General features: G+C 64.5%; 46 protein-coding genes, 2 tRNA genes and 2 pseudogenes (2 of these 50 cut by a window edge). 30 read left to right on the top strand and 20 right to left on the bottom strand.

What is annotated here, in order from left to right:
• The 6 genes from IPK66_18355 to IPK66_18330 form a co-directional block, all read right to left on the bottom strand.
• Window positions 1-244 carry the 5' portion of a caspase family protein gene (locus tag IPK66_18355; protein ID MBK8177140.1) on the bottom strand. The gene continues 2,771 nt to the left of window position 1, outside the view, so 244 of the gene's 3,015 nt are visible here — the first part of the coding sequence; its start codon is at window positions 242-244; the stop codon falls past the left edge of the window.
• Between the two features lies 1 nt (window position 245).
• Entirely contained in the window at window positions 246-1,079 is an 834-nt protein-coding gene (locus IPK66_18350) for a hypothetical protein (protein MBK8177139.1), read from the bottom strand.
• 272 nt (window positions 1,080-1,351) lie between these two features.
• Window positions 1,352-2,326, bottom strand: a complete 975-nt coding sequence (locus tag IPK66_18345) for a toll/interleukin-1 receptor domain-containing protein (protein ID MBK8177138.1) — start codon at window positions 2,324-2,326, stop codon at window positions 1,352-1,354.
• 57 nt (window positions 2,327-2,383) lie between these two features.
• Window positions 2,384-6,316: a hypothetical protein gene (locus IPK66_18340; GenBank protein ID MBK8177137.1), complete on the bottom strand. Its 3,933-nt coding sequence runs from the start codon at window positions 6,314-6,316 to the stop codon at window positions 2,384-2,386.
• A 613-nt stretch (window positions 6,317-6,929) separates the two neighbouring features.
• Window positions 6,930-7,367, bottom strand: coding sequence for an EamA family transporter (locus tag IPK66_18335; protein ID MBK8177136.1), 438 nt, complete (start codon window positions 7,365-7,367; stop codon window positions 6,930-6,932).
• The gene (locus IPK66_18330; protein MBK8177135.1) at window positions 7,367-7,915 is read right to left on the bottom strand and encodes a helix-turn-helix domain-containing protein; all 549 of its coding nucleotides are present in this window, start codon (window positions 7,913-7,915) and stop codon (window positions 7,367-7,369) included. Before IPK66_18330 ends, IPK66_18335 begins: the two co-directional genes overlap by 1 nt.
• A gap of 66 nt (window positions 7,916-7,981) precedes the next feature.
• Here IPK66_18330 and IPK66_18325 point away from each other — a divergent pair, with 66 nt between their 5' ends.
• From IPK66_18325 to IPK66_18315, 3 genes are all read left to right on the top strand, one after another.
• Window positions 7,982-8,629: a cation transporter gene (locus IPK66_18325; protein MBK8177134.1), complete on the top strand. Its 648-nt coding sequence runs from the start codon at window positions 7,982-7,984 to the stop codon at window positions 8,627-8,629.
• A 518-nt stretch (window positions 8,630-9,147) separates the two neighbouring features.
• Window positions 9,148-9,876, top strand: a complete 729-nt coding sequence (locus tag IPK66_18320) for a hypothetical protein (protein MBK8177133.1) — start codon at window positions 9,148-9,150, stop codon at window positions 9,874-9,876.
• A gap of 189 nt (window positions 9,877-10,065) precedes the next feature.
• Window positions 10,066-10,428 (top strand): hypothetical protein, encoded by a 363-nt coding sequence (locus IPK66_18315; GenBank protein MBK8177132.1) that lies wholly within the window; start codon window positions 10,066-10,068, stop codon window positions 10,426-10,428.
• A gap of 87 nt (window positions 10,429-10,515) precedes the next feature.
• Here IPK66_18315 and trpE read toward each other — a convergent pair whose 3' ends face one another.
• The 4 genes and pseudogenes from trpE to IPK66_18295 form a co-directional block, all read right to left on the bottom strand.
• Entirely contained in the window at window positions 10,516-12,027 is a 1,512-nt protein-coding gene (gene trpE, locus IPK66_18310; protein MBK8177131.1) for an anthranilate synthase component I, read from the bottom strand.
• An 18-nt stretch (window positions 12,028-12,045) separates the two neighbouring features.
• Window positions 12,046-13,929 (bottom strand): peptidyl-prolyl cis-trans isomerase, encoded by a 1,884-nt coding sequence (locus tag IPK66_18305; GenBank protein MBK8177130.1) that lies wholly within the window; start codon window positions 13,927-13,929, stop codon window positions 12,046-12,048.
• Window positions 13,930-14,037: 108 nt separating this feature from the next.
• Window positions 14,038-14,997 (bottom strand): 3-deoxy-8-phosphooctulonate synthase, encoded by a 960-nt coding sequence (kdsA, locus tag IPK66_18300; GenBank protein MBK8177129.1) that lies wholly within the window; start codon window positions 14,995-14,997, stop codon window positions 14,038-14,040.
• Window positions 14,998-15,124: 127 nt separating this feature from the next.
• A pseudogene (locus IPK66_18295) lies at window positions 15,125-16,560 on the bottom strand (IS1182 family transposase).
• 461 nt (window positions 16,561-17,021) lie between these two features.
• Here IPK66_18295 and IPK66_18290 point away from each other — a divergent pair.
• From IPK66_18290 to IPK66_18275, 4 genes are all read left to right on the top strand, one after another.
• A complete protein-coding gene (locus IPK66_18290) occupies window positions 17,022-17,699 on the top strand; it encodes a response regulator transcription factor (protein ID MBK8177128.1) in 678 nt (225 codons plus the stop codon).
• On the top strand, window positions 17,686-19,077 hold the full coding sequence (locus IPK66_18285; GenBank protein ID MBK8177127.1) for a HAMP domain-containing protein: 1,392 nt from the start codon (window positions 17,686-17,688) through the stop codon (window positions 19,075-19,077). Before IPK66_18290 ends, IPK66_18285 begins: the two co-directional genes overlap by 14 nt.
• 124 nt (window positions 19,078-19,201) lie before the next feature.
• Window positions 19,202-19,882 (top strand): isoprenylcysteine carboxylmethyltransferase family protein, encoded by a 681-nt coding sequence (locus tag IPK66_18280; GenBank protein ID MBK8177126.1) that lies wholly within the window; start codon window positions 19,202-19,204, stop codon window positions 19,880-19,882.
• 3 nt (window positions 19,883-19,885) lie between these two features.
• Entirely contained in the window at window positions 19,886-20,719 is an 834-nt protein-coding gene (locus tag IPK66_18275) for an aspartyl/asparaginyl beta-hydroxylase domain-containing protein (GenBank protein ID MBK8177125.1), read from the top strand.
• Window positions 20,720-21,027: 308 nt separating this feature from the next.
• On the opposite strand, the gene IPK66_18270 is transcribed toward IPK66_18275, so the two are convergent.
• The 3 genes from IPK66_18270 to IPK66_18260 all read right to left on the bottom strand — a co-directional run bounded on the left by IPK66_18270 (window position 21,028) and on the right by IPK66_18260 (window position 23,907).
• Window positions 21,028-21,561 (bottom strand): hemerythrin domain-containing protein, encoded by a 534-nt coding sequence (locus tag IPK66_18270; GenBank protein MBK8177124.1) that lies wholly within the window; start codon window positions 21,559-21,561, stop codon window positions 21,028-21,030.
• A 160-nt stretch (window positions 21,562-21,721) separates the two neighbouring features.
• Window positions 21,722-22,675 (bottom strand): hypothetical protein, encoded by a 954-nt coding sequence (locus IPK66_18265; GenBank protein MBK8177123.1) that lies wholly within the window; start codon window positions 22,673-22,675, stop codon window positions 21,722-21,724.
• Window positions 22,672-23,907: a toll/interleukin-1 receptor domain-containing protein gene (locus tag IPK66_18260; GenBank protein MBK8177122.1), complete on the bottom strand. Its 1,236-nt coding sequence runs from the start codon at window positions 23,905-23,907 to the stop codon at window positions 22,672-22,674. The genes IPK66_18265 and IPK66_18260 overlap by 4 nt, the downstream gene beginning before the upstream one ends.
• Window positions 23,908-24,085: 178 nt before the next feature.
• Here IPK66_18260 and IPK66_18255 point away from each other — a divergent pair.
• Window positions 24,086-24,629 (top strand): annotated as a pseudogene (locus IPK66_18255) (transposase).
• 27 nt (window positions 24,630-24,656) lie between these two features.
• Here IPK66_18255 and IPK66_18250 read toward each other — a convergent pair.
• Together IPK66_18250 and IPK66_18245 are read right to left on the bottom strand one after the other, a co-directional pair.
• A complete protein-coding gene (locus IPK66_18250; GenBank protein ID MBK8177121.1) occupies window positions 24,657-26,273 on the bottom strand; it encodes an L-lactate permease in 1,617 nt (538 codons plus the stop codon).
• Between the two features lie 328 nt (window positions 26,274-26,601).
• Window positions 26,602-26,760: a hypothetical protein gene (locus IPK66_18245; protein MBK8177120.1), complete on the bottom strand. Its 159-nt coding sequence runs from the start codon at window positions 26,758-26,760 to the stop codon at window positions 26,602-26,604.
• A 176-nt stretch (window positions 26,761-26,936) separates the two neighbouring features.
• Here IPK66_18245 and cobD point away from each other — a divergent pair, with 176 nt between their 5' ends.
• From cobD to IPK66_18220, 5 genes are all read left to right on the top strand, one after another.
• Entirely contained in the window at window positions 26,937-27,947 is a 1,011-nt protein-coding gene (cobD, locus tag IPK66_18240) for a cobalamin biosynthesis protein CobD (protein MBK8177119.1), read from the top strand.
• A 24-nt stretch (window positions 27,948-27,971) separates the two neighbouring features.
• Entirely contained in the window at window positions 27,972-28,625 is a 654-nt protein-coding gene (locus IPK66_18235) for a glutathione S-transferase family protein (GenBank protein ID MBK8177118.1), read from the top strand.
• 291 nt (window positions 28,626-28,916) lie between these two features.
• Complete coding sequence (locus IPK66_18230; GenBank protein MBK8177117.1) at window positions 28,917-29,804, top strand: 2Fe-2S iron-sulfur cluster binding domain-containing protein; 888 nt, start codon at window positions 28,917-28,919, stop codon at window positions 29,802-29,804.
• A gap of 141 nt (window positions 29,805-29,945) precedes the next feature.
• A complete protein-coding gene (locus IPK66_18225; protein ID MBK8177116.1) occupies window positions 29,946-31,190 on the top strand; it encodes a DNA repair exonuclease in 1,245 nt (414 codons plus the stop codon).
• 3 nt (window positions 31,191-31,193) lie between these two features.
• Window positions 31,194-34,688: an AAA family ATPase gene (locus IPK66_18220; GenBank protein ID MBK8177115.1), complete on the top strand. Its 3,495-nt coding sequence runs from the start codon at window positions 31,194-31,196 to the stop codon at window positions 34,686-34,688.
• Window positions 34,689-34,753: 65 nt separating this feature from the next.
• Here IPK66_18220 and IPK66_18215 read toward each other — a convergent pair whose 3' ends face one another.
• Window positions 34,754-36,193, bottom strand: a complete 1,440-nt coding sequence (locus IPK66_18215; protein MBK8177114.1) for a CBS domain-containing protein — start codon at window positions 36,191-36,193, stop codon at window positions 34,754-34,756.
• Window positions 36,194-36,783: 590 nt separating this feature from the next.
• Between IPK66_18215 and IPK66_18210 the strand changes: the two genes are divergently transcribed.
• From IPK66_18210 to IPK66_18175, 8 genes are all read left to right on the top strand, one after another.
• Entirely contained in the window at window positions 36,784-38,778 is a 1,995-nt protein-coding gene (locus IPK66_18210) for a sodium:solute symporter family protein (protein ID MBK8177113.1), read from the top strand.
• A gap of 284 nt (window positions 38,779-39,062) precedes the next feature.
• On the top strand, window positions 39,063-39,344 hold the full coding sequence (locus tag IPK66_18205; protein MBK8177112.1) for a DUF485 domain-containing protein: 282 nt from the start codon (window positions 39,063-39,065) through the stop codon (window positions 39,342-39,344).
• Window positions 39,345-39,347: 3 nt separating this feature from the next.
• Window positions 39,348-41,006, top strand: a complete 1,659-nt coding sequence (gene actP, locus IPK66_18200) for a cation/acetate symporter ActP (protein ID MBK8177111.1) — start codon at window positions 39,348-39,350, stop codon at window positions 41,004-41,006.
• Window positions 41,007-41,168: 162 nt separating this feature from the next.
• On the top strand, window positions 41,169-42,998 hold the full coding sequence (locus tag IPK66_18195; GenBank protein ID MBK8177110.1) for a cyclic nucleotide-binding/CBS domain-containing protein: 1,830 nt from the start codon (window positions 41,169-41,171) through the stop codon (window positions 42,996-42,998).
• Window positions 42,999-43,138: 140 nt separating this feature from the next.
• Window positions 43,139-45,265 (top strand): DNA polymerase III subunit epsilon, encoded by a 2,127-nt coding sequence (locus IPK66_18190; GenBank protein ID MBK8177109.1) that lies wholly within the window; start codon window positions 43,139-43,141, stop codon window positions 45,263-45,265.
• A gap of 7 nt (window positions 45,266-45,272) precedes the next feature.
• Window positions 45,273-46,001 (top strand): tetratricopeptide repeat protein, encoded by a 729-nt coding sequence (locus tag IPK66_18185; GenBank protein MBK8177108.1) that lies wholly within the window; start codon window positions 45,273-45,275, stop codon window positions 45,999-46,001.
• 119 nt (window positions 46,002-46,120) lie between these two features.
• Window positions 46,121-46,546, top strand: coding sequence for a GFA family protein (locus IPK66_18180; GenBank protein MBK8177107.1), 426 nt, complete (start codon window positions 46,121-46,123; stop codon window positions 46,544-46,546).
• A 227-nt stretch (window positions 46,547-46,773) separates the two neighbouring features.
• Window positions 46,774-46,850, top strand: a tRNA-Arg gene (locus IPK66_18175).
• Between the two features lie 28 nt (window positions 46,851-46,878).
• Here the strand turns inward: IPK66_18175 and IPK66_18170 are convergent.
• Together IPK66_18170 and IPK66_18165 are read right to left on the bottom strand one after the other, a co-directional pair.
• Window positions 46,879-47,595 carry an IS630 family transposase gene (locus IPK66_18170; protein MBK8177106.1) on the bottom strand — a complete coding sequence of 239 codons (717 nt, stop codon included), beginning with the start codon at window positions 47,593-47,595 and terminating at the stop codon, window positions 46,879-46,881.
• A gap of 78 nt (window positions 47,596-47,673) precedes the next feature.
• Window positions 47,674-48,609: an IS5 family transposase gene (locus tag IPK66_18165; GenBank protein ID MBK8177105.1), complete on the bottom strand. Its 936-nt coding sequence runs from the start codon at window positions 48,607-48,609 to the stop codon at window positions 47,674-47,676.
• Between the two features lie 173 nt (window positions 48,610-48,782).
• Here IPK66_18165 and IPK66_18160 point away from each other — a divergent pair, with 173 nt between their 5' ends.
• Entirely contained in the window at window positions 48,783-49,295 is a 513-nt protein-coding gene (locus IPK66_18160) for a winged helix-turn-helix domain-containing protein (protein MBK8177104.1), read from the top strand.
• The gene (locus IPK66_18155; protein ID MBK8177103.1) at window positions 49,292-49,849 is read left to right on the top strand and encodes a transposase; all 558 of its coding nucleotides are present in this window, start codon (window positions 49,292-49,294) and stop codon (window positions 49,847-49,849) included. The genes IPK66_18160 and IPK66_18155 overlap by 4 nt, the downstream gene beginning before the upstream one ends.
• Window positions 49,850-50,107: 258 nt before the next feature.
• On the opposite strand, the gene IPK66_18150 is transcribed toward IPK66_18155, so the two are convergent.
• Together IPK66_18150 and IPK66_18145 are read right to left on the bottom strand one after the other, a co-directional pair.
• Window positions 50,108-50,184, bottom strand: a tRNA-Pro gene (locus tag IPK66_18150).
• 110 nt (window positions 50,185-50,294) lie between these two features.
• Window positions 50,295-51,284 carry an oxidoreductase gene (locus IPK66_18145; GenBank protein ID MBK8177102.1) on the bottom strand — a complete coding sequence of 330 codons (990 nt, stop codon included), beginning with the start codon at window positions 51,282-51,284 and terminating at the stop codon, window positions 50,295-50,297.
• A 232-nt stretch (window positions 51,285-51,516) separates the two neighbouring features.
• Here IPK66_18145 and IPK66_18140 point away from each other — a divergent pair, with 232 nt between their 5' ends.
• The 7 genes from IPK66_18140 to IPK66_18110 all read left to right on the top strand — a co-directional run.
• Window positions 51,517-51,741: a sulfurtransferase TusA family protein gene (locus IPK66_18140; protein ID MBK8177101.1), complete on the top strand. Its 225-nt coding sequence runs from the start codon at window positions 51,517-51,519 to the stop codon at window positions 51,739-51,741.
• 150 nt (window positions 51,742-51,891) lie between these two features.
• Window positions 51,892-52,821 carry a histone deacetylase family protein gene (locus tag IPK66_18135; GenBank protein ID MBK8177100.1) on the top strand — a complete coding sequence of 310 codons (930 nt, stop codon included), beginning with the start codon at window positions 51,892-51,894 and terminating at the stop codon, window positions 52,819-52,821.
• A 279-nt stretch (window positions 52,822-53,100) separates the two neighbouring features.
• Window positions 53,101-53,349, top strand: coding sequence for an exodeoxyribonuclease VII small subunit (locus tag IPK66_18130; protein MBK8177099.1), 249 nt, complete (start codon window positions 53,101-53,103; stop codon window positions 53,347-53,349).
• Between the two features lie 59 nt (window positions 53,350-53,408).
• Window positions 53,409-54,245 carry a polyprenyl synthetase family protein gene (locus tag IPK66_18125; protein MBK8177098.1) on the top strand — a complete coding sequence of 279 codons (837 nt, stop codon included), beginning with the start codon at window positions 53,409-53,411 and terminating at the stop codon, window positions 54,243-54,245.
• Window positions 54,246-54,306: 61 nt separating this feature from the next.
• On the top strand, window positions 54,307-56,232 hold the full coding sequence (locus tag IPK66_18120; GenBank protein MBK8177097.1) for a 1-deoxy-D-xylulose-5-phosphate synthase: 1,926 nt from the start codon (window positions 54,307-54,309) through the stop codon (window positions 56,230-56,232).
• Window positions 56,233-56,328: 96 nt separating this feature from the next.
• Window positions 56,329-57,072 carry a TlyA family RNA methyltransferase gene (locus IPK66_18115; GenBank protein ID MBK8177096.1) on the top strand — a complete coding sequence of 248 codons (744 nt, stop codon included), beginning with the start codon at window positions 56,329-56,331 and terminating at the stop codon, window positions 57,070-57,072.
• Window positions 57,073-57,205: 133 nt separating this feature from the next.
• Window positions 57,206-57,671, top strand: the 5' portion of a protein-coding gene (locus IPK66_18110) for a CBS domain-containing protein (protein ID MBK8177095.1). Its footprint extends 152 nt past the window's final position; 466 of the gene's 618 nt are visible here — the first part of the coding sequence; it begins with the start codon at window positions 57,206-57,208; its stop codon lies off the right edge, out of view.

The following is a 57,671-nucleotide window of genomic DNA, read 5'->3' as shown; positions in this document are numbered from 1 at the left end:
TATAGAGCAGGGTGCCGTCGGCGAGCGACCAGACTCGGGCCGTCTTGTCGTCAGCGACCGTGATGACATGACTTTGCGCCGGATCAAGGACGAGCCGGTTAATGCGGGCGCCGTGGACGCCGGTCTCGACGCGCAGGATCGGAACCGACGAAAGATCACCCTCGGCACGGACCGGCGTGTCCACGCCGGCCACCAATAACAGCAGTAACGCTGTCAGGAAACGGCGCACGATCGCAGCCGCCACGCTAAGCCTGCACGACCGGTTTTTGCCGCCTGCCCACGATCGGGCTTATGAGGAGCATGGCGTGATAGTGTCCGCGTCCATCCAATGCCGCGAGATCAAAGCTGCTGCCGCTTTCCGCCTTGGCCGCCTCGATATTTCCATTGTAGGCCTGGACGCTGTCCTGGCTGCTTTCCGCGACGGTCATGACACGGGAGGTCGCTGTCGGCGGTGGCGGCGCTTTTGTTTTCTTCTTCGTTGCCACCTTCTTGGATCGCGACGACGAGGCAGGCGCAGGCTTTTCGCGGCTGGCAACGACAACGTCGTCCCTCTTATCGAGCTCGGTCGCTGCGTTCATGAATTCGGCATTGCGCTTTTGCATCTGCGCGCCGATCCGCTCGGCGTAGGCAATGTCCTGGTCGAAGAGCTGACGCTCACGGGACAGTTGCGCCCTGGCATCGGCCTCGCGCAAGGTTCCCTCGCGGTAGCTCCGCTTGATTGCGTTGGCCGCCGCCAATCGGCAGTCCCGGAGATTGGTAAATGCCGCGGTTGCGCGATTGACCTGAACGTTCTCTTTGGTCACGTCGTCGTAAACCGTTTTGACCAGGGCGTCACGATCGCTGATCGCCTGGGAACGGGCGGCGAAATAACCGCCGACGCCCCCGGTAATCATGCCGGCGGTGGCGCCGATCACCATATCACCCGCGTCATGCCGGACGAGATATCCCGCCAGCGCGCCGGTCAATCCGCCTGCGGCGGCACCGATCGCTGTCCCTTCAATCAGGGACTGGTTGAAATAATCGTCAACCGCCTTCAGTTCTCCACGCTGCGCCGCGCAGCTATCATTCTCGACCTCCATATAATGGGATGGTGCTGTCGAGCAACTTGCCAGCATACTCGCGCTGCCGGTCGCTAGCATAATCACACAATATCGCAAAATTTGCATGGACGAGCCCCCCGGCATGTCACACTGCTTTCTCGCTGCCTCACGAGACAACTCATAAATTGTACCATATGGGGCCAATAAGTTTGAAGTTGATTTCGCTTTTCATTGTGTTTTTGCCACAATCGTCGCGATCAGAGTCCGCGCCTCTGTCCGGTGGCGGTCGTGCACTCATTCGGCGCTCTTGTTCATGGCAAACCGAATAGATGACGCGCCGAAAGAACGAGCGGCATCGCTTTGCCGATGCAGGCGGCGACGGCCTCGGCGGCTCCGAGCGATCGGTCGCAGACGCCCTTCACCTTATCGAGGACGGAACAGGCGCCTTGCAGGGCGGATTCAATGTTCTTGCGCTCCTCCGGCGGCGGTTGTTCGGCGATCGCAAGGGCGGCGGCGACCGATTTGATCAGTTTCAGCGCCCCGATCTGCCGGAGGAGATCGCCGGTCATCTCATCCGTGATGTCCTCATCCAACCCCGGCGTTTCGTGCATCTTTGCCTGCAACCGGCGCAACGTCGCGCACAGTTCGTCGATCTCGTGCAAAAACCGCTGCTTGTCGTCCTCCTTCTTGAAGCCGGTGCTGATCGTCGTGGTCGTTGTCGTCGTTTGAATGACCTTGTCGCCGGCGACGATGTCACCACCGGCGCGAACGCTGACGTTCCCGCCCACACAGCCGAAATTGAAGCCGCCCTTGGCACTCACGGCCGGCGCAGCGGGTGATGGCGGAGCGTCGTGGCGCGTGCGTTGTTCAGGCTGACTGTGTTCGCGTTCCCACCTGGGTGCAGGCTCACTCGCCAATACGTCGAGCAGTCGCGAGTAATCAGGGGCGTCGTTGTCGGTAAGGTCGATATATTGGAGGCGGCGCAAACGAAAGGGTATCTCGCAATGTTCGTATACTATCGGAAGTATTCGCTTTTGCGCTTGAAGTGCGAATGACACTTCATCCATGACGTTCTGCGAACGGACAGACGCTGGGGAAAGAATGACGAGAAGTGTTCCGCAGTCTTCCAATGCCTGTTGGATCGACTGATCCCAACGCTCGCCCGGTGCTATGTCGAGTTGGTCAAGCCAGAGATTTATCCCAGCCGCGCGCAAATCTTTCGCCAGCCTTAGAACGTACTCCGAATTCGCACGGGCATAACTGAAAAAAGCCCTCGATTTTTTCATGGGTTATCACCGATGGCGAGAGGCTCCAAGATCGTTTCAGCGATTGCACTTGCGTTCTTAGTGCGCCGGATCGCCGGTCCCCGCGTCCGCCAACAGCGCGTTCAGCCCCAGCTTGGCGCGAAGCTCTGCGGAAATCTCCAGCGTGCACCACTCGTCTTCAACGCCAAAACGCTTTTGTTGCTCGTGCGAGAGCGGCCACGGCATCCGTGCGCAGGCGAGGTCGATCAGCTCGTGTCCACGCGGCGGTACCGCCCATGTGCGTGCCACGCTGCCTCCGGCTGTCAACACGGTACGACCGTCGAAGCTGAAGGCGGCGAAGGAGACATCGTTGTCATGAGGCAATACGGCGATTTCCTCGCCGGTCGCGGTATCCCACAGTCTGGCGGTCTTGTCCCGAGAGGCGGTGACGATGGTGCGACCGTCGGGACTGAAGGCAGCGGAAAGCACCCATCCGCCATGGCCGGTGAGGACGACGATCGCCTCGCCCGTCGCCGCATCCCACAAGCGCGCCGTCTTGTCGAGGGATGTTGTGACAATCGTGCGGCCATCGGGGCTGAACGCGGCGGAGGACACGTCGTTGTCATGACCGCGCAGCACGGCGATTGCCTTGCCGGTTTCCGCGTCCCACAGCCGCCCGGTCCGGTCCCGGGAGACGGTGACGACGGTGCGGCCGTCGGGGCTGAACGCGGCGGCGTAGACATCGCTCTCATGGCCCCGCAGCACGGTGATTTCCTTGCCGGTCGCCGCGTCCCAGAGGCGCCCGGTCCGGTCGCGGGAGGCGGTGACGATCTTACGCCCGTCGGGGCTGAACGCGGCGGCGTTCACGTCGTTTTCATGGCCGCGCAATACGGCGATGTTTTTGCCGGTCGCCGTGTCCCACAACCGTGCAGTCCTGTCGCGGGAGGCGGTAAGGACAGTGCGGCCGCCGGGGCTGAAGGCGATAGAGGACACATCGCCCTCGTGGCCGCGCAGGATCGCGATTTCCTGATCGGTTTTTGTATCCCACAGCCGCGCCGTCTTGTCGCGGGAGGCGGTGGCAACGGTATGGCCATCGGGGCTGAAGGCGACGGCAGTGACATCATTGTCATGGCCGCGCAGCACCGCGATGCCTTTGCCGGTTGCCACGTCCCACAGCCGCGCGGTCTTATCCGCGGACGCGGTGACGATGGTGCGGCCGTCGGGGCTGAAAGCGGCAGCGAAGACGCGATCCTCATGGCGTAGAACGCCGGTCGCCACGTCCCACAGCCGGGCAGTCTCATCGCCGGACGCGGTGACGATGGTGCGGCCGTCGGGGCTGAAAGCGGCAGCGGTCACGTCGGCATCATGGCCGCGCAGCACCACCAGCGCGGTGCCGGTCGCAGCGGCCCACAGCCGCGCGGTTTTGTCCCGTGAGGCGGTAACGATCGTGTGGCCGTCGGGGCTGAACGCCGCTGTGTAAATGGCGTCGTCATGGCGCAATTCGGCAATCTGCCTGCCGGTCGCGGCATCCCACAGCCGGGCGGTCTTGCCGAGCGACGTTGTAACAATGGTATTGCCGTCAGGGCTGAAGATGGCGGCGGACACGTCATTCTCGTGGCCGCGCAGCACGGTGATTTCCTTGCCCGTCGCCACATCCCACAGCCGGGCGGTCTTGTCCCGCGAGGCGGTGACAACGGTCCGGCCGTCAGGACTAAACGAAGCGGCGTACACTTCGTTGTCATGGCGAAGCTGGGCGCGTTCGCTGGCGCTCGTCGTATCCCACAGCCGGGCGATCTTGTCCGCCGAAGTCGTGATCACCGTGCGACCGTCGGGACTGAAGCCGGCAGAGAATAACCATCCTTCGTGACCACGCAGCACCGCGATTTCCTTGCCCGTCGCCACCTCCCACAGCCGTGCGGTCCTGTCGTGGGAGGCGGTCACGATGGTACGGCCGTCGGGACTGAACGCGGCGGACGACACTTCGTCCGCGTGGCCAAGCAGCGCCACGATTTCCTTGCCCGTCTGCGCATTCCACAGCCGCGCCGTCTTGTCCGCGGATGCGGTGACGACGGTGCGGCCGTCGGGGCTGAAAGCGGCCGAGACAACGGGGCCGGTGTGGTGCAGCACCGCGATCTGCTTTTCCGATGCCACGTCCCATAGCCGGGCGGTATCGTCCTTGGCGGCGGTGACGACGGTGCGGCCGTCGGGGCTGAAGGCGGCCGAAGACAGACCTGCCGCGTGGTCGACGAAGCGGCGCATCTCCCGGCTCTCGAGCACGCTCTGAAAAAGAGCGACCTCCGCTTCCGGCGCGTAAGATCTTTCGGTGTCCGCCGGCGTTTGTGGTAAAGCGGCCAGCGCAACGCGGACCGCGATGCCCGGCGATCCCGCGGTCAATTCATTCTTGGCCACGGCGGCGAGCGCTTTGGACTCGTTGCGCACCGCCTGATCCCGCGCGGCAACCGCGGCATTTCTTTGTTCATCGGCCTCGAGTTTTTGGATCCAGGAGAATCCACCCAGCGCCATGACAACCAGGGTGAAGACCGCCGCGCCGTAAAGGCTGACTTTCTTCAAGCGCTTGCGGGCGACTTCCTTGCGCTCTTCACCTTCGAAGTGCTCCTCACTGGCACGAAGGAGCGCTTGCTCTTCGTCGTTGAGCTCGGGAATCCAGGTGCGGATGCCTTCCACCTGCCGGCGGTTGAGCAGCGCCGCCGAATTCTGCCATTCCATGATCCCCCGGCCCAGCGTCTCCGCGGCACGCTTGCGCTCCAGCTCACGTGGGTCGAACCATTCCTTAACCTTCCCCACCATGTGCTCGTGCGATAAGGAGTAGGCGGACTGGCGCTCCTCGACCACCCGGCGATCGAGCAGTTTTTCGACCAGTCTGAAGATCTCGGCCTCATTCACGTCCGGCAGCGCCCGGCGAAAGTCGCTGACGGCGATAAAGGCGCGGGTCCCGCTGCCGGCATCGATCATCGTCTTCAAAATCGAATGCAAGATGGCAATTCGGTCCGGGTCCTGGGCGATGTCTTCGACCACCTTGTCCAGGTAGGTGTTGAGAATGGTCTCGGCGCCGCCGAGTTCATCGTAAAGCACGCGGTTGATCAGCACCGCGCCACGCGTCTGCAGTCGTTGGCGCGCCGCCTCGAAGAGCTGGTTACAGACGATCTGCAGGTGCGGCGGATCGACGCTGGCGCCGTGGCCGGTCTGCTCGGCGAGGCCGGCAAGCAGCACGTTATCGACGAACGCCTCATCGTACTGGATCTTCAAGCTGGTGTTATCGATGGGCCTAAGGATGGCTTCGCGCGCCTCGTCCTTGTTCAACGGCAGCAGGTTGATCCGATAGGCCTGATTGAGAAAGTCGGGGATCTGCTCTTCGAACTCGCTCGTCAACTGGCCAAGAAACTCGCGGCGGAGGGCCAGAACGAAACAGATGTCCTGGGCGCGGCTGCTCTGCAGGCAATGGTTGAACGCGGTGATGAACGCACAACGCTTGTTATCCGCCACCCGGACGAAGAATCTCTCGAATTGATCAAGGAAGATGACGATAGGCAGTGTGCCGAAGGATTCAATGAAGCGCAGGAATAAGGCGGGATCATCGGCTAGCGCCGCCGGAGATTGCTGTTGAGTGCCTTCTGGTGCCGGCTTGAGGCGCGCATGAAGCTGTTCGAGCGGGTCACTGTATTCACGGAACGAGACGAACGTGTAGCCGTTGTCGGCAACGCGTGGAATGAGGCCGGCATTGACCAGCGAACTCTTGCCCGCTCCCGAAGCGCCGTTGATGAGGATGATCTTCTGGCGGCCGACTTGCGCTGCCAGCTCGGCGATAACGGTATCGCGACCGTAAAAAATGTCGCGGTCGGGGATGTCGTACGAGGCAAGGAATTTATAGGGGGTTGTCGTCAGCTCCTTGGCGATGCGCTGAACGATGGTGTTGATGATCGTCTTGTTGCCGGCAACGATGTCGCCGCCGGCTTGCAGCGAGAGATCACCCCCAACGCTGCCGATGACGATGCCACCGGTTGTCTCGTCCATGACTTAACCTCCCAACTTCAACCCCGCAACCGGCCCGGTTCTGGTTCTCGGTCAGCGGGGAAGGGCATCGATACGCCTTACCGCATATCAAATCCGGTCCGTGCCTTGATGACGGTCGGCCAGCCAAGCCCACCTGCAGAAGGGCGCCCCGGCATGTTTTCGCCAACAGCAACGCGATCGATATCCACGCCGCGTGCAGTGCATCGGTTTCGCCGCGCGCACGCGGACAACGACGCCGCGCCGCTTGCATCGCACGGAATTTGCCCGACTTTGAAAGATTACTCTGCTCATGTCCTCTCTTCGCGAGAGGAAGAACCAGATCAATCCGCGCGACAGCGAATCCAGTGCTCGTGCCAACCAGGATTTCGTGTTTCCCCCGCCCGCGACATCCGCCCCTACACCCACCTCGGATCAACGGCTGCGCTAAGACAAGATTTAAGCCTAGTTAAATTTAGCCAATTTGTCAACAAACGGGGTAAATCCACCCTTTTTATGGGGGTTTAACTCGCGATCGCCTTGACGGTTCAGCGCCGCATGTCATGACCGGGGTGGATGCTGGTAATGGCGCCGTGATCGATTTGCCGGTGACGTAGGTTTATTCCCCAGACTCAAATCACGGTCTGTGAGCGACCAGCAGGGCACCCGCGGCAACCAGGAGGATTCCGAGCCAGTTTATTGCTGACAGGCGCTCGCCTAGAAACGCGACCCCGAAGGCGGCAACGAGGACAACGCTGAGCTTGTCGATCGGCGCTACCTGCGAGGCCTGGCCGAGCTTCAGAGCGCGGAAATAACAGATCCAAGAGGCCCCGGTGGCGAGACCGGAAAGCGCCAGAAAGACGGACGAGCGAAAAGAAATGGAGTCCGGACTTTGAAACCCTCCCGTCGCTGCGAGGATCAGGGTCAGCAACAGGGCGATGACGATCGTGCGGATCAGCGTTGCCAGATCCGGATTGATCGTCTCCACGCCGACCTTGCCGAAAATCGCCGTGAGGGCGGCGAACCCCGCCGAGAGCAAGGCCCAGAACTGCCACTGCACGGTCAACGGTCTCATCAGCCTCTCCTTCGTTCTTCACGATGCGGGCCCGCTGCCTGCCGCGAGCGGTGGGTGATCGAATGCGTGCCGCATCCGGCCGGCGATGTGCCGTGCGTGTCGGTCCGTGCGCAGGCATCGTCAGCTTGAATGGCGCATGCCTGCGTTGAACGGGCTGGCGCGAGCGTTTCAAGAATGCGGCATTCGGCGATTGTGCCCCGATGACAGCGGCCAATGAGGTCGGTCAGTTCGTCGCGAAGCGCGTTGAGGTCGGCGATCTTGCGCTCGACTTCGGCCAAGTGTTGCCGCGCGATCATATCCACCGCCTCGCAGGAACTGTCCCGCTGGTCGGCCAGTCCCAGCAGCTCGCGGACCTGATTGAGCGAGAAGCCGAGGTTGCGAGCGCGCCGGATGAAGCTCAGCCGTCCAAGGTGCCCTTTGTCATAGGCGCGGTAATTGCCCTCGGTGCGTCCCGGCTCCGGCAGCAGGCCGATCCGCTCATAGTAGCGGATCGTCTCCACCGTGGTGCCTGTCCGTTTCGCAAGATCACCGATTGCCAACCGCGCCATGGTCTTGACCCTGTAGTGACAACAGGGTGCATATGGTGCGTTCATCGGATTTGACGAGGTGAACAAATGGCCGGCTGCTGCCACAATAACCATTGCTCCTCCTACCAGGAGCTTAACAGCCCACACTGGCGCCGGGCGCTGTGGATCGCCCTCGCAGTCAACGCCTCCATGTTCCTGACTGAGATCGTCGGCGGCGTCGCGGCGGGCTCCGCCTCGCTTCAGGCCGATGCCATCGATTTCCTGGGCGACGCTGCCAACTACGCGCTCAGCCTCAGCGTCGCCGGCATGGCGCTAACCTGGCGGGCGCGGGCCGCCCAGCTCAAGGGCTGGTCGCTCGGTCTTTTGGGCGCGGGCGTGCTGCTTTCGACGGCATGGCACGCCTATGCCGGCATTTTGCCCAAGGCTGAGACCATGGGAGTGATTGGCGTCTTGGCTCTTCTCGCCAACGGCTGCGTGGCGCTGATGCTCTATCGCTTCCGTACGGGCGATGCGAACATGCGTTCCGTGTGGATTTGCTCGCGCAACGACGCGATCGGCAACCTCGCCGTGCTCGCGGCGGCAGGAGGCGTGTTCGGCACCGGAAGCGTGTGGCCAGACCTGATCGTGGCCGCGATTATGGCTGCGCTCGGTATTAGCGGCGGATGGCGGATCGTGCAGCACGCCCATGCCGACCTACGCAGCCCACAGGTCATACCGGTTGGTACGGCACGCTGACCCCCGCTGGGAGGGTTCGCCTTAAGCGGCAACAGCTTTGATCGATACTGGCGCCGACAGGATGTCCGGCGCGGTCAAAATCCTGCGGGCGGCAAAGCTGGCCAGGGCCGGTCGATCGTCTCACCTCGATCCTGCAGGGTGGGGTTTCCGGCCGGCGATACTGTTATCGCGGCGCGTCTATGCACCCCATGCCGCGCTATCTCGTAATTGAGAGCGCTAATATATCCCAAACGGGCTATATTTATGGATTAATCGCCATAAATGCTCTATGTCTGAATTCAGGAACGCACACTTGATATAACCTATATGAGTTATACGTGATTAAGCGCGACATCGGCTGTGAACGTCCGGGCGGTCGGTCAGACTCCTGAACATCGCGGACGGGATCGACCCACAATCCGTCGGTGGTTCGGATTGGCAGTGCTAAAAGCGGTGATCCTGGTGATGGCATCTGGATAAAAGCATAACCGCAACGATCCTATCGGAAATCACTATTAATCTATGGTTGTCGTGTAATAATGAATCAAAACCAATATCGTCAATTTTTGACCAACCCATCGACATTTCTCAATGGCGGTCCGGTTACCCGGCTACGGATAAACATGAATCCTGGCGGGATTTCGTTTCGTAACAGTGTGCACGAGACTGTCCAGTTGGGAGGATCGGTCCCCACGTTCTTTCAATATTCGGACTCGCGAATTACATCGGTAACCTTGCGATATGATGATACCGGAATTCCGGCAACGAGCGCGCTGTGGGCCGAAACGGCCTATCGTGGCGGCAGCCAATTCGTTAATGATCGCGCCTATTATTTGCAATGGAGCGCGGATCAAGCGTACGCCATTACCCTGGGGTATGAGGCGCAGCTTTTCTTTACTGCGCAGTTGGACGGATGCGGCATCCTCGTATTTGAAACACCGCGCAACCTGATCATCATTCACCACAATGTGCAGGTTGCGGCAGTCGGCCAGTCTTTCCTGCAGTCCATCTTTGAATCGCAGCGGAGCCATACCGTACGGGATACGGCCAATCGCTTTGACGTGCGGGCCCAAGCCCTGCAAGATTTGTCCGCCCAGATCATCGCGCTCAATCCGAGCATCGTTCGCGGCACCGCGCTCGACGCTCGCCAGTATATGGCAACCGGTCACGCGGCGAGCGTCTTCGGGGTGAAACGCGGCGGGCAGTGGCGCATCTACGTCAACAGCAAGACCGGCGCCGATTACCACACGGACCTGCTGTTCAGCTGATCGGACACGCGTGGGCTTGCTCAGGCGGCAAGGGCGACGGACAGCCGAGCCTCCCTCATTCGTAGCAAAGCCGCATCGCAATTAAACCATGATGCGAACAGCAGCGCGCCATGATGGTGTGCGACAGTCTGCTTGTCGGGCCCGGTCGCAAGCCGGGCGGCGACGGGCAACAACCAGAGAGTAACGACAATGCGTACACGCAAGGTCTCCCCGATGGCGATCGTCATTGCCACCGTCGGGATGATCTTTTCGACGAGCCTTTCCGCATGCGTGGTGCACGAACGCAGCGAACGGATCGTCCCCTATCCGGTCTACACGAGCGCTCCCGCGTGGCGGCTGGACAATTCTCGTCCGCGTTACGCGGTGTTTCCCGAGCGGCGGTTGAACCACCCGGTCCCGCGCTATCCGTATGCGTGGGAGGAGCGGCGGCGAGGCGATCCACATCCGCATTTGTGGGCCGAGCGGTCGCGGGGCGACGGCGATCGTCACCAGCGCTATGATCGGCGCGACGACCGGCATGGCAATCGACACGACGATCGCGACGACGGCTGATCAACTCGATCGCTCGAGCAAGCACACGAGTCCCGGGGACGGTCGCGTCCTCGGGGCAGGAGGGGACGAAAAGCCCGGTCCCCGGCCTTAATCCGTGTAGCCGGCCGCCTGCGCGGCGGCGCGGAGGAGGGCCCCCGCCTTGTTGCAGGTCTCCTGGTATTCGGCTTCGGCGTCGCTGTCGGCGACGATGCCACCGCCCGCCTGAACGTAGAGCATCTTATCCTTGACGATGGCGGTGCGCAGGGCAATGCAGGTATCGAGCTCGCCCGACGCGCCGATATAACCGATGCAGCCGCCATAGATACCGCGCCGCTCCGGCTCCAGCTCATCGATAATCTCCATCGCCCGCACCTTTGGTGCTCCGGAGACGGTACCGGCGGGAAAGCCGGCGATCAGCGCGTCGATGACATCATATTTGGCATCGAGCGTGCCCTCGACGTTGGAGACGATGTGCATCACATGCGAATAGCGCTCGATCACCATTTGTTCGGTGACGCGCACCGAGCCGGTCTCGGCAACGCGGCCGACGTCGTTGCGCCCGAGATCGAGCAACATCAGGTGCTCGGCCCGCTCCTTCGGATCGGCGAGAAGTTCGGCCTCCAGCGCCACGTCCTCCTCGCGGCTGGCGCCACGCCGGCGGGTTCCGGCGATCGGCCGGATGGTGACCTTGCCGTCGCGCACGCGCACGAGGATCTCCGGGCTGGACCCGACGACGGCGAACCCGTCGAAGTCGAGGTAGAAGAGGAACGGCGACGGATTCAATCGTCGCAGCGCCCGGTAGAGCGCGAAGGGCGGATGATCGAACGGCACGCGGAAGCGCTGCGACGGAACCACCTGGAAGATATCGCCGGCGAAGATGTACCCCTTCGCCTTTTCGACCATCGCGTGGTAGGCGGGTTGGGTGATGTTCGAGTCCGGCTGTGGCATCGGCTGCGGCGGTTCCGCCGGCCCGCGCCCGCGCGGGACCGTCCGCGAGAAATCGGCGATCGCCGTTGCCAGGCGCTCGCGCGCCTCTTCGTAGGCCAGGCCAACGGTAGAGCCCGTGCGCGGCCGGACCGGGGTGACGATCGTCAGGCGGTCGGCGATGGTATCGAAGACGCAGATCACCAGCGGTCTAACGAACAGACCATCCGGTAATCCCAAGGTGTCGGGATTGCCGTCCGGCAGCCGCTCCATCAGCCGCACCATATCATAGCCGATGTAGCCGAACAGGCCGGCCGACATCGGCGGCAGGCCGGCCGGCAGATCAATGCGCGAGGCGGCGACAATGGCCCGCAGCGAGGCGAGGGCCCCCTCCGCGTTGCCGACCGGGCAGGGATTGAAGGCATCGCCGCCGGACTCGTGCGGCCGGCGCACTTCGGCGGCGTTTCCGTGGCAGCGCCAGATCAGATCGGGATCGCGCCCGATGAACGAATAGCGGCCGCGAACGGCGCCGCCTTCGACGGACTCGAGCAGGAATGTGTTCGGCAATCCCTTGGCGAGTTTCAGCATCGCTGAGACCGGCGTATCGAGGTCGGCGACGAGCGATGTCCATAGCACCTGCGCGCGCCCTTGCGCATAGGTGCGGGCGAAGGTCGAATAGGGCGGCTGAATATCCATTGCGGGCCTTGCCGGTTCTCAGAGCGAGCGCTCGAGGGCTTGCGGGTTGATCTTGACCGAGTAGCGCTGGCGCAAGGCGGCCGCGAGCTGCGTGATAATGTCGCCTTGCAGCGACTGGGTCAGCTCATTGCGGACACCCGGCTCGGCAACGCGCATCGCATCCTCTCCCGGCGCGCTCACCGTCGCAAGCCGCGCCACGGCGAAGCCGTCATCGATCGGCACGCTCAGGGTCTCGCCGGCCTTGGCGGCGAAAAGAGCGGTGATCAGCGGACGGGGCAGGTCGGTTGCGCCTTCGCCCTCGCGACCGAAGGCGGGCGTCGTTTCCAGTTTCCAGCCCTTCTCGCTGGCGATGGCCGCAAGGCTGGCGCCGCCGCGCACGCGCTCCGCCGTCTCATCGGCGAGCGCTCTCGCCTTGGTGGTGCGCTCGTGAGCGAGCCAGGCCTCGGCGACGCGGGCCTTGATCGTCTCCAGGGGCGGTACCGCGGATGGTTTGATCGCGTCGACGTGGACGACGAAATAGGTTTCGTTGTCTGCCTCGACTAGGCCGCTGTCGCTGTTTGCCGGGGTGGAAAACACCGATTCGACGAACTTTGCCGGCAGGTCTGGCACTGGTTTGCCGTCGGCGTCCTGTCCGGAGGAATCGAGCGCCGAAATCGTGCGCACCGAAATCCCGAGTTCGCTCGCGGCTTCGCTGAGACTGGCGCCCCGGCCGAGCGCGTCGTCGAGCTTGTTGCTAAGATCGACAAGTGAATCGATCGCCCGGTCGTGTTTCACCGCCGCGGCGAGTTCGTCCTTCACTTCGGCGAAGGGCTTGACCGCGCCGGGTTCAACAGCGGTCACCGTGATCAGGTGCCAGCCGAGGGAGGTGTGGATCGGCTCGCTTGTCCCCCCTGCCGGCGTGCGGAAAATCACCTCGGCGAGTTCCGGCGGAAGCTGATCGCGCGTCACCGGGCCGATAACCTCGGCATCGGTGTTGCCGCCGCTCTTCGCCGCGGTGTCGCGGGCGAGCGTGGTGAAGTCGGTGCCGCTGTCAAGCCGCGAGCGCGCTGCCCGCGCTGCGGCTTCGTCGGCAAAGACAATCTGGCGAAAGCTACGGCGCTCGGCCCGGGTGTAATCCGCGAGCCTTTCCTGATACTGGCGTCGCAGTTCCTCGTCGTCGAGGGTCAGATTCGCGGCGACGGCGTTGGCGGACAGGATGACGGCACTGACGGAACGGAGCTCCGGAGTGGCGAACAGGCCGGAGAAATCGCTGTAGAACGTCTTGAGCGCGTCCTCATCGGGCGCGGGGATGCCGCTGATGTTGGCATCCATGATGCGCACGATCTCGGCGGTTCGCCGTTCACCGTGGTAAAGCGTAAGGGCTTCGACGGCCGCCTGCGGTGGAACGACGCCGCCGGTAAGGCTGCTCAGCAATTGCTGGCGTAGCATTTCCTGACGTAGGAGGGCGACGTAGCGGTCTTCGGTCAGATCGTTGCTGCGCAGGAGCCGGTTGAACACGTCGGCATCAAAGGCGCCCGAGGCGTTGAAAAACCGCTCGTCGCCCTTGATCAGGTCGCGGATGCTCGCGTCGGTGACGGTCAACTTCAGGTCATAAGCCGCCTTTTCGAAGAGCGCGCGTTCGACCATCTGGTTGAGGACCGACGAGGAGATGCCGAGGGCCCGGGCCTGTTCGGCATCGATCGGCTTGCCCATCGCGGCGCCCAGACGGCGCACGGTCGCCCGCACCTCCGTTTGGAAAGCCGTGGCCGAGATCGTCTCGTCACCGACCTTCGCGGCCCAGTCACCGTGTCCGCGTGGGCTGATGACGTCGGCGATCCCCCACACGCCGAAGCTCAGCACCAGGATCAAGAACAGGATTTTTACGACCAGCGACCCGGCGCGTTTGCGGATGGCGTCCAGCATGAGCGAGCGTTCCCGAAGCTGCGTTGTGGCGCGCTCGCCCGGAAAAGCCGGTCGCGCGCGGCGGGATCATAGGGTTGGGCCACACGCGCCCGCAAGCCGCGCTCGCGCCTAGATGCTCACCGGATGCGCTTTGGCCAGCCGGTCGAATTCGAGCAGCGCGCCGATCACGGCGGGCAGCTGTTTCATCGGGATCATGTTCGGCCCGTCGCTCGGCGCCGAATCGGGATCGGGATGCGTTTCCATGAACACGGCGGCGACGCCGACGGCGACGGCGGCACGCGCGAGAATCGGCGCGAATTCGCGCTGGCCGCCGGACGCGCTGCCTTTGCCGCCGGGCTGTTGCACGGAGTGAGTCGCATCGAAAACGACGGGGCAGCCAGTGTTGGCGAGGATCGGCAACGCCCGCATGTCGGAGATCAGGGTATTGTAGCCGAAGCTCGCGCCGCGTTCGCAGACCATCACCCGGTCATTGCCGGCGGCACGGATCTTCTCGACGACGTTGACCATGTCCCAGGGGGCGAGGAACTGGCCCTTCTTGACGTTGATGGCGCAGCCGGTCTCGGCGGCGGCGACGAGAAGATCGGTCTGGCGGCAGAGGAAAGCCGGGATTTGCAGAACATCGACCACCTTGGCGACGGCGGCGCAGTGCGCCGGCTCGTGCACGTCGGTGATCACCGGCAGGCCCACGGATTCGCGAATCTCGGCGAACACCGGCAGCGCCGCGTCGAGACCGGCGCCACGGGCACCGGAAAGGCTGGTGCGGTTGGCCTTGTCGAACGAGGTCTTGTAGATCAGGCCGACGTCGAGATCCCGGGCCATTTCCGCCAGCGCGTAGGCGGTCTCCAGCGCATGGGCGCGGCTTTCCATGACGCAGGGGCCGGCGATAATCACGAGCGGCAGATCGTTGCCGATTGCCAGCCCGCTGACCGTGACGTGGCGGGGGGGTGTCAACGCGCGTCTCCTAGGCTTCGTCCATCCGGCGGCCTCGGCCGATGGACCGAGGCCACCGGAGTGTGCACCCGCGCCCGCGCCTTCGGCAATGCCGCAAAGCGATCGGCTACGCCTCATGTTTCACTTCTGCTGTCCCGTCGCGATCCAACGCGTAATCCCGAGCCCGTGTGAAAACTGGTGCTCAATCGCCGATTGGCAGGCACCTTGGCTGGTGCGGGCGCAGTCGGCGGGACGAGATCGCGCCTCAGCTGCGGATCGCGGCGATGAGCGGCCGGGTGCCGAGGAGATTGATCACCCGTTTCATGTTGTAGGCGAGCACGTGCAGGCTCATTTCCGTTCGCACCCGCTCCAGCCCCCTGGTGAGGGAGTGCGTCGCACCCATCCAGGCCTTGAGCGTGGCGAAAGGATGCTCGACCGTGCGGCGGCGCACCGTCATTGCCTCGGGCGCGTGCTCGATCCGCGCCAGCATGGCGTCGATGACCGCCTCGTGCTCCCAGCGCCGGACACGCCGTTCCTGGCCGGCGTGCACCGGCTCTTCAGCGCGCACTCGCCGCAGCGGGTCGAAAAGTAGGTGATCATCGTCCGGCCCTGCAGGACCGAGCCGAAACGGCGCGGGAGCACCTCGCCGGCGGGACAGCGATAGGCGTCCTCGGCCGGCAGATAGACGAAGTCCTCTTTGGCATAGCGGCCCTCGGCTCTTGCCCCCGAGGTCAGCGGCTTGGGCACGTAGGGGGTCACCCCGATCGCTTCGCATGCCCGGATCTGCTCGCTGCTGAAATAGCCGCGGTCGGCCAGCACGTCGATCGCGTCCTGGCCCATCGCCGCCTTCGCCCTGGCCGCCATCGGTGCCAGCAACGCCCGGTCGACGACGACGTTCGTAACCTCGTGCGCGACGATCAGATGATGCTCGGTCTCGACCGCCGTCTGCACGTTGTAGCCGACGACGCTGGCGCCGCGCATGTTGGTCGCCATCGCCCGTGCGTCGGGGTCGGTCAGCGAGATCTGGCCGTCGGGCGCGGCTTCCACCCGCGCCTTCAAAGCACGCAGCTCGCGCACCTTGGCGCGCATCGCCGCGACCTTCTCCGCCAGCCGCACCGCTTTGTCTTGCGCGACCGAGCCCTCCTGCAGGTCGGCCGCGTCCAGCGCGCCGAGCCAGCGGGCGACGCTGGCCTCGATCTGTTCGATGCGGCGCTGCAGCTTGCCCGGTGTGTAGTTGCGGTCGCGGGCGTTGACCGCCTTGAACTTGCTGCCGTCGATCGCCGCCACCGCTTGGCTGAAAAGCCCCAGCCGGCGGCACAGCAGGATGAACTCGGCACACGCCGCACGGATCGCGGCGCCGTTGTCGCGGCGAAAGTCGGCGATCGTCTTGAAGTCGGGGGCGAGCCGGCGGGTGAGCCACATCAGCTCGAGATTGCGCCGCGCCTCGCGCTCGAGCCGGTGGCTCGACTGGATGCGGTTGAGGTAGCCGTACAGGTAAATCTCGAGCAGCGTCGCCGGATGGTAGGCAGGACGGCCCGTTGCCGCCGGGCTCGCCCGATCAAAACCCAACGCCGCCAAGTCGAGTTCGTCGACATAGGCCTCGACCACCCGCACCGGATTGTCCTCGGAAACATAATCGTCGATGCAGTTCGGCAGCAGCGACTGCTGCAGTCGGTCCTCGCCTTCGATGAAGCGGCTCATGCGCACCCCCGGCTAACCCGCCGCCAACAATAGCCCACCCCGCGTTTTCACACAGCCTCTGCCAAGAGCAGACGCAGGGAGGTGATGGAAGGGAGGCCCAGTCTTTGGTCACATCATGACACTTACGCCGTCGGCACACTCCGAAACCGCTTAAGAGCCTGTTCTATTCGGTGTCGCCGCGGAGGATCTGGAAGGACCTGCCGCACGCGCTGACACTGGTGCCGCTGGGGGGACGGGTCGCGGGACGCATCCTCAACTGGCTGTCGCCGTCGGCCGCCAACTCCGCCGAACGCGCAATGGCAGCATCTCGATCAAATCGTCAATCGCTGCGTTTCGTTTATAAAGGCACCGTTGTTTAGCGAACGACCAACGCTACGCCCTCTGCATCGACACCGCCATCGCGAACGGCTAGGCTCGGCGACACTGCCGGTTCCGCAGTGGCCTGGGTCGGAAGCGCACGCATGCATCTCCTGCTTGTGGAGGACGACACCGAGACCGCCCGCTATGTGGCGACCGCCCTGGAACGCGCCGGCCACACCGTTGCATGGTCGGCGGATGGCAGGGAAGCGCTCGACCTCGCGCGGAATGCCAGCTTCGACGTGCTGATCGTCGATCGCATGCTGCCGGCGATCGACGGCGTCAGCTTGGTCAGGCAGCTCAGGGGCGAGGGGGGCGGCGCACCGGTGCTGTTCCTCAGCGCGCTTGCCGGCATCGACGACCGCGTCACCGGCCTCGAGGCCGGCGGCGACGACTACCTGATCAAGCCGTTCGCGATCGCCGAGCTGCTCGCCAGGGTCAGCGCGCTGGGCCGGCGCTCGTCGACGGCGGAATCACCGACCCGGCTGCGGGTGGCCGACCTCGAGCTCGACCTGATCCGGCGGACTGCGACGCGGTCGGGCGACCCGATCGATTTGCTCCCGCGCGAGTTCGAGCTGCTCGAGTTTCTGATGTGCAACGCGGGGAAGGTGGTGACCAAGACAATGCTGCTGGAACGCGTCTGGAAGTTCACCTTCGATCCGAAAACCACCGTCGTCGAGACGCACGTCAGCCGGCTGCGCAACAAGATCGACAAGGGCTTCGCACCGGAGCTGATCCACACCGTACGCGGCGTCGGATACTGCTTGCGTGGACTGGCGTAAGCGGCTCCGCAGCTCGACGTTTCGCATCGCCGGAACCTACACCGGACTGTTTTCCCTGTCGGTCCTGGTGCTGTTCAGCGTCGTCTACCTCGCCACCGTCCGGTCGATCCGCGAGCAGGTGGAGAACGAGATCCGCGCCGAGATCAGCGCGCTTGCGACCGAGAGGTCGGCGGAAGGCCTTGCCGCGGTGGCGGAAACGATCGCCCGGCGGGTCGACGGCGACCTCAGCGGCGCGCGCCTGTTGCTGCAGGATGCGTCCGGTCGCGTGGTCGCCGGCAACCTCGCGGCAATGATGCCGGTGAACGGCTGGATCGACCTGCCGCCGCCGGAGGACCCGCTCACCGGACGGCGACATTCGGAGCACGTCGTGCACGGCAAGGGCCGCGTCTTCGACGATGGTTGGTACCTGTTCGTCGGCCGGGATTCGCACCCTCTGCGGCAGCTGCGCGAGATCATCGTTCGCGGGTTTCTCGTCTGCGGCCTCGCAACGATCGCCGTGGCGCTGCTGCTGGCACTTGCCACCGGCGAGCGGGCGGTGCGGCGGCTGCGCGCGATGAGTGTCACCAGCAACGACATCATCCGCGGGGATCTGTCGCGCCGGCTGGCGATCAGCCCGCGTCAGGACGAGTTCGATGAACTGGCGCGGTTGGTCAACGCCATGCTCGCCCGGATCGAGCGGTTGGTCGAGGACCTGCAGCAGGTTAGCAACGACATCGCGCACGACCTGCGCACGCCGCTGACCCGGCTACGCCAGCGTCTGGAGCTGGCGGTCCTCACCGAGCGACCCGGCTGCGCGGGCGATTGTCCGATGGCAGGCGAGATCGCGGGTGCAATCGCCGACGCCGACCGGTTGCTCGCCACGTTCTCGGCCATGCTGCGGATCGCGCAGATCGACAGCGGCTCGCGCCGGGCCGGATTTCGTGCGGTCGATCTCTCGCGGTTGCTGCAGAACCTCGTGGAGACCTACCTTCCTGTCGCCGAAGATGCCGGCCATGCGCTGCACGCCGAGCTGGCCGATGGCCTCGGAATCACCGGTGATGCCGAGCTGCTGACCCAGCTGTTCGCCAACCTGATCGAGAACGCGATCGAGCACACCCCGGCCGGCAGCCGGATCGAGGTGACGGTGCGGCAAAACCCGGAAGGCGCTTGCGCCAGCGTCGCCGACGACGGTCCCGGCATTCCCGAAGGGCAGGGCGCCCAGGTGTGCAAACGGTTTGTCCGGCTGGAGACCAGCCGGAACACCCCGGGCAGCGGGCTCGGGCTCAGCTTGGTTGCGGCGATCGCCGACCTGCATGCGGCGAGCTTAGAGTTCGCCGACAACCGCCCAGGGCTGCGGGTGACGCTCCGCTTCCCGGCCGGAGCAGCGCCGGGCCGCTGAGCGGGAAACGCCCGCGCGGCACTTTACAGAGATGTAAGTCCCTCCGCCGGTGGAGAAGTGCTAGTCGGATTCGGCGGTGGCGCTCTTCGACACGCGATCGCCCCATCCACTGGCAAGGCTGAACATGACCGACGTTAACCTCGATCTTTCGCTGCAGCACGCAGCTCCGTCGCCGGAGAGGCCGGCGGGCCGGACTGCTGCAGGACTGCTGAGCGCACCGGACGGTCGCAAGCAGATCGCGACCCGCGCCTTCTTCATCGCCGCGCTCGCCCTCCTGAGCGTCACCGCGAGCGACTGGCCGCCGCTGGTCAGCGCCGTGATGCTGGCAGCCGGCTATACGCTCGTCCGGTTCGCGATCGCCGGTCGTGCCTGGACCGCGCTTTATATCGCTGGGCGCAAGCAGCGCGAGCTGCTGACCCTCGGCCCTTACTCGATGTGCCGGAACCCGGTCTATTTGTACACCTTCGTCGGTCTTGTCGGGATCGCGCTTGCCGCCGGATCGCTGCTGATTGCGGCGGCCGTGGTCGTGTGGTTCGCCGGGTATTACCCGCGGGTGATCCGCAAGGAGGAGGCGAAACTTCACGACCTCTTTGCGGACAAGTTCGTTCAGTACTGCCGGGAGACGCCGACGTTCTTTCCCCGGCTTCGCCTGCTGCGGGACGCTGCGACCTGCGGCGTCGATCCGGCGACGATCCGGGCCAACGCCAAGGATTACGTCTGGATGATCTGGGGCCTCGGCATCGTGCAGCTACTGCTGATCCTGCATCAAGCCTCCCTGCTTCCCGTCCTCACCCGGATTTACTGAGCCATGTCTCCTCTGTCCGGCCACCCTGCGATCGACACCAGCGCCACTCTGGATGCCCCTGCCTCGCGCACGGCGCCTCCGGCCGCCGCCGTGCGGCGCTCCGAAAAGGAGCGGCGCGACGCGCGCGAAAAGCGTCGCCTCGTTGAACGGATCGCCCGCTGGGCGAAGCGGCTGAACGCGACCCACTCGAAGGTCGCTGACCTCAGCGTCTTCGACAACCGCGACTTCCCCTGGGTCGCCGACATTGAACGCGACTGGCGGCTGATCAGGACCGAGCTCGACCGGGTTCTGCAGCGGCAGGCGGACCTGCCAGCGTTCCACGAGGTCGTCGCCGAGTTCAAGACGATCACCCGCGACAATCACTGGAAGACGTTCTTCCTGCTCGGCTACGGCGCGCCGCTTTGGCGCAATATCGAGCAGTGCCCCGACACCTGGCGCATCCTGCAGCGCATTCCCGGGCTGAAGACGGCGATGTTCTCGATTCTTGAGCCCGGCAAGCACCTGCCGCCGCACAAGGGCCCCTACAACGGCGTGCTCCGGCTGCACCTGGCGCTGATCGTCCCGGAGCCGAACGACGCGCTGACGCTGCGGGTCGGAGACCGCGTCTGCCACTGGCAGGAAGGAAAAGTGCTGATCTTCGACGACTACTTCGAGCACGAAGTGTGGAACGGCAGCACCGGTACCAGGGTCGTGCTGTTCGTCGACTTCCTCAAGCCGCTGCGGTTTCCGGCAAACATTGTCAACCGGCTGCTGCTTCGACTGGCCCCGTTCACCCCTTTCGTCCGCGAGGCGCAGGAGCGGCACCGGGCGTGGGAAAAACGCTACTATGCCAAATGACCCGAGCAACGCTCCCGACGGGCAAGGGCTCAGGTGCACGCAGCACGCGTAGCCCGAATGCAGCATAAGCGATAGTCCTGGTTGCCAGCCGCAGTGACTCCGCTTCGTTCGATGCGGGTGCGTCGCGATGCGCTCCAAACCGGACATATTCACGCCAATGCCGGAATGTCCGCTCTTGGCGAGAAACGTAATTTCAAACTGAACCATCGCAAGCGATCGCGGGCTGCCGTCGCCGCCAAACGCGCTTGGCGACGGATCGGAAACTCCCCGGATGGAGTTGCCGACCGTCGGGCCATTGCCGAGGCGGGTTACGTACCGGCTTTCGCCATCAATTCGGCCTTGCGCTCGGCGAGCTGACCGCCCAGCGCCTTCAAGTCGATGTCGCTGTCACGGGTCTCCGGGAACAGTTCCGTTTCTTCTTCCTCGACGTGGTGATTGACGTATTCGCCGAGCACCGTGACCTTGGCGTCGAACAGCCGCTCGCCGGCCTTCATGCCCTGGATCTCACTGATGAGCTGCTTGGCGCTGGCATGCTCGACCTCGGCCTCGTCGAGCAGGTCGTCATCATCGATTCCGGCGCGTACGGCGGGATAGAATATTTCCTCTTCAATCTGCGTGTGCACTGTCAGCGCGCGGCAGATCTTTTCGGCGAGCGCCTGCTTTTCGCTGTCCTCCTCCAGGGACTCGTACTGTTTGAACCACTGCTTGACCTCGCGGTGATCATCCTTGAGCAAGCGGATGGCATCGGCGGGCTTTGCTGTCGCGTGGGCGGCGCGGCGCGCGGTTTTCGAGCCCTTCTTTGCCGTCGCCGGCGTTTGCGTCGCAGTCTTGGTACTAGGCATGTCGGTCCTCGTCTGTCTTCAATCGCGAGAAGAACCGCGCAAGCGTAACGAAGTTCCGGCGTAATGCCGGCGCAACAAAGTGCGGCGGCGCGCGTCCGGCAGTGGCGGCGATGGTGGCGCGCGCGGCCCGAGAGCGGGATCAATCCGCGCGTGCGCTTGCTCAGCGACTGGGAAGCAGGGTCGGGGTCAGGCCGCAGGCGAGCGCGTCAGGGGATCCGGTGCGCCCGGCGATGCGCACAACGCCGGTGGCGATCGCCATCGGATCGTCGGCCTCGGAGAGCATCTGTAGATCCGCCCAGGTGCCCACTTCCTCGGCCCGCTCGCGGTGCATCCCCGCCAGCCCGCAGAGTTCGGCGAGCGCCGCGTCGTATCCAGCCCCCACCTCGGTGTGCGATACCCGGGCGTCTTCATCCAGCAGCCCGAGCGCGATGGCGGCATCGCGGGCGGCTCCGCCGAACGCCCCGAGGGCGACGATCAGCCGGCCCGCCTCCGCGTGCAGCAGGGCTTCCTCGACGATGCCGGGCATTCGGCCCTGGTATCCCGCGACCTTTCCGGACGCGACGACGCGCAGGATGGTCTCGCCCGCCATCGTCCGCCGCATCGCGGCAAGGGCGTCGCCCGCGGACGGCGTGCCGCTTCGTGCGCGGATCGAGGCGAGCTCGCCAACCAGTTCATCCGCTCCCATCGCGTGGCTGTCACCGGCCGGCGAGACGATCCGCCTCAGGCCGTCCTCGGTGCTGAACACCGCGAGATACTCACCTGCGACGTCGACGAACCGGGTCTCGGCGACGGTTCCGAGCAAAGCGAGATGGTCCAACAGTTCGGCCGGATCGACATCGCACCAGGACGAATAGGCAAAATAATGCACGATCGCCGGCCATCCGTCGGCGACGAGGCGACTCTTGGCATAGGCGGCGGTGAGCGCATCGAAGAGCTCGCGGGTATAACCGGATCGGCGCAGGTCACCGCCGTAGCCGATCCGCAGGTCGCCACGCAGCAACTCGATCAACAGCGCGTTCAAAACCTGACGCAGGTGATGATCGAGATAGCCGAAGCGCGGCAGATCGGGGCCATCCGAGACCGACAGGGCGACGATCGGACCACCGCGGCTCATGGCACGGCCTCGAGTTCGGACAGCGCCCGGAGCTGCAAACCGGCGCCGATCGCCTCGATCAGCGGGCGTTCGTGCTCGTCGAGCGGCGGGTCCGGATAAACGATCATCGATTCGTTTCGCTGGGTGATGCGCAGATGGACGACATCGACCAGTTCGGGCGTGCGTAGAAAATAGGCGATGCTTCCCGGATCGATTCCCCCGGTCGCGGCGAGCCGGGCGACGGCCGCCTCGGCCCGCATCCGCCAGACCAGCGCGCGCAGCACCTCGGTCATCATCGCCAGGATGATCCGCTCGATCTCTCCCTCGGAGAACCCGGGGGCGTTCCCGTCGCCCGCGGCGTCGCCCGTTGCATCGCCCGGGCGCGCGAGCACGATTCGCATCGCTGGCACGTTGCCGCCGTAGGGAAAGATGCGCGCCTCGCCGCGCTCGATGAGATCGACCACGAGCACCGGGCGATGGTGCAGCTTGCCGCGCAGCATCTCCCATCGGCACCACGGCCGGGTGCCGTATTGATCGCTGCGGATGACCACGAGCGCGCTGCGGGCGATCTGCGCGTCGAACTGGCCGTCGAAGCGGGCGCCGCCGGGAAGGTCGGTGGCATCGACGAACGTCTCGACACCGTAGGTGTTACCCTGGAGGTGCTGCTCGATCGCCTGGGTGAGCGCCCATCCGTCCGCCTTGGCGTGACTGAGAAAAAGGCGCTCGCGGTCGATGAGGACGGCATCGATATTACCGCCGTCGCGGCCGACCTTCTCGCGTGCCTTGAGATGCTGGCCGATGGCGTTGGTAATATGGATGAGGAATAAATCGCGTCGACGGCGCTCGTCTGTCGGCCAAGCCTGGGTTCCGACCTGCTGGATCGCCGACAGGCCCGGCAACCGCCCCGGCTTGGGCGAGAAGGCAAGGACGCGCGTTCGCAAAGGGTCGCTGGCGCGCGCGTTTGTCAAGGCGGAGAAGAAGCCGCGCCAGGATGTTCCCGCCGCGTTGGCCAGCGCCCAGGAATCCAGTACGACAATGAAATTGACCTCGGCCGCGTCGAAGGCGATCGGCCGCGGCGGTCCGCCGGGGTCCGTCCCCCACGCCTGACTGCGGACGCGCACCGGAATGCGCATGCCCAGCCCGTCGCGGACCGGCTCATCGCCGTCGAAGTGCAAGGCGATCTGCCGCGCCAGTGCCGCATCCTCGACGCTGTCCGGATGCCAGATGACGTAGATGGCGAGCGCGCATGTCATCGCCGATGCCACTCCTTCAAGCTGCCCTGCCAAGCTGCCCTGCCAACCCGACCCACCCCCGTCAGAACCTCGACGGATCACCGAGCACAGAGCCGATCGTCACCCAAACAATAGCAAATTTTCACACTGTGAGCGCGGTTCGGTGGCGCCTGCGTTCGAAATCTCGTGTCTCGCCAGCGGCTGGCGGATGCTGCCGATCCATCTCGGTTCCCGGCAGACGGTCTATGCCTGGTTCCGCGAGTTGGCGCGGCAGTTTCTGTTCCAGACCCTTTAAGACGTGGCGCTGATGGTCGATCGTAAGGCGGGCCGGGCGCGACGCCAATCCGTGGGCTGCGGTGATCGACAATCAGTCGGTCAAGGCCTCGCACGCAAAAACAAGGGACTACGACGCCGGCCGACAGGGCCGGCGTCCAGGTGATCCTGGGGGCGATCCGCGAGCGCTGACCCTGGGTGACGCCTCTGTTCGCCGATGGCGCCTACGGCCGCCTCACCCTGATGGACGAGGCCGCCGACCTCGACTTCGTCGTGAGATCATCCGCCGTTCCGATGAGCAGAAAGGCTTCGAGGTCCCGCCCCAGGCGCTGGTTGGTCGAGCGCACCTTCGGCTGGATGTCCGCTGGCGTCGCCTCGCGCGTGACTACAAACAGCGCATCGACGTCTCCCAGGCCATGATCCCCGTCGCCAGGGGCGGCAACCTCCTGCGCCGAAATGCTCACCCATGATTTTCCAAACGGACTCTCAACCCCCTGTCACGCGCCCAGGAGGAAGCCGACGGCGCCGGCGACGAGGCCGTAGACAATCATCGGCACCACCGTGCGTTTGATGATGACGCCTTCCTTGTTGAGGATGCCGAGCAGCGAGCAAACGGCGACGATATTGTTGATGCACACCATGTTGCCCATCGCGCCACCGACCGACTGCATGGCGATGATGACCGTGGGATTGAGCCCCAGCGTCTCCGCGATCGACTTCTGGATGCCGGCGAACATCAGGTTGGAAACGGTATTCGAGCCTGCGAAGAACGCGCCGATCGCGCCCAGATAGGAGGCGAAGAACTGCCAGCTACGGCCGAACAGATCGGCGAAATACTGGCCGATGACGATCACCATCGCCTTGTCGCCGCCAACGGTCATCAGCTTGACCATCACCAGCGCGCCCAACAGGGCGAAGATCGGCCTGACCATCCGGCTGGATGTTTCCGTCCATAGGTGCGCCGTCGTCCTCCAATTCATCCCGAACAAGATCAGCGATGCGAAGGATACGACGAAGAACGGAATGAACGCGGGAATGTAGAGGGTGGAAAACGACCAGGAACTGCCCGTTCCGAAGATTTGCGTCAGCTTCACGACCAGCGCCGCGCTGATGCTGAATTCACCGAGCGATCCTAAAGGGGTGGTGAAAGCGGGAGAGGCGGCCGTCAGCAACGCCTTGATCCCGAGAAACGGGATGCGGGTCACGATCAGCACCAGCACGGTTCCCCACAACGGGAAGAATGCCTTGACGAGCGTGCCCAAGTCGGTCGACGGCCGAGAGTGCGTTCCATCGCCCTTTGCCAGTCCGATGTCGGCCCGCGCGAGCATGACCGAGCCGAGGAGGCCGATCATCCCGCCGATCAATGAGGGGAATTCGTAGTTGAAAAAGGCGATAAGCAGATACGGAACAACGCAGCTCAGAATACTCAAGTAGACGAAGACGATGTTGGCGCGAATGTCCCGCCAGCTCACCACGAAGCTGAGAGCGATGAGTGGGATGACGAGCGCGGCGACGCTATGGATGATCGCCGAATCGATGCCGATTTGCAGGAGTTGTTCAGGTGGTAACTTCAATTGCCCGAGACCGAACCATGTCGGCGTGCCTACCGCGCCGAAGGTCACCGGAACCGAGTTCATGACCAGAGTCAGGCACGCGACGTTCAGCGGTTGAAAGCCGAGCCCGACAAGAATTGGCGCCGCGAGCGCAGCCGGAGTGCCGAAGCCGCTCGCTCCTTCGATTAGGAACGCAAATGCCCAGCCGATGATCATAAGCTGGGCCACCGGGTTTGGACTGACGCCGTTGAGCCATGAACGAACGGTATTCATGGCTCCGGTAACTTCCATCGTCTTGAACAGGAGAATAGCGCCCCAGATGATGAATATTGGCACCCACGCGGTCAAAAGTCCGTTGACGATGGTTGCATTGGTGACATTTGGATCGTTGCCAAAGTATATAAGCGAAATGCCGTATACGAGCAGGGCGGAGATCGGCAACGCAATGTGCGAAGGCACATTATTTTTCTTGGTCATCATGAAAATAAGCACAATGACCGGCGCCGCCGAAAATATAAAATCGGCAGTTGAATAGCTCACGGTGTCTCTCTCCCATGTCATCTTATTACTTACAGTTTATGTGCCACACGTCGCGACAATCAATGGGAGATTTGAGAGAGTTGCTCGTTCGTACTTTCAGGTTTTCTAATGAATCGGAGGCATTAAAAAATTATACTGCATATCAACCCGGCTCAACGAAGCTGCATCGCTCAGATGCGCGTTATGCCGGCGAGTCTATGGGCTGGTCCTTGCGATCCTGCGATCATTGCGGCGGGAGGTGATCCGGCCGGGTTCGGCGGGATTAAGCTCCCGCACGTAGGGCGGCAGCGGGACGAGGGTGACGGCGTCTGGGACCCGCAACGCCCTGGCGCCGCGCCAGCCAGCGTGGTCAAGGACAATGACGGCGTCGTCGCCGCCCCTTCAGCCACCAGCGATGGCAAATCCGCTCCTTCTCGCCGACGCCGGCCTCGTCCATCAACCACGGCTCGACGCGCCGCTCGGGATGCGCCTCGCCAAGCCACCTCAACCGCTCAACGGTATGAGACACGACTCGCGGTTCGTGGATGAAATGGTGTGCCGATCCGGGGCGATCACGGCAGAGGCGGCATCCGCACCGGAAGTAATGCGGGTGGCAAAGGAGGCGATGGGTTAGGCACTCCGATGATCCAGCGGCGCCGGCGGTCTGCAGTTGACGCGTAGCGTGCGGCTGCCGACAGTGCGGGCATGCCGATCGCAGCTCCCCTGTCCGCCGTTCTGCCGTTCCATCCCCTCCTGCTCCTGCTCGCGGCCCTGGCGCTTGAGCCGGTGCTTGGCGAGGCGCGCGGCGTGTTGGCCCGGTTGCCGCATCCGGTGCGCGGCGTCGGCGCGGTGGTGGCGGCGCTCGATCGCAAGCTCAACCGCGAGGAGCGCCGCGCGACGGATCGGCGCCTGCGCGGCGTGTTGCTCGTCGTTTTCGTCGCCGGGCTCGCCGGGGGTGTCGGCATCGCCGTGTCCGTGCTCGCGCGGCTGGTGCCCTACGGCTGGGTGGGCGAGCTTGTGGTCGTCATCACGCTGCTGGCCCAGCGAAGCCTGTTCCGTCATGTCCTCAACGTCGTCCGCGCGCTGCAGCGCGGCGGCGTTGAGGCTGGGCGCGCCCAGGTCGCGCTTATCGTCGGCCGCGACGTCCGCCGGCTCGATGCCCATGGCGTTGCCCGCGCCGCGATCGAATCCTGTGCCGAGAACTTTTCCGACGCGGTCGTGGCGCCGACGTTCTGGTTCGTGCTCTTCGGCCTGCCGGGGATGCTCGTCTACAAGGCGGTCAACACCATGGACAGCATGGTCGGCTACCGCTCCGAGCGCTACCGCGCGTTCGGTTGGGCGGCAGCGCGCCTCGACGACGCCCTCAACCTCGTGCCCGCCCGCCTCGCCGGTGTCATGCTCGGGGCGGCGGCGATCGCCGTGCCGCGGGCGAGCGTCATCAAGGGGGTAAGGGTCATGCTGCGCGACGCGCGCAAGCATCGCTCGCCGAATTCGGGGTTTCCGGAAGCGGCGATGGCGGGCGCGCTCGGCCTTTCGCTCGCCGGTCCGCGATGCTATCCCGGGCTTGTCGTCGACGATCCGTGGATCGGCGACGGCACGGCGCGGGCGACGGCGCAGGACGTCGGCCGCGCGTTGGCGCTGTTCGCCGTTGCCTGTGTGCTCAATGGCGCAGCGGTGGCGGCGATCGCCGCCGCCTGTTTCGTCTGGTCCGCGTAACCGCGCGCGCATGGGATGGAGAGCATGTCCGATTTTACCCTGGTGATCGCCAACAAGGCGTATTCGTCGTGGTCGCTGCGGCCGTGGCTGGCGATGCGGATGGCGGGGATCAACTTCGACGAGGTGGTCATTCCTCTGCGCCAGCCGGACACGGCCGAGAGGATCGCCCGCCACTCGCCGGCCGGCAAGGTGCCGATCCTGCACGCGGGATCGACGACGATCTGGGACTCGATGGCGATCCTCGAATATCTCGCCGAGCGGTTTCCCGATCGCCGACTGTGGCCGACTGACCCCGGCGCCCGGGCGCACGCCCGCTGCGTCTCGGCGGAAATGCATGCGGGGTTTGCCGCCCTGCGCAGCAACATGCCGATGCAGGTCCTAAAATCGTTGCCGGGACGCGGACGAACGCCGGACGTCGATCAGGACATTTCCCGCATCCTCGCCCTGTGGGCCGACTGCCGCGCCCGCTTCGGCGCCGATGGTCCATTTCTCTTCGGCGCCTTCTGCAACGCCGATGCGATGTTCGCGCCGGTGGTCACGCGGTTTCGCACCTACGGCGTGACCCTCGACGCCGTCGGCAACGCCTACAGCGCCGCTGTTCTGGCCCTGCCTGCGATGGCGGCGTGGTGCGCCGAAGCCGCGGTTGAGCCGTGGACGATCACTTACGACATCGTCTGAACGTATCCCGGCTGCGGCGGAAACGGACGAAATTGTACGGATGTCCGGTCGCGTTTGTCATGTTTACGACAGGCGGAATTGCCGTCCTTACTCTCGATAACGACTTGAAAAATAATCATCCGGCTTGATGGTCCGCGTCTTGCATATCGCGATGCGGCCGCGCGCAGGACCGGCCGGGCGGGCGAGGGGGAGCCTCGCGTCCGTCCCGCTGCATGCCGCGTTGCTTGGCGCTCGCGAACGGATCAACCGAACACGCGTAAGAACGTTCGCCAAACCTGGAGAATTCCTCTTATGGCATTGATCACATTTTCCTCCCCGGTCATGAAGAAGGACGTGACCGTTTACGCCGTTGCCGGCGACCGGGGCACGTTGCTCGCCGTTGCCAAAGCACACAAAATTCCAATTCCGTTCGACTGCGGAAACGGCGAATGCGGCTCGTGCCTGGTGGAGGTCACCCATCTCGATCCGTCCTTGCGCATGGGCCTCACCCTCAACGAGAAAGAAAAGGAGCAGCTTCGCCAGCTCGGCAAGATCACCGAGGCGGAGATCGAGGAAGCTGAGGTCAATGACATGCCGCCGCGCTATCGGCTCGCGTGTCAGTATTTTGTCCGCAAGGAAGACATCCTGGTGACCTTCGGCGGTGACGAAACCCTGCCGGCGCAACGCCCGGCGACGACCCATGCGGCGCCGATCTTCAACGACCGCATGGAACTCCGCTCCGTCGGGGATTTCCTCGCGCATGCCGTTGCCGTCGAGCAATCGGCCGCCGATCACTTCGACGAGTTGGCGGAGTCGATGGACGGCTGCGGCAACAAGGAAGTCGCGGAACTGTTCCGCCAGCTTGCCGGCTATTCCCGCCTGCACCTGCAAGACGCCAAGGAGCGGGCCAGCGCCATCGATGTAACCGGCCGCATGCCCAAGGAGTACGACTGGCCCGATATGGAGGCTCCCGAGCAAACGGAGCTATGGGCCGGTGATTCGTCGTTGACGCGTAGTGACGCGCTCAAGGCAGCCCTGAAGGGCGAGACGCGTGGCTTCGAGTTCTATCACTACGTTGCCGAGACGACGGCGGATGCGGAAATTCGCGCGCTGGCCAAGGAGTTCCGCAAGGAAGAGCAGGAGCACGTAAAGATCCTCGAGCGTTGGATCATCCAGGAAGAGGCCCGCGCCAACGCCTGATCTCTTCGCCGACCTTCCGAGTATCGATGCGACGGTCTAAAAGGAGAGCCGATCCCGGCAATGGGATCGGCGCTCGCGCGGCGATAACGGCAGCCGTGGGGGTGAGGCCACCAACGGCGGTCGTTCGGAGTGCGCGGGGTGATGAGCCCGTTTCGTTTTGTGCACGCGGCGGATCTGCACCTCGATAGTCCGCTCATCGGCCTGCGCCGGCGGGCCGAAGGCTACGCCGGACGGATCGAGACCGCCTCGCGCGCCGCGTTCGACAACCTGATCGCCCTGGCCATCGACGAAGGCTGCCGCCTGCTGCTGATCGCTGGCGACGTCTTCGACGGGCAGTGGCGCGACTATCGCACCGGCCTGTTCTTTGCCGACCGGATGGGCCGGCTGCGCAAGGCCGGCGTGGCGGTGGTGATGATCGCCGGCAACCACGATGCCGAGAATCGCTTCGCCGCCGGCCTTCCTCTGACCGACAATGCCCGGCTGCTCTCGTCTCGTGCCCCCGAGACCGTCGTATTCGACGACATCGGTGTTGCCGTGCACGGGCAGAGCTTTCCTCAGCGTGACGTTCGCGAAAACATCGCTCGTGCCTATCCGCCGCCGCTCGACGGCCGGTTCAACATTGGACTGCTGCACTCCGCGTGCACCGGCCGCGACGGCCATGAGCCCTACGCGCCGTGCACGGTCGAGCAGCTTGCCGCGCACGGGTATCAATATTGGGCGCTCGGCCACGTTCACGCCCACGAGATTCTGGCGAGCGAGCCGCCGATCGTCTTCTCCGGCAACCTTCAGGGCCGCAGCATTCGCGAGACTGGTGTCAAGGGCGCGATGCTTGTTGCGGTCGACGACGGGCAGGTGAGCCGGATCGAGCATCGTCCGCTTGACCTCGTCCGCTGGGCGGTGGAGCGGGTTTCCATCGCCGGCATCGCCGAGCGGACCGAGGTGCTGATCGCCGTGAGCGCGGCGGTTGAGCGTGCGCTGGCGGCGGCGGACGGGCGAGGCCTCGCGGTACGCCTGCGCCTTATCGGCGCGACACCGCTCCACGCCGAATTGGCGGCGACGGAGGCCGCGCTGGGTGAAGAGATTGAAACCCTCGTCGCCGGCCTTGGCGATGACGTGTGGATCGAACGGATCGAACTTCGCACCGCACCGCCGCCGTTTGCGGGGAAGCCGATTGATCCATCGCTGGGGGGCCGCTTGCGCCGCTGCCTTGCTGATCTCGCCGCCGATCCATGGCTGGCCGAGCGCTTGCAGGTGCGCGTGAATGAGGTTCGCGCCAAGGTCCCGGCAGGCGCGCGGGTGGATGCGCTGATTGCCGAGCTCGACTCCGAAGCGTTGGAGGCGGCGCAGGCACTGGCGGCGGCGATGATCGAGCACGGGGGCGCGTGAGCGATGCGCCTGCTCAGCCTCGGCATCGAGAAATACGGCATTTTCGCCGAGCGCACGGTGGTGCTGCCGGCCGATTCCCGCCTTGTCGTGCTGTTTGGGGCAAACGAAGCCGGCAAGAGCACCTGCCTTGCCGCCATCATCGACTTTCTCTTCGGTATTCCCCACGCCTCACCGCAGGGTCAGGTCTTCGGCTACGATCAGATGCGATTGAGCGCGACGCTTGCCCGCGCCGATGGCAGCACGGTGTGTTTGCGTCGTCGCAAGGGCCGGCAAGGACGATCTTTGAGTGATGCCGATGGGCGGCGCGTCGACGATGCTGTTCTCGGCAGCATTCTGGGGGCGACCGGCCGCGAGCGCTTCGAGACCCTGTTCGGCATCGATCACGCCTCCTTGCGTTCGGGCGGTGACCGGCTGCTGGCGGCAGACGGCGACGTCGGCCGACTGATCGTCGAGGCGGGCGGCGGTCTGCGCGGCCTCGTCGATGCCATGGTGCAATTGAAGGCGGAGGCGGAGCGCAATTTCTCCGTCCGTCGCTCGGCCGAGCGGCTGTTTTACCAGGCGCTCGACGCGTTCGACGCCGCCGACCGGCAGGTTCGTGACGGAACGCTGACCCGCGAAGCGTTCAAGCAGGCGCTCGAGCGTGAACGCACGGCGATGGAGGAGCGCGACGCGCTGGCCGTCCGCGTGATCGAGACGCGCGAACGGGCCTCGAAGCTGCACAGACTCGAGCGCGTGATCCCGGCGTTGCGGCGTCTCGATGCGATCGAGCGCGACCTTGCCGCTTACGCCGATGTCGCGCCACTGCCAGCCGGCTTTGCTGGCAGAGCGCGCGAGGCGCTCGCGGCGCTCGACGTGGCAGAGCGCGCGGTGCGCGAGATCGGCCAACAGATCGAGGCGCTCGCCGAAGAAGAACGCGCCATCGTGGTGACGCCGGGGCTGCTCGATGGCGAAGCGGTGATCCGCAACCTCGCCAAGACCGCGGTTACCGTCGAGAAGGCGCGGGCCGACCGGCTCAATCGCCAGCAGGAGCGCGCGGACAGCGAAGCCAAGCTAAACACGCTGCGCGCCAGTATCGGACTTGCCGCCGACACCGACCTCGCCGCCCGCATGCCGGAGGAGGCTCACATTCGTAAAGTCCAGGGCCTTGCCGCCGAGGGGCTGGCGCTGCCGGCGAAGATCGACCAGGCGACCGAGCAACTGGCCGAGGATGAGGTGGCGCTGGCGCATTTGCGACGGGATCATGAGGACCACGTCCGAAGAGGAACCGACACGCCGCTCGGCTGCGATGCGGGAGAACTCGCGTCCATCGCCTCGGCGCAGGCGGATCTCGACGAACAGGAACGCCAGGACGCGCAGTCGCGCGCGGCGCTGGCGGAGCGGCTCCACGACCTTGGCTTTGCCGACATCGCAACGCTCGCTGCCTGGCGTTGCCCGGATGCGGCGGTGGTTCAGGCGCACATCGATGCCGGCAAAACGCTCGACGGCGAGAGGGTCAAGATGGCCGAGGCCATCGCTCGCGAAACCACCCGCCGCGACGCGGCTGCGATCGAGATCGCCGAGCTGACCGAGGCCGCGACCCTGCCGTCCGCGGCCGCCATCGCCGACGCGCGCGCATCGCGCAACCAGGCCTGGGCGGGGATCTCCGCGCGCTATCTCGATGCCGACGGATCGGCCCTCGCCGCCCGGCCGCTCGACCAGCGCCGCGACGACGCTGCGGAACTGGGCAGGCTCATTGGCGAGGCCGATGATCTCGCCGACCGGGCGGCAGCCGAGGCCGATCGTCTGGCCCGCCTCGACCGTTTGAGGCGCGAACACAGCGATGCCGAGGTCGCGCTCGCCGCGCTCGGCTTGCAGCACCGCCGGCTTGAGGCGTGCCGCGCGGAACTGGATGCGGCGTGGCGGGCGTCCTGGCCGGAGGCGATGGAGCGCTGCGCCGATCCCGGCGTGTTGAAGCGCCTGGTCGAGCAGCGGCGCGAGGTTCTCAACCTTGCCGAGGACGGTGAGACGGTGGTGCGCGGCCTTACCCGTCTGCGGGCGAGCCAGGCCGAGCGTCTGGCGGCCATGGCGCGGGCACACACGCGGCTGGGCTTGGCGGAAGGCCCGGGCTGTCCGTTGGCCGTCCGCGTCGACGCGGTGATAACAGCCATCCGTGCCCACGAAAGCGCCTACGACGCATGCCGCCGCGACGAGGCAGCGATCCGCGATCTTGATCGCCGCATCGCCCAGGTGCGCGATGCGCTCGGCCGTCAGCAGGCGGCGCTGGCCGAGTGGCGCCGCGTCTGGGCGGAGGCCGTACGGCCGCTGGGCCTCGACGCAGGCGCCAGTGCCGAACAGGGCAACGCGGTGGCGATGCATTGGGGGAGTGCCGCCGGCGTGCTCGATACCCTGCGGCTGACGCTCAAGCGGTTGGCGCGGATGGACGAGGACGAAGAACAACTCAGACAGCGGATCACCGAGTTTGCCGGCCGCTTGACTTTCGCTCTGCCCGACGATCCGTTGGCCGCCGCCGCGAATCTGGACAAGCAGTTGGACGAGGCGCGCAAATCTGCCGCCGAACGCGAGACCCTCGCCAGGCAGCGGAACAAGCTGATGCGTGAGCGCGACCTCAAGCAAAATGGGCTCGATGTCGCCGTCGCTGCGGTCGCCGACCTGTGCGGTAACGCAGGGTGCGACGCCGCCGGCCTGCCGGCAATCGCCATGCGCTGCGAGGAGCGGGCGCGCCTTATCGATCAGCGGCGGGGTGAGTTGCAAACAATTGCCACCGCCGGTGACGGCCTTGGCGTCGCCGCGCTCCGGGAGCAGTGGGGCGGCCGCGACCTCGACGCCGTCGCCGCCGCGCGCTCGGAGGCGGATGCCGAACAGGAGCGCCTCGCCATGGAGCGCGACGGGGCGGTGCTGCGCCTGCAGGACCGGGGCCGGGAGGTCAACGCATTCACCGCTTCGGCGGGCATCAATGAAGCGGTGGCGGCGCGCGAGAGCGCGGCCACCGAATTGCGGCTGGCGGCCCGCCGCTACGTCGAGCGCATGCTGGCGCACGATCTGCTGTCGGCGGCGATCGAGCGGGTTCGGGCCGAGCAGCAGGACCCGCTGGTGATGCGCGCCAGCACCCTGTTCGCCGCGGCGACGGGCAACGCTTTCGTCGCCATCGAGACCGACATCGACGATCGCGGCGAGCCGATCGTGGTCGGCCGGCGCGCCTCGGGAGAAACCGTGCACGTGGCGCGGATGAGCGACGGGACGCGCGACCAGATGTTCCTCGCCTTCCGCATTGCCGCCGTCGAGCAGTATTGCCGCGCGACCGAACCGCTGCCGTTCATCGCCGATGATCTGCTGGTGCATTTCGACGATGCGCGTAGCGAGGCCACACTCGGCCTGCTCGCCGACCTCGCCGCGACCACCCAGGTCCTGCTGTTCACCCACCACCAGCGCATCGCCGAGGCCGCGGCGCCACTCGCAGCGCAAGGCCGGGCGAGCATCGTCGACCTCGCGGGCTGCTGACACCGTCGATCGGATGCCCCGTGGCCGGACGGGGGTCCGCGCCGGGGCTTTTCCTCAGCAAGACGTCAAAAAACCTGTGCGGCAAATTCGAGGTGGGTGCGCCGCCGCAGCCCGTGGATCGATTTCAGCGCAGCGAGAAGAGCGGAGCGGGTGCGTTTGTCGAGCGCCTGGGGATCGATGAAGTAGCTGGTGCGCCGGCCGGCGCGAAAATCGGCGAGCTGTTGACGAAGCAAGGTGTCGGTCACGACGCCAAAGGCGCTCGACAGCTCTTCGGCCTCGCGTCGCTCGAATACGCCCTTCTCGGTCAGGGCGGCGATGCGCTCCAATGTCGGCGTGGCTTCGATACCCTCACGAAGGGCAAGCAGGCGGACCGAGCTGACCAGCGGCAAGGTCCCTGTGTATTTCAGGTTCACTTGGCCACGGTATTCGCGGCTGCGCCGTTCATGGACGAACCCGCCGAACAGACCCAGTGCCATGCTGTGCTCGACCTTGTCCTGATACATCTGCCGCAGGAAGGTGCGGTTGTTGCGCACGAGACCGGTGACGGCGTGGCGCAACTCGCGGGCCAGCGCGGTATCGCCCCACACCGACTGGAAGTCGAAAAAGATGTCGGCGAGGCGGATGGCGACGGTGCTGCCCGCGCTGGTCCATTGGCGGATCTGCGCGATCCACTGCGGCAGCGTCTTGCGCCACAGCGGGTTGACCGCCATGCAATAGCCGTTGCAGTAAGGAATACCGACCGCGTTGAGGTCGCGGCACATTCGTTCGGCGAGCTCGATAAAGAACGCGTCGACCCGACTGTGTTCCGTGTCGGGATAGGCGCTAACGATAAAGCCGTTGTCCTGATCGGGAAAAAGAAAGTTCTCCTCCCGTCCGCCGGAGCCCATAACGATCGTCGCCGCCGAGCCTGGTGGCTCGCCCCATCCCTCCGCCGCCATGGTGCGCAGCCCGGCCTCGCCGATGCGTCGGTAAATATCGCAATTGATCCGCGTCAGCAGGCGCTGAATTTCAAACGCTGGCAGGTGGTCGGCGAAGAGCTCTTCTGCCAGTTCCACCTGGGCCGACTTGACCTCGCGCATGCCCGCGACCGTATCGTCACGGCTCAGACGGTCAATCTGCCGCATCAGTCCATCCGAGGCGGCGGCGAGCGCGTCGTGAAGATAGAGCATGCCGGCGAGGCGGCCGGTGCGATCGACCACCGGCATGTGTCGCAGGTCGTGGCGCCGCATCCACGCGATTGCGCAGTAAAGGTACTCGCGCCGTTCGATGGTCAATACCGGCGCGGTCATCACCGTTTCGACCGGCGCTTCTGGCGGAACGCGAAATGCGATGCGTCGGGCGACGTCCCGCTCGGTGAGAATTCCGATCGGCCGCTCGCCGGCGTCGACGATAATGGCGCAGGAAACCTTTTCAGTGGTCAGACGGGCGACGATGTCCGCGCAAGGTGTGCCGGGGCGGATTGTGAGTACTGTCTCCCGCGGCCGGGCGAAATCCCGGACTCGCATACTGAACACCGCGGTTCGCGAGCGTTCGCGGGCCTCGTGCGGTGGAACAGGCATGACAGGGTGCGGTCGAGCAATGAATGGAACAAGCGAAGAGGCGGTCAAGCACCGGTAACGATCCTCGAGCGCAAGAAAGACGTCATTACGCGAAAAAAGTCAACCACAGCTCTCCTTCGAGGAGAAGTTTGCGAAGATTCCATTAGCATGACCGACGCCGGCAACGCAGAGACTGTCAAAAACGCTGAGGGCATGATCCGAGAGGTCTTTGTCGCGCGCCCATGTACTGCCTTGTTGTGCACCGTGCTCGAAGATGCTAAGGGAGGATTAACTTGAGGGTTGCCGGCTCGAAAAACTGGATCGGGTCGCATTCGCGAGAAAAGGCAGAACACCGTTGCTGGCAGGCGCGCGTGTATCCGCCTTCTGCCTTAAAGGCAGAAGCAGGGAGACCTAAGCCGGGACAATCGTCTCGAACGGTCAGGCGCCGCGCGGGCGAAGGACATGTAAGCGGCATGCCGTAAGGCGAACGGGCCGGTGGTCGGACCGTGGGCGCGCGCGTGAACGGCGCGGGACAGCGCGAGAGCGAAGGAGGAGAAGTGGCGCCGAAGGTCGTCTGGTTATTCGTCTTCGTGCTGCTGTACTGGGGATATTGTATCTTCTGGGGGATCCGCGGTGCGCGTCTGGCGCGGACGGCGAGCGATTACTTCATCGCTGGTCGCAAGCTTTCCTTGTGGGTCTTCGTGTTGGCGGCAACCGCCACCTCCTATTCCGGCTGGACGTTTATGGGCCATCCGGGGCTCATCTACCGGGACGGTTTCCAGTACGCTTACGCCTCGTTCTATGCGATCGCGATTCCGTTTACCGGCGTGATTTTCCTCAAGCGACAATGGATGCTGGGCAAGCGCTTCGGCTACGTCACTCCGGGCGAGATGATGGCCGACTATTTCCAAGGTGACGCGATCCGCGTGCTCACCGTCACCGTCGCCTTGTTCTACTCGATTCCCTACCTCGGTGTGCAGCTCGGCGCATCCGGGTACATGTTCAACGTGCTGACGACGACCGACGCCTTTCCCAATGGCATGGTCGGCGAGAACTTCGGCATGTGGATGCTGTCGCTGGTGGTGCTGATCTATGTGGCATCCGGCGGCCTGCGCGCGGTCGCCTACGTCGATACCGTCCAGTGCCTGCTGTTGTGGCTCGGCATCGTCATCGTCGGCGTCATCGCGCTGCAGGCGGTGGGCGGATGGGAATCGCTGAACCAGGCGATGGCCAGCCTCGCGCGCACGGATGTTGGGCGGTGGGGAACGACCGCGGGCGTCAGCGGCGCGGGCGGCGATTTTAACGCCTACTTCGCCGTGCCCGGCATCATCCAGTGGACGGCAGGAGTGGGCGACGACAGCGCGCCCACCGGCGGCATCTGGACCGGCATGATGATCCTGACCTACATGTTCGCGTTGATGGGGATCCAGGCGGCGCCGGCGTTTACCATGTGGTCGTTTTCCAATTCCGACCCGTCGCCGTTCGCACCACAGGCGGTCTGGGCATCGGCGGCCTGGATCGGTGGCACTCTTATCTTCTTTACGGCCATTCAGGGCATGGCGGCTCAGTTCCTTGGCGCCAACCCTTGGGTGAATGCGGCCGGCCTCGCCGTCGATCCGACGCTTATTCCAGCGAGCGTCGCCTTTCATCCCGACGCGCTGGTTCCACACTATTTCAACCTGATCGCTGATCACGCGCCCTGGCTCGTCGGCCTGCTCGCCGTCTGTGCGTTGGCGGCGATGCAGTCGACCGGCGCCGCCTACATGTCGACCGCCGGCGGCATCCTGACGCGTGATCTCTACAAGCGATACCTGAACCCGCGCGCGACCCATGTCACGCAAAAGCTGTTTGGTCGCCTGAGCGTTGCCTTCATCGTCGTTTGCGCCTTGCTGGTCGCGACCTATTCGCGCGACGCGCTCGTCCTGCTCGGAGGTCTTGCGGTCGCGTTCGGTTTTCAGATGTGGGTGCCGCTCGCCGCGATCTGTTACCTGCCGTGGATTACCCGCGCCGGCGCGACGTGGGGGCTCGCAGTTGGACTCATCGCGGTCGCGCTGACGGATTCCATCGGCCAGGACCTGCTCGGCCCGCTGCTACCGTGGCGGCGCTGGCCCCTGACCATCCATTCCGCTGGCTGGGGCATCGTCGCCAACATCGCAGTCTGCGTCGTGATCTCGGCGTTGACCCAGGACGAAAAGCAACGGGCGCATCGGCTGAAGTTCCATGCGTTCCTGCGCAATCATACCCGGCTTCCAGCCCACAAACGCCGTCTGGTGCCGTTGGCCTGGGTGATGACGATCGCCTGGCTGATCTTCGCCGTGGGTCCGGGAGCGGTGATCGGGAATTGGATCTTCGGTGATCCCGGAGCCGGCCGTGATGCCTGGACATTCGGCATACCCTCGATCTGGGCGTGGCAGATTCTCTTCTGGCTACTTGGGATCGCCTTACTGTGGTTCCTCGCCTATCGGATGGAAATGGCATCCGTGCCGGCAAAGGCGGTCGAGGCGCTGGTGGATGACATCGGCGATACACCGGCCACACGACCGATCGCCTAAGCGGCGGGTCGGATCGAAAACATAAGTCTTCCCGTTTGGAAACGAAGCGGGACGGGCGGTTTTTATCGTTGAATGAAAACACCCGGACTGGCTCTCACCGGCACATAAAATAATCGCGATAACGATCGCCGAAAGAGCGAACGCGATTGGTCGCGCTCCGTCAAAGTCCACATTCCACTGCTACTTTCATTTCAGGGCCGTTGACTTGCCAAAAAGTGTATGGCTAGATCCGAGGCAGGTAGGGCTTTCCGCACGGTTTTCGGCTTTGTTTGGGAGGGAGGAATATGCACGATTCAGAAGCGCGGCTGCACGCCGTCGCTGCCAAGCGATGGCGGATCGCCATCTGGCTGAGTGTCTTTATGCTGATCGTCTACTATGCGTTCATCTTGCTCGTCGCCTTCGACAAGCCGCTGCTGGGCACATTGATCAGCGATGGTCTCAGTCTCGGTATTCTCCTCGGCGCGCTCGTGATTGTTTGTGCATGGGTTCTGACCCTCATCTATGTGAACTGGGCGAACACCAAGTACGATCACGAGATCCATGAACTTGCGCATTTGCGGGGGTAGGCGATGAGCAGCGGATCCAACATAACAGCCATTGTCTTTTTCTTCATCTTCGTCAGCGCTACGCTGGTCGTAACCTACTGGGCGGCACGACGCACGAAAACGGCTGAACACTTCTACGCTGCAGGCCGCTCGATTTCAGGCTTTCAGAACGGGCTCGCTCTCGCCGGCGACTACATGAGTGCAGCGAGCTTCCTCGGCATTGCCGGCCTCGTCGCGATGAACGGTTTTGACGGCCTGATCTATTCGACCGGTTGGCTGGTCGGCTGGCCGATCATTTTGTTCCTCATCGCCGAGCCGTTGCGCAACCTCGGCAAATACACCTTCACCGATGTCGTCGCCTACCGGCTGAAGCAAAAGCCGGTTCGCATCGCCTCGGCGCTGGGTACGATGGCGGTGGTGCTGACCTATCTGATCGCACAGATGGTCGGCTCCGGAACGCTGATCACGCTGCTGTTCGGCATTCCCTACGTCTGGGCGTGCGTCATCGTCGGCGGCGTGATGATGACCTACGTGCTGTTCGGCGGAATGATCGCGACGACCTGGGTGCAGATCATCAAGGCGTGCCTGCTGCTCTGCGGCGCGGTGTTCATGGCGGTCATGGTGCTTGCCAAATTCGGATTCAGTCCGACCGCGCTGTTTGCCCAGGCGGCGCAGACGGGGTGCGATCCGACCGCCATGGCGGGCTCGCAGTTCTTCTGTTACGGCAGCAAAGTTCTCGAGCCGGGCACAAAAGTCGTCACCGGTGCTTGGGATGCCGTCTCGCTCGGGCTGGCGCTGATGTTCGGTACCGCAGGGTTGCCCCATATCCTGATGCGGTTCTACACCGTGCCGAACGCCAAGGCGGCGCGCATATCGGTGATGTGGGCGACGGTCTGGATCGGCGGGTTCTACCTGATCACCTTCATCCTCGGGTTCGGGGCGATGGTGCTGGTTGGTCAGAACAACATCCTGGCGGCTGGTGGCGGCGGTAATATGGCGGCGCCCCTGCTGGCACAGGTGCTCGCGGGGAACGCCTTCTTCGGCTTCATCTGCGCGGTCGCCTTCGCCACCATTCTCGCGGTGGTCGCCGGCCTGACGCTGGCGGGCGCGGGAGCACTTTCCCACGACCTGTGGGTCAACGTCATCCGCGGCGGTCATGCCCCTGAATCGGAACAGCTCAAGGTCGCCCGAGCGGCGTCGATCATTCTCGGCGTTTGCGCGGTGTTGCTTGGGATCGCCTTCAAAGGCCAGAACGTCGCCTATATGGTGGGGTTGACGTTCTCGATTGCCGCATCGGGGAATTTCCCGGCGCTGGTGATGTCCGTGTTCTGGCGACGGTTTACCACCGCTGGCGCGGTCACCAGCATCCTGTTCGGTACCATCGGCACCTTGGTGCTGATCTACTGCGGGCCGACCATCCAGATCGATCTGCTTGGTCCGGCGAAGCCGGCGGCGGGGGCAACCCCGGACATTGTGGACGCATACAACGCGGCGGTCGCTGCCATAAAGCTGCAGTGGTTCTACTTCCCCCTGAAGAACCCCTGCCTGATCACCATGACCGGCGCCTTTCTGCTTGGCATCATTGTCTCGCTGTTGGCCCCGGAGCGCTCGGCCGAAGAGGGCTTTGCCGAAGTCGAGCGGCGGGCGCTGCTTGGCGAACCGCGGGGCGTGGCGGCGGAATAGCCCGTAGGCCTCTCGTCGCCAAGGCGATCACCGGGCCGAAGGGCTTTCCCTTCGGCCCGTTTCTTTGTCGATTTTCGCCTCTATGGTAGAGTAATAGCGCGGCATGCGCCGCGTTTGCCGGGTCAATAGGGTGCCTGCCGAAGCGCAAGGCAGGGGGGTGGCATGACCGATCCGCAAGCAGAAACCTTTATTCGGACGGTTCGTCCATTCGACGTGCTCGACGACGGCGATATCAACCGGGTCGCCGACGCGCTGACACCGAGCCATTTCGCGCCTGGCGACGTGGTCATTCAGCGATTGAATTCGCCGGGCGCGCTTTACATCGTCGCCGATGGCGGTGTTGAAGAGTCCGATCAGGCCGGACCGATCAACGCTTACGGCGCCGGCTCGACGTTCGATTGCGTCGGACTGATCAACGGGCGGAGTGAAAACAGCTTCGTTGCGCGGACGCGCAGCGCCTGCTACCTGATGCCAGCGCAGCTGTTTCATGCCCTTTCGCGGCGCAATCCCGCGTTTCGCGATTTCTTCTTGCGAGAGCTGAACCGGCGCCTCGATGTGCAAGTGGCGGCGCAGCAGCAGCGCGAGGCGTCCTCGTTTTTGCTTGCCCGCCTGGGTGAGGGACATCTGCACCCACCCGTTTTCGTCGATCCCAAAACGACGCTTGTCGATGCGGCACGGCTTATGCGGGTGCGTGAGATCTCCGCCCTGCTCGTGCGTCGCGGCGATGCCGTCGGCATCTTCACCGAGCGCGACGTGCGCGAGCGTTCGGTTCTCATGGGCATGCCAGACTCAACGCCGATTGGCGATCTTGCCAGCGAGCGTCTGTTTACGCTCGATCACGACGATTTTTTGTTCAACGCCCTGGTGTTGATGACCGAACAGTCGATCCGGCATATCGTGGTTACCCGAGGGGGCGAGATCGAGGGCGTGTTTGAACAGGCGGACCTGCTGAGTGTTCTCGCCAATTCATCTTACGTCGTTGCCAGCAAGGTTGATCGATCGACAACCAGCGCGGAACTGGCGCAGGCCGTAGCTGGCGTGACGCAACTTGTCCGCTCCCTGTTCGAACGTGGCGTGAAGCCGCGCTACATCGCTCGCATCATCACCGATATCAATCGCAAGACCTTCCGCAAGGTGTTCGAAAAGACTGTTCCGCCGGGTTTGCAAGACCGGGTGTGCCTGATCGTGATGGGCAGCGAGGGGCGAGGAGAGCAGTTGCTCCGCACCGACCAGGATAACGGGCTGATCTTCGCCCTTGAACCGATGGAAGGCGAGCGCGCGACGGTCGCCGACGCGTTCACGCGCGATTTGATCGATCTCGGCTATCCGCCTTGCCCCGGCAACGTCATGGTCGCCAATCCGCAGTGGTCGAAATCGCTCGAAGGTTACCGTCGGTCCGTCCGCGCGTGGGTGGCGGCACCCACGGGCGACGCCTTGCTTAATCTCGCGATCCTCCTCGATGCCTCGGCCATTGCTGGCGATGGCGCGTTGCTCGGCACCCTGAAGTCTTCGCTGATGGACCTGGTCAGTAATGAAGATGCGCTTGCCGGACATTTTGCTCGCGCCGTCCTGGCGTTTCCGACTCCGCTGGGGCTGTTCGGGCGTATCACCATGAATGAGAACCTTAACGGCAAGCGCGGGATCGATATCAAGAAAGGCGGAATTTTTCCAATCGTACACGGTGTGCGGAGTTTGGCGCTACAGTACAGAATAACCGAAACCAATACCATCGGACGTATTCAGGCGTTGTGCGGCCGAGGTCCTTTCAGCGAGGAGTTTACCGCTGATCTGATCGAAGCTCTCGATTTCATGATGATGTTGCGACTACGGCAGCAATTCTCGGCGATCGACCGTGGCGATGTCTACGGGAACATCGTTCCGATCGACGATATGCACGGCTTTGAGCGCAACCTTCTGCGATCATCGCTAAAGATCGTCAAGCATTTCAAAACAGATGTCGCGCATCATTTCCGCCTGGACATGTTAACATGAGGGCATGCCGCCTTTTTTCATTGTTTATTCAACAGAATATGTCAGCCTATATTTTTGCCATCGCTGTCGGCATCGTGGTTTCGATCCCACGACGGCCTGCGAGGAACGACAAAGAGTGGCTTCGCCGGGGAGACTGATTTATGACCCGCAGTGGGTGGGTGATCCTGCTGTCGACCCTGTGCGCCCAACTCGCCTTGATCGCCGCAACCGCATGGGCATGCTGGGACCTGCTCGACTCCAGCCAGCAGACAAGCGCGGTGGAAATCGTCCAGCGCGCGGGTGGCGCGCTCTTGTTGGGCACCGTGGCGCTGTGCGGGCTGATCGGCGCGGTCATGTACGCGATTTTCTCGCGATGGGTTCGGCCATTGGGCGGTTTCGTCGAGGCGCTCCGGTTGATCGCCCTCAGCAACCCCCGCCACCGCGTATCGCAGAGCGGGACGCCCGAGATCGGCGCGCTGGCCATCGGCATCAACCTTTTGGCACAACGTTTCCAATCGCTGCATGACGACGTCGACGAGCGGATCCGTGAGGCCAACGCGCTGATCGAAGAAGAGAAAACGATCCTGATCACGCTGATGTCGAAGCTGACCCAGGGCGTTCTGGTGTGTAACCTCGAAGGCCGGATCCTGCTTTACAATCGCCAGGCGCAGCGCCTGCTTGAGCGATCCGCCGGCCAGTCTGAAGGCCACTGGATTGGTCTGGGGCGGACGGTATATGGCGCAATCGACGAAAACGTGATCCGCCATTCGCTCGAAAACATCCGCCACCGCCTTGATGGCGGCGAGACCAACCTGATGGTCCCGTTCGTGGCGCCGCGACCAGGCGGCCAAATGCTCAGTGCCCAGTTCATCCCGATCGTCGATCACGAGAAGTGCTTGAGCGGCTATATCCTTACCTTTTTGGACGTTACCCGGCAGTTCGATACCGAAAGCCGGCGGGGCGTTCTGCTGCAATCATTGACCGAGGGGCAGCGCTCGGCGATCGGCGGCATTCGTGCGGCCATCGAAACAGTTCTCGCCTTTCCGGAGATGGACGAGGCCGGCCGCCAGCAATTTTTCGAGGTTATCCGCGATGAGGCGCTGAAGGTCAGCGGCCATCTTGACCGTTTGGAAGTCGAATACGCCGAGGACCTGACGATTCAGCTTCCGTTCGAGGATATCCTCGGCAGTGACCTCCTGGCGACGCTCGAGCGAAACCTGGAAGAGACGCGCGGCGTCGTAATTGAGGTCAGCGCGCCGGTTGAGCCGGTCTGGTTGAAGATCGAGAGCTATGCGGTCATCCAGTGCCTGTTGTTTCTCGTCGATCAGTTGATCGCTTGGTGCCGGGCGGAGGACATGCAGTTGACCCTGGCGGCGAAACGCGCGCTGGCGTCGTTCGAGCTGCAATGGAGCGGCGCGGCGCTGGATATGGAGGCGCTGCGAAACTGGGGTATTCGCAACGTTACGACTGATCCGCGCGGCACGACGAAGACGTTGTTCGAGGCGATCGAGCAGTACGGTGGGGTCATCTGGGCCGATCGGTCCGCCGCGACGGGTCGGCCTTGCGTGCGACTGATCCTGCCGACCAGCGATCTCGACGTCGAAAGCGGCGTCCGTGCCGACGATGACTACGGACACGATTTCGACTTTCACCTGTTCGGGCAACGAAGCGAGACGCGCGATCTGATGTCGGTCTCGCTCGACCGGCTCAGCGTGACCGTACTCGATGTCGAAACCACCGGTCTCGATCCCGACAACGGCGATGAAATCATCGCCATTGGGGCCGTTCGCATCGTCAACGGCCGGATTCTACGCCAGGAAAACTTCGATAGTTTCGTCCACCCCAAGGGAGGGATATCGCTCCAGTCGCAGGCGATTCACGGCATTACCGCCAGCATGCTGCGAGGCGAGCCGCCGATCGAGGATGTCCTGCCGCGATTGCGCCGGTTCGTCGAGGATACGGTCATTGTCGGTCATAACGTCGACTTCGATATGCGGTTCTTTGCCGTCGCCGGCAGCCGGCTCGGTGTTTCGTTCGACCGCCCGGTGCTGGATACGCTGCTGCTTGAGTGCGCGATCAATCCCAACCACGAAGACAAGAGCCTGGAGGCGATCGCGGCGCGCCTCGGCAAGTCGGTGACCGGTCGTCACACGGCGCTCGGCGACGCATTGACGACCGCCGAGATCTTCGTCGCCCTGCAGCCACTGCTGGCGCAGAATGGCATCCGGACCTTGGGCGAGGCGATAAGCGCCTGTCGCTCAAGCCCCTATGCCCGCCTGACCGCCTGACCGCGCGATGTTCGCTCTTTCGAAATCGTCGCCGATAGCGGCCCCGCTGCTCCGCCTCGCCGCAATCATGCTCATCGCCGGACTCGTCGTGTTCGGTGGTGGGCTGCTCATCCGCTCCGGGGTGTTCGATTCACCGCCCGGCGCCTACGAAGTCCGCGAGGGTGATATTCTGCTGACGGACGGCGCCTATGGCGACGCGCTCGAACGTTTCGAGGCGGCGATCACTCTGGCACCCGACCATTATGGCGCCTGGATGGGCAAGGCGATCGCGCTGACGCAAAGCGGCCGGCCGGATGAGGCGCTTGCCGCGTTTTCGTTCGTCATCGATGCGATCGGACGCCGCCTCGCCGGGGCAAACATACCGGGGGACGTTTCGAGGGGGGGCGCGGGACCGGGCGCGTCCGCAGCGCGTGCCACCGCGTCGGGCGGCGCAGATGCGGTCGAGGATGCGCCGGCGCGGGCCATCCTCGCCGCCGCGTATGCCGATCGCGGTATTCTCTTCGATCGCCTGGGCCGCTGGGACGAGGCGCTCGCCGACTACCGCCGCGCGCTGGCGCTCGATGCCAGTGTTGTTTCCCCGCCTGGGATCGTCGCGCGGATCCTTTATGGCAACGCCCATCCGTCGTCGGTCGCCAGGCGCGCGGAGTATCTCGCCCATCAGCTCGCCTTGCCTGCAGACGACCGGGTAATGCGCATCCCCGACATCGACGCCCGCCAGCGCATGCACAAGCCGTGATCGTTAGCATCGCGCCAGAGGCGGAGTCTTCGCCCGCAAGCGGGGGGCGGCCCGCGCTTGATCGGTGGGTAGCGGTCCGATAGGCTGCCCGGCGTGCGTCGGGTCGCGGAGTGCGGCGAATGAGCGAGGGGGACGTGTTCAGCGGGGGCTGCGCGTGCGGCGCCGTACGGTATCAATGCCGCGCCGATCCGATCATCGCCACTTTTTGCCAATGCCGCGCCTGCCAATGGGATAGCGGCGGCGGCCATTCATCGCACCTCGGCGTTGCCGCCGACGCGGTGACGGTTACGGGCGAGGTGCGTTTCTGGGAGACGATAGCAAAGAGCGGCGCCGTCACCCGTCGCGGCTTCTGCCCGACCTGCGGCTCGCCGATGCTCTTAACGTCGACCGGTATGGCGGGGGTGATCTTCCTGACCGCTGGCAGCCTCGACGATCCCGCGGTCTTCCGGCCGTCGATGGTGGTCTTCGCCAGCGAGGCGCCCGCCTGGGATGCAATCGATCCGTCGCTGCCCCGCTTCGCCGGAATGCCGCCCTCGCGGACCTGATTCCCTCGTGTGCCGCCACCCGCCGGGGAACGGCCAGCCTGCTCCATTGGACCCTGCCGCGCAGTAGAGGGATGTGGCATAGGTAGCGGCTTTGAACTAACATCGCCCCGTGCCGCCCGTCGTAGACGGGCCGAGATACCGGTTGCTCTCGTCGTCAGCGCATCTGAACGCACGAAGGCGATATTTCCGAGACACAGGAGCTTCCAAAGCCCGCGTCAATCCGTGAAGCGCCCGTAGCTCAGCAGGATAGAGCACAGGATTCCTAATCCTGGGGTCGTGGGTTCGAGTCCCGCCGGGCGCACCAGTTTTCAATCACTTAGAGCGGTTTCCACTCACTCTGGCTCATATCCTGCGGGGGTGAAGAAGTTTGCGCATTCGGCTGGTGTGAATAGATCGATGAGCGAGCCGATGGTGCGCCAGAGGCCGTCGACGGTGCGTTCGGCGGCTTTTCGGAGCAGGGGCTTCAGCTTGGCGAACGCGTTTTCGATCGGGTTGAAGTCCGGGCTGTAGGGGGGCAGGAACCGCAACTCAGCGCCGGCGGCTTTGATCGCCGTGCGGACGGCGGGCGATTTGTGGCTTGAGAGATTGTCCATGATCACGATGTCGCCTGGCTTGAGCTCGTGCACGAGGATCTGGTCGACATAGGCATCGAAGGCCCGCTGGTTGATCGGGCCGTCCAGCACCATGGGCGCGACGATGCCCGACAGCCGCAGACCGGCGACGAACGTCGTCGTCTGCCAGTGGCCAAACGGCACGCCTATGCGCAGCCGTTCACCGCGCGGGGCGCGGCCATGGGTGCGTGCGATGGCGGTGGACGCCCAGGTCTCGTCGATGAACACCAAGCGGTCCGGATCGAGATCGGGCTGCGCCTCGAACCATGCCAGCCGGCGCATCAGGACATCCGCACGGTCCTGCTCGGTGGCGTATCCGGTCTTTTTTTGCGCGTGATGCCGTGGCGCTGGAAGAAACGGTGGACGGTGCCGATGCCGACCGGCGTGCCCCGTTCGGCCAACTGATGAGACCTGTGCGCGGGTGGTGATTTTCCGCACGATTGCAGTCGGATAGGCGGCTCTGGCTGGGGTTTGGTGGGGCTTGTGCGGCTGCGCCAAAGCACCCTGGTTTGTGGATCAGACGGGCTTGGCGATAATGCTCAGGGTGCGCTTGAGGTTGTAGGCGATGGCGGTGAGGTGAACCTGGGCCGCGGCTTTGGCGATCCCGAGCCATCGCATTCGCCTGAGCCCGTAACTTCGCTTCCAAGTGCCGAAGATCTTCTCGATCCGGCCGCGCACCCGGTGAATCGGCGCATTGAAGGCCGCCAGCCTCGCCAGGGTCTCCTTTTCATCCAGCCCCCACATACCGGTCGCGGCGATCCGTGCATGTCCGCCCTTGATGCGCACCGCCTCGCGGAAATGGGCGCCGCGATAGGCGCTGTCGCCGAATACCTCGCCCGGCGAGTCGAGCAGCGCCGCCGACCCCGCACGGCCGTCGTTGACGTTGGCTGGGGTGACGACAACCGCCTCGACGAGCGCCGTATCGGCGTCGGCACCGACATGGGCCTTGAAGCCATGAACGGCCGGCCGGCCTTTGTGCTTGACCCAGCGGGCGTCGTCATCGTCCTCGCTGGCAGACGCGATGATCGTGGCATCGACGATGGTGCCGGTCTTCACATGCACGGCTTTCGCCTTCAGCTGGCGGGTGACCGCCTCGAACAGGGCACGATCCAGGCCGGCCGCCACCAGGGCTTTGCGAAAGCGGACGAAGGCGGTGCGCTCCGGTGTCGGCTCGGTCCTTGAAAAGCCGCAGAACCGCCGGAATGAAGCCCGGTCGTCCAGCGCTTCAGCCAGCTTTACGTCCGACAGGTCATACCAGACCGACATCAGCAGTCCCCTGAACATCGCCAGCGGCGGCCACGCCGCCTCCCCTTTGGCACTGGCATGGATCGGCTTCAGCAATACCGTGATCGGATGCCAATCGATCAGCGCCAAGAGCTCATCCAACGACGAACACTGACCGCCCGTCTCTGCCAACCGAAGCCGCTCCTGACCAATGACCCGATGCGCCATCGCCGCCCCCATAATCCCAATGATCGCATCGAATCAGAGACATAGTCGCGAGTCCAGCATTACCCGCACACAGGTCTCCTGATACCGCTGAGCGGTTGATCTGACTTGGCGTTGGGGATTTCCGAGTTCGCGAATTTCTGATTCCCTCATTTCCAGCAGATATGGGGGAAGCGATGGGACGAGCCCTCGAAATCCGGGATGATCATGCGGCTTCGGAGTTGCGGCTCCTCGCCCGTCGCGAGCGGGACGGTCGAGTGGCGGCGCGGATGTACGCGATCGCGAACGCGCTGGACGGGATGACGCGGGCGGAAGCGGCGCGGCTGGCCGGGATGGAGCGCCAGGCGCTCAGGGACGCGGTCGTCCGCTACAATGCCGAGGGTCTGGCCGGGCTGAAGGGCCGGCCGAAAGGCCATGCGCCGCGCACGCTGAGCGAGGCCGAGGAGGCGACGTTCGCGGCGGCGATCTTTCGTGGCCCGGACCCGGAGGCCGACGGCGTCTCGGCGTGGACCCGGGCCGACCTGTGCCGCTGGCTCGCGGCGCACTTCGGCAAGACCTACCATCCGTCGAGCCTGACCCGGGTGCCGCGGCGGATGGGGCTGTCGCGGCAGAAGGTGCGGCCGGTCCACCCGCAGGCGGACGCCCGGGCGCAGGCCCGGTTCAGAAAAAGGGGCTGCGCGAGGCGGTGAGCGCGACGGCCGCGGCGCATCCCGAAAGGCGGGTCGAGCTGTGGTTCATGGACGAGGCGCGCGTCGGCCAGAAAGGCCGCGTCCGCCATCGCTGGTGGCTGAAGGGCCGGCGCCCACCCGGCGTCTGCGACCGCCGCTACGACTGGGCCTGGATCTTCGGCACCGTCCGTCCGGCCTGCGGCGACGCCTTCGCCCTCGTCCTGCCGGACGTGTCGACGGAAGCGATGCAGACCTTCCTGGACGCCTTCGCCGCCCGGCTCGCCCCGGACGTCCAAGCCGTCGTCGTTCTCGACCAAGCCGGCTGGCACGGCGCCAAAGCTCTGCACATCCCCGAAACCGTCACCCTGGTGCCGCTGCCCCCCCTATTCGCCCGAACTCGACCCAGTGGAGCGCCTCTGGCTCTACCTGCGCGACGCTTCCTGTCGCTGCGCCTCTTCCCCGACGACGACGCCATCGTCGACACCTGCTGCCGCCCCTGGAACGCACTCGCCGCCGAAACCGCCCGCATCGCCTCCCTCTGCAACGATCCCTGGATCAAGAAGCTCAAGTCATAGACTCGGCGGTATGAGGCGGGAGCCGCCCCCGCTAACCGATCACCCCACTCCCGCGACACCGGGTTCGTTCAATCCCCGCCGATTCAATCAACCCATGAAACGCCCTAGGGATTTGGCTAAAAATGTTGCGCGCGATAACGCCATTCTGGCGCCCGCCGATCGAGCGGACAACAATGGCGCGGAACGCAACTTACCGGAGCAAGGCGACAAGCAATCCCTCTCGGGATGCCCAACGACCCTAAATTTAAAAGAAAAGACTGGTCGGAGTGAGAGGATTCGAACCTCCGGCCCCTGCCTCCCGAAGACAGTGCTCTACCAGGCTGAGCTACACTCCGTTGCGCCGTGGCGAGGTATATACGCGCCGGTGGGGTCCGCGGCAAGATGCCTCGCCGCGGAAAGGCGCTAAAGTCGATGCCGCGCCGCGAAACGTCAAGCCGGACTCCGCTCAGGCGTTGACATCGATGACCACCCGGCCGCGAACCTGGCCTTGGGTAATATCCTGGGCGAGGCGCTCGGCGTCCGCCAGCCGGGCTGTCGTGGTGATTGCCTCGAGCTTGGCCACCGGCAGGCATTCGCTTAGCCGCTTCCATGCCTCAAGACGTGTGGGTTTCGGGCACATCACCGAATCGACGCCGGCAAGCGTCACGCCGCGCAGGATGAACGGCATCACCGTTGTCGGCAGGTCGGCGCCCTGGGCGAGGCCGCAGGCGGCGACCACGCCTCCATACCGGGTCGAGGCGAGGACGTTGGCGAGAGTGTGGCTGCCGACCGCGTCGACCGCGGCAGCCCAGCGCTCCTTGGCCAGCGGTCGACCTTTTTCGCTGAGCTCGCGGCGCGCAAGGATGTCAGCGGCGCCGAGACTTTTGAGGAAATCGGCCTCGACTTCCCGCCCGGTGGCCGCTACCACGCGGTATCCCAGCGTCGAGAGGAGGGCGACGGCAACGCTGCCGACCCCGCCGGCGGCGCCGGTGACAAGGACATCCCCACTGTCGGGCACAACACCCGCGGCTTGCAGCTTCATGACGCAGAGCATGGCGGTGTAGCCGGCGGTGCCGATGGTCATCGCTTGCGCCGGGGTGAAGGCGGCGGGCAGCGGCACGAGCCAGTCGCCGTGCACGCGGGCGCGCTGGGCAAGGCCGCCCCAATGGGTCTCGCCGACCCCCCAACCATTGAGCACGACAGCGTCGCCGACAGCGAAATCGCCATGTGTGCTTTCACGCACCCGGCCGGCAAAATCAATTCCCGGGACCATCGGCCAGCGGCGCACGACCGGGCTCTTGTTGGTCATCGCCAGGCCGTCCTTGTAGTTGATCGTCGAATACGCGACGTCGACGGTGACGTCGCCGTCCATCAACTCGCTGACATCGATTTCGCCGAGCGCACAACTGAACGTATCATCGCGTTTGTCGAGCTTCCATCCGGTGAATGTTATCATCGTCTCTCCTCTCGGTCCCTTTGGGCGGTTTGCGAAAGCCGCTGCCCACCGCGCAGGCCTGCTCGTCGTCGCCGACGAGAACGCGCGGCCCTTAATCCACACTCGTCTTGCGAGGGTGGCGGTGCAAGGTGATCGAGCTGCCGCTCGCCGGATACGCTGGGCCATTGCCCCTGTGCGTGCATCATGGCGATAATGATCTGCGCCAGTACGGAAGAAGGAGACCATCCAGGCGATGATGACGACGCTCGACGTGAAGGGGCTGCAATGCCCGTTGCCGGTTCTAAGGGCAAACAAGCTGCTGCGACAGATGCAACCCGGAGACGAAGTCCAGGTGATCGCCACCGATCCTGCTGCGCCCAAGGATTTCGTCAGCTTTTGCGAGACGACGGGCCACTGCCTCGTCGCCAGCGACCAAGCGGACGGGGTGTTCACCATCACCTTGCGAAAAGCCGGTTAATCCGGCGCTGCCTGTCTCCTCGCTACCGATCCGAGCGCCCGCGATTTTCGCGCATCGGATCAGCGGCATTTCCTGTTGGCAAAATGGCGCCCAAGCCACCAGAATGTTGGGTTAGGAGAAAAACGGAACGTCCAACAACAAAGTAAAAGCATGCCCACACACTTCTATACCCACCCGATCTGCCTTGAGCACGACATGGGAGACTGGCATCCGGAAGCGCCGGCGCGACTTCGCTCGGTTCTGGCGGCTCTGGAGACGGAAGAGTTCACCTTTTTGGATCGCCATCACGCTCCCCTCGGGACGGTTCGGCAAATTCAGCGGGTACACGCGCCATTTTACGTCGAGGCGATCTTCGAGAACATCCCGAAGCAGGGGCACACGCACCTGGATTCGGACACCGCGCTCAATCCCGCGTCGGGTGATGCCGCGCTTCGCGCCGTGGGGGCTGTCTGTGCCGCCGTCGATGCGGTGTCAAACGGCGAGGCGCGCAATGCCTTCGTCGCCGCCCGCCCGCCGGGGCACCACGCCGAGGCGGCCTCGGCGATGGGCTTTTGTCTGTTTAACAATGTTGCCGTGGCCGCCGAACAGGCGCGCGCCGTTCACGGCATGGAGCGGGTGGCCGTCGTCGACTTTGATGTGCACCACGGCAACGGCACGCAGAACCATTTTTTCCGCTATCGTGATCTGTTCTACGCGTCGTCTCACCAGTGGCCATGCTATCCGGGAACGGGTATGGAACACGAGACTGGGGTGTTCAACAATATCGTCAATGTTCCGTTGAAACCGGGGTCGGGCTCGGACGAGTTTCGCCGCGGTTACGTCGAGCGGATTCTTCCCGCGCTGCGGAATTTCCATCCGGATATCCTGCTCGTGTCCGCTGGCTTCGATGCGCACGTCCGTGATCCGCTGGCGCAGATACGCCTGCAGACGGCGGACTTCGCCTGGGTGACTCGCGAACTTCTCGAGGTTGCCGAGAAATGCTGTCGTGGTCGCGTTGTCTCGGTGCTCGAGGGCGGTTACGACCTGCAGGCGCTCGCCGAGAGTTCGGCGGCGCATGTGCGCGCGTTGATGGGACATTGAGTGCGACGCAGGCAGGATCCGTCGCGCGATCATGCCCCTTGGGGGGGGCGGCCCGGGGAGGCCACGCCACGCGGCGCGCGTCTCATTTTCGCGACACCCCGGCGGCATGAGACCTAACGGGTGGATTCGGAACGGGTTTGCGCTTGCAAGCACGGGCGAAACCCGCGAAAAGGGTCAGACCGGACTGTTACCGCAAGGTGACGCTTGGTGCGTTCAAGGTTACGGGGGCAGGTGCCGAACGTTCGGCCGCCGGGGAAAGCCAATGATCGGAAACGCCGATTGAGCGAAAGCGAGAGCAACGACATCGCGGAATTGGGCTTCGAAGAGGCTCTGGCCGAGTTGGAGGCGATCGTTCGTCGGCTTGAGGAGGGGGCAGGTCGCCTCGAGGACGCCATCGTTGCCTACGAGCGGGGAATTGCCCTGCAGCGGCACTGCGACGCAAAGCTCCAGGAGGCTCAGTCGCGGGTTGAACGCATCGTCGTCGGCCGCAATGACGCGGTCCTGGCGGAGCCCGTGAGCTTCGACTGAGGAATCAAAAAGTGCAAATCAAAGGGGCGCTTGCAGAGAACGCCCGTGATGTTGACGAGATGCTCGACCAACTTCTGCCGGCGCGGCCCGATCCCGAATCGCGGCTGATGGAGGCGGCGCGCTATTCCACCCTGTCGGGCGGCAAGCGGATAAGGCCGTTCCTGGTGATGTCGAGTTCAGCTCTGTTCGGGGTTTCTCGCCCGTTCTCGCTGCGCGTCGCTGCGGCGATCGAGATGGTCCATTGCTATTCGCTGATCCATGACGATCTCCCGGCGATGGACAACGATGATCTGCGTCGCGGTTTGCCGACATGCCACGTCAAGTTCGACGAGGCAACGGCGATCCTCGCCGGTGACGCGCTGCTTGCCCGGGCGTTCGAGGTTATCGCCGATGGGCCGACGCATTCGGATCCGCGCGTGCGTGCTGACCTTGTCGTCGAGCTTGCCCGGGCGGCCGGCGGTGACGGCATGGTGGGTGGCCAGATGCTCGATCTTCTCGCCGCCGAAGTCCCGCTGGAGATCGCCGAGATCACCCGGATGCAGCGGATGAAGACGGGCGCGCTGATCGCATTTTCCTGCGAGGCGGGCGCCATTCTCGGCAAGGCCAGCGACAGCGCCCGTCACGCGCTGCGCGCCTATGCCCACGACCTTGGCCTCGCGTTTCAGATTGTTGACGACCTCCTCGACGTCGAAGGTGACGCCGAGGAAGTCGGCAAGCGGACCAATAAGGATCAAGGCGCCGGCAAAGCGACATTCGTTTCCGTGCTCGGCGTCGAACGCGCTCGTGCCCAGTGCGACATGCTGTCGCGGCAGGCGGTGCGGCATCTCGATATCTTTCCGGACAGCGCGGAGCCCTTGCGGGCCCTCGCGACGTTCGTGGTCAATCGGCGGCATTGAGAGGCTCTGCAATGTCGCTTGCACAAACCAAAGAGCTGAAAGCCGGACGAGGAGAGAAGACGTGAAGGAGACAGCCCTGACCGCGCTGCTTGATTGCGTGAAAGAACCGAGCGATCTCCGCCGTCTCTCGGAAGAACAGCTCGTCCAGCTCGCGCACGAACTGCGGCAGGAAACGATCCGCATCGTCTCAATCACTGGCGGGCACCTCGGGGCCAGCCTCGGCGTCATCGAGCTGACCATCGCCCTGCACTACGTGTTTGATACGCCGCGCGACAAGCTCATCTGGGATGTCGGCCACCAGGCCTACCCACACAAGATCCTGACCGGCCGACGTTCGCGCATGCTCACCCTGCGCCAGGGGGGAGGCCTTTCCGGCTTCACCAAGCGCTCGGAGAGCGAGTACGATCCGTTCGGCGCCGCCCACACCTCGACGTCGATCTCCGCTGCGCTCGGTATGGCGGTGGCTCGCGACTTCCGCGGTGATGACAACAATGTCATTGCCGTGATCGGCGACGGGGCGATGAGCGCTGGCATGGCTTACGAGGCGATGAACAACGCCGGCGCCATGCACTCGCGGTTGATCGTTATTCTCAACGACAACGACATGTCGATCGCCCCGCCGGTGGGGGCGATGAGTGCCTACCTCTCGAAGCTGATCTCCTCGAAGCCCTACCGCTCGCTGCGCCACGTCATCGGCGACGTCTCCAAGAAGTTCCCGCGCGGTCTCGGCGTCGCCGCGCGCAAGGCCGAGGAATACGCCCGCGGCCTGGTTACCGGCGGAACGTTGTTCGAAGAACTGGGCTTCTTTTACGTGGGCCCGATCGACGGCCATAACTTCGAGCACTTACTGCCGGTGCTGAAGAACCTGCGTGATGACCGCGAGCCGGGACCGGTTCTGGTCCACGTCGTCACCAAGAAGGGCCACGGCTATCCGCCGGCGGAGGCGTCGGCCGACAAGTATCACGGCGTCGGCCGCTTTGACGTGGTCACCGGCGAGCAGGTCAAGGTCAAGGCCAACGCGCCGAGCTATACCGAGACCTTCGCCAAGGCGTTGATCGCTGAAGCCGAGCACGACGATAAGATCATCGCGATCACCGCGGCGATGCCGGCGGGCACCGGCGTTGACAAATTCGCCAAGCGCTTTCCCGAGCGCAGCTTCGATGTCGGCATCGCCGAGCAGCACGCGGTGACCTTCGCCGCCGGCCTTGCCGCCGAGGGCTACAAGCCGTTTACCGCAATTTATTCGACCTTCCTGCAGCGCGCCTACGATCAGGTGGTGCACGACGTCGCCCTGCAGCGGCTGCCGGTGCGCTTCGCCATGGACCGGGCGGGTCTCGTCGGTGCCGACGGGGCGACCCATGCCGGCGCCTTCGATCTGCCCTATATGCTCTGTCTGCCCGACATGGTGGTCATGGCCGCCGCCGACGAGGCCGACCTCATGCACATGGTGGCGACGGCGGCGGCGATCGACGATCGGCCGTCGGCGATCCGCTATCCGCGCGGGGAGGGGATGGGTGTCGAGATGCCGGCCCGCGGCCAGGTGCTGCCGATCGGCAAGGGGCGAATCCTCAAGGAAGGAACATCGATCGCCATCCTCAGCCTCGGCACCCGCCTCGGCGAGGTGATGAAGGCGGCCGAGGAACTGGCGGCACGCGGCCTGTCGACGACGATCGCCGATGCCCGCTTTGCCAAGCCGCTCGACCACGACCTGATCCGCCGCCTCGCCCACGAGCACCCGGTTCTGATCAGCATCGAGGAGGGAGCGGCCGGCGGCTTTGCCGCACAGGTCATGCAGTTCCTCGCGCTCGAGGGCCTGCTCGACGGGATCGTCAAATTTCGCCCGATGACGCTGCCGGACGTGTTCCTCGATCAGGACAAGCCGGAATTGCAATATGAACTCGCCCACCTGAACGCACGCCATATCGTCACAACAGCCCTGAAGGCGCTAGGCCGCTCGGCCGAGGCCGCGGAGGCGGCACGCGCCTGACGACTGGGCTGAGACGGCTGACCTGACGGCTGGGCCGTCGCCGCGTTGCTTTGGGGCAGGAACGGCGGATCGCGCAGATCCGTCAATTGAGCGGGCATGAGGGACAAGCGGCGCCTCGATCTTGTTCTCGTCGAGCGCGGCCTCGCCGAAAGCCGTACCCGTGCTCAGGCGCTGGTCATGGCCGGGCTGGTCTTTAGCGGCGAGCGGCGACTGGACAAGGCGGGCGAGACCATAGCCATCGACCTTCCGCTCGAGGTTCGTGGCCGGGAGCATCCATGGGTTTCCCGTGGGGGGGTGAAGCTCGCCTTCGCGCTCGATCATTTTGCGATCGATCCCACCGGCCTCGTTTCGCTCGACGTCGGTGCTTCGACGGGCGGGTTTACGGACGTCCTGCTCACGCGCGGGGCCGCACGGGTCTACGCCGTCGATGTCGGCTTCGGCCAGCTTGCCTGGAAGCTTCGCGGCGAATCGCGGGTCGTCGTCCTGGAACGGCTGAACGCCCGCGAACTTTCGAGCGCGCACGTACCCGAGCCGATCGACCTCGTCGTCTGCGATGTCAGCTTTATCAGCCTGACGATCGCGCTTCCGGCAGCGCTGGCGCTCGCCGCGCCGGGCGCGCGACTCCTGGCGCTGATCAAGCCGCAATTCGAGGCGGGGCGCGGGCAGGTCGGCAAGGGCGGCATCGTCCGCGATCCCGCCGTGCATCGCGGCGTGTGCGAAAAGATCGCCGGCTGGCTCGCCGATCGGCCGTCGTGGCACGTAAAGGGCATCATCGACAGTCCGGTGACGGGGGCGGACGGCAACATCGAATACCTCATCGCCGCTGTCCGTGAGGCGTAGTTCGCCCGACGGCACAGCGGTCGATCGGCTCACCCCGTGTATCCTACCCGTTCCGGGGAATTTTCTCCTCCTATCCGGAACCTGTCAACCCGACCGGCGTTGATGGCGACTTAGTGGGGCCGATGCCCCGCGAATGACGGAGGCGGCGATGAACGTATCTGAAGTTATGAAAGAGCCGGCGGAGGTGATCACACCGGACACGCCGATCATTGAGGTGTCGCGAAAGATGCGGACGGTCGGGGTCGGTATTCTACCGGTGGTCGTCGACTCCCGGCTGACCGGCGTGATCACCGATCGCGACATCGTTCTGCGCGTGGTCGCCGAGGGCCTCGACGGCGAGAAGACCCTGGCCGGTGACGTGATGTCGCACGAGGTGGTGTGCTGTTTCGAGGACGAGACCGAGGCACACGCCCACGCGTTGATGGAGAAGTACGAACTCCAACGACTGCCGGTGATTGATCGTAAGCACCGCCTGTGCGGAATCGTGACGTTGGCGAAGCTGGAAGGCCACGCGCCGCCTCATCGCACGGCCGTCAAGGTGACTTTTCACAAGGAGAAGACCGACTCCCACGGCATGCCGCACCGCGTGGCGGTCAAGA

It is taken from the genome of Rhodospirillales bacterium (assembly GCA_016712595.1).
Lineage (GTDB): Bacteria > Pseudomonadota > Alphaproteobacteria > Rhodospirillales > Defluviicoccaceae > Defluviicoccus.
This window is presented reverse-complemented; position numbering and strand designations above follow the sequence as displayed.

Coding starts and splice junctions, on each gene's coding strand:
- IPK66_18290 (MBK8177128.1), top strand. CDS start 17,022: ATGCATCTCCTGCTTGTGGAGGACGACACCGAGACCGCCCGCTATGTG.
- IPK66_18335 (MBK8177136.1), bottom strand. CDS start 7,367: ATGAGACCGTTGACCGTGCAGTGGCAGTTCTGGGCCTTGCTCTCGGCG.
- IPK66_18230 (MBK8177117.1), top strand. CDS start 28,917: ATGGCATTGATCACATTTTCCTCCCCGGTCATGAAGAAGGACGTGACC.
- IPK66_18275 (MBK8177125.1), top strand. CDS start 19,886: ATGTCTCCTCTGTCCGGCCACCCTGCGATCGACACCAGCGCCACTCTG.
- IPK66_18215 (MBK8177114.1), bottom strand. CDS start 36,193: ATGCGAGTCCGGGATTTCGCCCGGCCGCGGGAGACAGTACTCACAATC.
- IPK66_18115 (MBK8177096.1), top strand. CDS start 56,329: ATGAGGGACAAGCGGCGCCTCGATCTTGTTCTCGTCGAGCGCGGCCTC.
- actP (MBK8177111.1), top strand. CDS start 39,348: ATGAGCAGCGGATCCAACATAACAGCCATTGTCTTTTTCTTCATCTTC.
- IPK66_18180 (MBK8177107.1), top strand. CDS start 46,121: ATGAGCGAGGGGGACGTGTTCAGCGGGGGCTGCGCGTGCGGCGCCGTA.
- trpE (MBK8177131.1), bottom strand. CDS start 12,027: ATGGATATTCAGCCGCCCTATTCGACCTTCGCCCGCACCTATGCGCAA.
- IPK66_18185 (MBK8177108.1), top strand. CDS start 45,273: ATGTTCGCTCTTTCGAAATCGTCGCCGATAGCGGCCCCGCTGCTCCGC.
- IPK66_18165 (MBK8177105.1), bottom strand. CDS start 48,609: ATGGCGCATCGGGTCATTGGTCAGGAGCGGCTTCGGTTGGCAGAGACG.
- IPK66_18315 (MBK8177132.1), top strand. CDS start 10,066: ATGCGTACACGCAAGGTCTCCCCGATGGCGATCGTCATTGCCACCGTC.
- IPK66_18160 (MBK8177104.1), top strand. CDS start 48,783: ATGGGACGAGCCCTCGAAATCCGGGATGATCATGCGGCTTCGGAGTTG.
- IPK66_18125 (MBK8177098.1), top strand. CDS start 53,409: ATGCTCGACCAACTTCTGCCGGCGCGGCCCGATCCCGAATCGCGGCTG.
- IPK66_18235 (MBK8177118.1), top strand. CDS start 27,972: ATGTCCGATTTTACCCTGGTGATCGCCAACAAGGCGTATTCGTCGTGG.
- cobD (MBK8177119.1), top strand. CDS start 26,937: ATGCCGATCGCAGCTCCCCTGTCCGCCGTTCTGCCGTTCCATCCCCTC.
- IPK66_18195 (MBK8177110.1), top strand. CDS start 41,169: ATGACCGATCCGCAAGCAGAAACCTTTATTCGGACGGTTCGTCCATTC.
- kdsA (MBK8177129.1), bottom strand. CDS start 14,997: ATGAGGCGTAGCCGATCGCTTTGCGGCATTGCCGAAGGCGCGGGCGCG.
- IPK66_18270 (MBK8177124.1), bottom strand. CDS start 21,561: ATGCCTAGTACCAAGACTGCGACGCAAACGCCGGCGACGGCAAAGAAG.
- IPK66_18225 (MBK8177116.1), top strand. CDS start 29,946: ATGAGCCCGTTTCGTTTTGTGCACGCGGCGGATCTGCACCTCGATAGT.
- IPK66_18305 (MBK8177130.1), bottom strand. CDS start 13,929: ATGCTGGACGCCATCCGCAAACGCGCCGGGTCGCTGGTCGTAAAAATC.
- IPK66_18250 (MBK8177121.1), bottom strand. CDS start 26,273: ATGACATGGGAGAGAGACACCGTGAGCTATTCAACTGCCGATTTTATA.
- IPK66_18265 (MBK8177123.1), bottom strand. CDS start 22,675: ATGAGCCGCGGTGGTCCGATCGTCGCCCTGTCGGTCTCGGATGGCCCC.
- IPK66_18340 (MBK8177137.1), bottom strand. CDS start 6,316: ATGGACGAGACAACCGGTGGCATCGTCATCGGCAGCGTTGGGGGTGAT.
- IPK66_18260 (MBK8177122.1), bottom strand. CDS start 23,907: ATGACATGCGCGCTCGCCATCTACGTCATCTGGCATCCGGACAGCGTC.
- IPK66_18345 (MBK8177138.1), bottom strand. CDS start 2,326: ATGAAAAAATCGAGGGCTTTTTTCAGTTATGCCCGTGCGAATTCGGAG.
- IPK66_18205 (MBK8177112.1), top strand. CDS start 39,063: ATGCACGATTCAGAAGCGCGGCTGCACGCCGTCGCTGCCAAGCGATGG.
- IPK66_18325 (MBK8177134.1), top strand. CDS start 7,982: ATGGCCGGCTGCTGCCACAATAACCATTGCTCCTCCTACCAGGAGCTT.
- IPK66_18190 (MBK8177109.1), top strand. CDS start 43,139: ATGACCCGCAGTGGGTGGGTGATCCTGCTGTCGACCCTGTGCGCCCAA.
- IPK66_18350 (MBK8177139.1), bottom strand. CDS start 1,079: ATGGAGGTCGAGAATGATAGCTGCGCGGCGCAGCGTGGAGAACTGAAG.
- IPK66_18280 (MBK8177126.1), top strand. CDS start 19,202: ATGACCGACGTTAACCTCGATCTTTCGCTGCAGCACGCAGCTCCGTCG.
- IPK66_18330 (MBK8177135.1), bottom strand. CDS start 7,915: ATGGCGCGGTTGGCAATCGGTGATCTTGCGAAACGGACAGGCACCACG.
- IPK66_18145 (MBK8177102.1), bottom strand. CDS start 51,284: ATGATAACATTCACCGGATGGAAGCTCGACAAACGCGATGATACGTTC.
- IPK66_18220 (MBK8177115.1), top strand. CDS start 31,194: ATGCGCCTGCTCAGCCTCGGCATCGAGAAATACGGCATTTTCGCCGAG.
- IPK66_18320 (MBK8177133.1), top strand. CDS start 9,148: ATGAATCAAAACCAATATCGTCAATTTTTGACCAACCCATCGACATTT.
- IPK66_18135 (MBK8177100.1), top strand. CDS start 51,892: ATGCCCACACACTTCTATACCCACCCGATCTGCCTTGAGCACGACATG.
- IPK66_18140 (MBK8177101.1), top strand. CDS start 51,517: ATGATGACGACGCTCGACGTGAAGGGGCTGCAATGCCCGTTGCCGGTT.